56 protein-coding genes (1 of these 56 cut by a window edge) are annotated in these 54,580 nt (G+C 67.7%); 26 read left to right on the top strand and 30 right to left on the bottom strand.

Annotated elements, in window-relative coordinates; translation table 11 throughout:
* Positions 1-830, top strand: partial view of a ubiquinone biosynthesis hydroxylase gene (locus tag RKE40_RS19890; RefSeq protein ID WP_316019953.1) — the 3' portion only. The gene continues 424 nt to the left of window position 1, outside the view; 830 of the gene's 1,254 nt are visible here — the last part of the coding sequence; its start codon lies beyond the left edge, outside the window; its stop codon occupies positions 828-830.
* A 48-nt stretch (positions 831-878) separates the two neighbouring features.
* On the opposite strand, the gene RKE40_RS19885 is transcribed toward RKE40_RS19890, so the two are convergent.
* Together RKE40_RS19885 and RKE40_RS19880 are read right to left on the bottom strand one after the other, a co-directional pair.
* Positions 879-1,091 carry a Trm112 family protein gene (locus tag RKE40_RS19885; RefSeq protein WP_316019952.1) on the bottom strand — a complete coding sequence of 71 codons (213 nt, stop codon included), beginning with the start codon at positions 1,089-1,091 and terminating at the stop codon, positions 879-881.
* Positions 1,092-1,103: 12 nt separating this feature from the next.
* Positions 1,104-5,945 (bottom strand): NAD-glutamate dehydrogenase, encoded by a 4,842-nt coding sequence (locus tag RKE40_RS19880; RefSeq protein ID WP_316019951.1) that lies wholly within the window; start codon positions 5,943-5,945, stop codon positions 1,104-1,106.
* Between the two features lie 178 nt (positions 5,946-6,123).
* Between RKE40_RS19880 and RKE40_RS19875 the strand changes: the two genes are divergently transcribed.
* Together RKE40_RS19875 and RKE40_RS19870 are read left to right on the top strand one after the other, a co-directional pair.
* Positions 6,124-6,717, top strand: coding sequence for a peroxidase-related enzyme (locus RKE40_RS19875; RefSeq protein ID WP_390893458.1), 594 nt, complete (start codon positions 6,124-6,126; stop codon positions 6,715-6,717).
* A gap of 346 nt (positions 6,718-7,063) precedes the next feature.
* Complete coding sequence (locus RKE40_RS19870; RefSeq protein WP_066473614.1) at positions 7,064-7,432, top strand: DUF2794 domain-containing protein; 369 nt, start codon at positions 7,064-7,066, stop codon at positions 7,430-7,432.
* Between the two features lie 228 nt (positions 7,433-7,660).
* Here the strand turns inward: RKE40_RS19870 and RKE40_RS19865 are convergent, their stop codons facing one another.
* The 3 genes from RKE40_RS19865 to RKE40_RS19855 form a co-directional block, all read right to left on the bottom strand.
* Entirely contained in the window at positions 7,661-8,434 is a 774-nt protein-coding gene (locus tag RKE40_RS19865) for a Bax inhibitor-1/YccA family protein (protein ID WP_316019950.1), read from the bottom strand.
* Positions 8,435-8,654: 220 nt separating this feature from the next.
* On the bottom strand, positions 8,655-11,249 hold the full coding sequence (locus RKE40_RS19860; protein ID WP_316019949.1) for an ABC transporter permease: 2,595 nt from the start codon (positions 11,247-11,249) through the stop codon (positions 8,655-8,657).
* A 2-nt stretch (positions 11,250-11,251) separates the two neighbouring features.
* Positions 11,252-11,971 carry an ABC transporter ATP-binding protein gene (locus RKE40_RS19855; protein ID WP_316019948.1) on the bottom strand — a complete coding sequence of 240 codons (720 nt, stop codon included), beginning with the start codon at positions 11,969-11,971 and terminating at the stop codon, positions 11,252-11,254.
* 193 nt (positions 11,972-12,164) lie between these two features.
* Between RKE40_RS19855 and RKE40_RS19850 the strand changes: the two genes are divergently transcribed.
* From RKE40_RS19850 to RKE40_RS19835, 4 genes are all read left to right on the top strand, one after another.
* A complete protein-coding gene (locus tag RKE40_RS19850; protein WP_316019947.1) occupies positions 12,165-12,758 on the top strand; it encodes an arylesterase in 594 nt (197 codons plus the stop codon).
* A 73-nt stretch (positions 12,759-12,831) separates the two neighbouring features.
* Positions 12,832-13,887 carry an aldo/keto reductase gene (locus RKE40_RS19845; protein WP_316019946.1) on the top strand — a complete coding sequence of 352 codons (1,056 nt, stop codon included), beginning with the start codon at positions 12,832-12,834 and terminating at the stop codon, positions 13,885-13,887.
* Between the two features lie 237 nt (positions 13,888-14,124).
* Positions 14,125-14,703, top strand: coding sequence for an RNA 2',3'-cyclic phosphodiesterase (gene thpR, locus RKE40_RS19840; RefSeq protein ID WP_316019945.1), 579 nt, complete (start codon positions 14,125-14,127; stop codon positions 14,701-14,703).
* A gap of 4 nt (positions 14,704-14,707) precedes the next feature.
* On the top strand, positions 14,708-15,007 hold the full coding sequence (locus RKE40_RS19835; protein WP_316019944.1) for a 4a-hydroxytetrahydrobiopterin dehydratase: 300 nt from the start codon (positions 14,708-14,710) through the stop codon (positions 15,005-15,007).
* A gap of 13 nt (positions 15,008-15,020) precedes the next feature.
* Here the strand turns inward: RKE40_RS19835 and RKE40_RS19830 are convergent, their stop codons facing one another.
* The 3 genes from RKE40_RS19830 to RKE40_RS19820 all read right to left on the bottom strand — a co-directional run bounded on the left by RKE40_RS19830 (position 15,021) and on the right by RKE40_RS19820 (position 17,626).
* The gene (locus RKE40_RS19830; RefSeq protein ID WP_316019943.1) at positions 15,021-16,181 is read right to left on the bottom strand and encodes a GNAT family N-acetyltransferase; all 1,161 of its coding nucleotides are present in this window, start codon (positions 16,179-16,181) and stop codon (positions 15,021-15,023) included.
* Positions 16,182-16,202: 21 nt separating this feature from the next.
* On the bottom strand, positions 16,203-16,856 hold the full coding sequence (locus tag RKE40_RS19825; RefSeq protein ID WP_316019942.1) for a DUF6875 domain-containing protein: 654 nt from the start codon (positions 16,854-16,856) through the stop codon (positions 16,203-16,205).
* Between the two features lie 89 nt (positions 16,857-16,945).
* Positions 16,946-17,626 carry an RluA family pseudouridine synthase gene (locus RKE40_RS19820; RefSeq protein ID WP_316019958.1) on the bottom strand — a complete coding sequence of 227 codons (681 nt, stop codon included), beginning with the start codon at positions 17,624-17,626 and terminating at the stop codon, positions 16,946-16,948.
* Positions 17,627-17,790: 164 nt separating this feature from the next.
* On the opposite strand from RKE40_RS19820, the gene ftsY reads away from it, so the two are divergent.
* A complete protein-coding gene (gene ftsY / locus RKE40_RS19815; protein WP_316019941.1) occupies positions 17,791-19,005 on the top strand; it encodes a signal recognition particle-docking protein FtsY in 1,215 nt (404 codons plus the stop codon).
* Positions 19,002-19,634: a septation protein A gene (locus RKE40_RS19810; RefSeq protein WP_316019940.1), complete on the top strand. Its 633-nt coding sequence runs from the start codon at positions 19,002-19,004 to the stop codon at positions 19,632-19,634. The genes ftsY and RKE40_RS19810 overlap by 4 nt, the downstream gene beginning before the upstream one ends.
* A gap of 69 nt (positions 19,635-19,703) precedes the next feature.
* On the opposite strand, the gene RKE40_RS19805 is transcribed toward RKE40_RS19810, so the two are convergent.
* On the bottom strand, positions 19,704-20,489 hold the full coding sequence (locus RKE40_RS19805; protein ID WP_316019939.1) for an SDR family NAD(P)-dependent oxidoreductase: 786 nt from the start codon (positions 20,487-20,489) through the stop codon (positions 19,704-19,706).
* Positions 20,490-20,648: 159 nt separating this feature from the next.
* Here RKE40_RS19805 and RKE40_RS19800 point away from each other — a divergent pair, with 159 nt between their 5' ends.
* Positions 20,649-21,029: a YkvA family protein gene (locus RKE40_RS19800; RefSeq protein ID WP_316019938.1), complete on the top strand. Its 381-nt coding sequence runs from the start codon at positions 20,649-20,651 to the stop codon at positions 21,027-21,029.
* Positions 21,030-21,146: 117 nt separating this feature from the next.
* Here the strand turns inward: RKE40_RS19800 and RKE40_RS19795 are convergent, their stop codons facing one another.
* Complete coding sequence (locus tag RKE40_RS19795; protein ID WP_316019937.1) at positions 21,147-22,118, bottom strand: NADPH:quinone oxidoreductase family protein; 972 nt, start codon at positions 22,116-22,118, stop codon at positions 21,147-21,149.
* A 219-nt stretch (positions 22,119-22,337) separates the two neighbouring features.
* Here RKE40_RS19795 and RKE40_RS19790 point away from each other — a divergent pair, with 219 nt between their 5' ends.
* The 4 genes from RKE40_RS19790 (at position 22,338) to RKE40_RS19775 (ending at position 25,478) form a co-directional block, all read left to right on the top strand.
* Positions 22,338-22,904, top strand: a complete 567-nt coding sequence (locus RKE40_RS19790) for a hypothetical protein (protein ID WP_316019936.1) — start codon at positions 22,338-22,340, stop codon at positions 22,902-22,904.
* Between the two features lie 203 nt (positions 22,905-23,107).
* Positions 23,108-24,334 carry a dual-specificity RNA methyltransferase RlmN gene (gene rlmN / locus RKE40_RS19785; RefSeq protein WP_316019935.1) on the top strand — a complete coding sequence of 409 codons (1,227 nt, stop codon included), beginning with the start codon at positions 23,108-23,110 and terminating at the stop codon, positions 24,332-24,334.
* Positions 24,335-24,336: 2 nt separating this feature from the next.
* A complete protein-coding gene (locus RKE40_RS19780) occupies positions 24,337-24,816 on the top strand; it encodes a hypothetical protein (RefSeq protein ID WP_316019934.1) in 480 nt (159 codons plus the stop codon).
* Between the two features lie 314 nt (positions 24,817-25,130).
* Positions 25,131-25,478 (top strand): RcnB family protein, encoded by a 348-nt coding sequence (locus tag RKE40_RS19775; protein WP_316019933.1) that lies wholly within the window; start codon positions 25,131-25,133, stop codon positions 25,476-25,478.
* Between the two features lie 25 nt (positions 25,479-25,503).
* Here RKE40_RS19775 and ggt read toward each other — a convergent pair whose 3' ends face one another.
* Positions 25,504-27,267, bottom strand: coding sequence for a gamma-glutamyltransferase (gene ggt / locus RKE40_RS19770; RefSeq protein WP_316019932.1), 1,764 nt, complete (start codon positions 27,265-27,267; stop codon positions 25,504-25,506).
* Positions 27,268-27,408: 141 nt separating this feature from the next.
* On the opposite strand from ggt, the gene RKE40_RS19765 reads away from it, so the two are divergent.
* The 3 genes from RKE40_RS19765 (at position 27,409) to RKE40_RS19755 (ending at position 29,624) form a co-directional block, all read left to right on the top strand.
* On the top strand, positions 27,409-28,020 hold the full coding sequence (locus RKE40_RS19765) for a LemA family protein (RefSeq protein ID WP_316019931.1): 612 nt from the start codon (positions 27,409-27,411) through the stop codon (positions 28,018-28,020).
* A gap of 226 nt (positions 28,021-28,246) precedes the next feature.
* Positions 28,247-29,014 (top strand): TPM domain-containing protein, encoded by a 768-nt coding sequence (locus tag RKE40_RS19760; protein WP_316019957.1) that lies wholly within the window; start codon positions 28,247-28,249, stop codon positions 29,012-29,014.
* A gap of 1 nt (position 29,015) precedes the next feature.
* Positions 29,016-29,624 (top strand): TPM domain-containing protein, encoded by a 609-nt coding sequence (locus RKE40_RS19755; RefSeq protein WP_316019930.1) that lies wholly within the window; start codon positions 29,016-29,018, stop codon positions 29,622-29,624.
* A 42-nt stretch (positions 29,625-29,666) separates the two neighbouring features.
* Here RKE40_RS19755 and RKE40_RS19750 read toward each other — a convergent pair whose 3' ends face one another.
* The 10 genes from RKE40_RS19750 to RKE40_RS19705 form a co-directional block, all read right to left on the bottom strand.
* Positions 29,667-30,419 (bottom strand): DUF1223 domain-containing protein, encoded by a 753-nt coding sequence (locus RKE40_RS19750; protein WP_316019929.1) that lies wholly within the window; start codon positions 30,417-30,419, stop codon positions 29,667-29,669.
* 68 nt (positions 30,420-30,487) lie between these two features.
* Positions 30,488-31,468, bottom strand: coding sequence for a lipid A biosynthesis lauroyl acyltransferase (locus RKE40_RS19745; RefSeq protein ID WP_316019928.1), 981 nt, complete (start codon positions 31,466-31,468; stop codon positions 30,488-30,490).
* A gap of 212 nt (positions 31,469-31,680) precedes the next feature.
* Positions 31,681-32,703, bottom strand: coding sequence for a zinc-binding dehydrogenase (locus RKE40_RS19740; RefSeq protein WP_316019927.1), 1,023 nt, complete (start codon positions 32,701-32,703; stop codon positions 31,681-31,683).
* Positions 32,704-32,779: 76 nt separating this feature from the next.
* A complete protein-coding gene (locus tag RKE40_RS19735) occupies positions 32,780-33,526 on the bottom strand; it encodes an SDR family NAD(P)-dependent oxidoreductase (protein WP_316019926.1) in 747 nt (248 codons plus the stop codon).
* Positions 33,523-34,806 (bottom strand): beta-ketoacyl-ACP synthase, encoded by a 1,284-nt coding sequence (locus RKE40_RS19730; protein ID WP_316019925.1) that lies wholly within the window; start codon positions 34,804-34,806, stop codon positions 33,523-33,525. The genes RKE40_RS19735 and RKE40_RS19730 overlap by 4 nt, the downstream gene beginning before the upstream one ends.
* A 12-nt stretch (positions 34,807-34,818) precedes the next feature.
* Positions 34,819-35,949 carry a beta-ketoacyl-ACP synthase gene (locus tag RKE40_RS19725; protein WP_316019924.1) on the bottom strand — a complete coding sequence of 377 codons (1,131 nt, stop codon included), beginning with the start codon at positions 35,947-35,949 and terminating at the stop codon, positions 34,819-34,821.
* A gap of 2 nt (positions 35,950-35,951) precedes the next feature.
* Complete coding sequence (locus tag RKE40_RS19720) at positions 35,952-36,413, bottom strand: 3-hydroxyacyl-ACP dehydratase FabZ family protein (protein ID WP_066473698.1); 462 nt, start codon at positions 36,411-36,413, stop codon at positions 35,952-35,954.
* Between the two features lie 279 nt (positions 36,414-36,692).
* Positions 36,693-36,974 carry an acyl carrier protein gene (locus tag RKE40_RS19715; RefSeq protein ID WP_066473700.1) on the bottom strand — a complete coding sequence of 94 codons (282 nt, stop codon included), beginning with the start codon at positions 36,972-36,974 and terminating at the stop codon, positions 36,693-36,695.
* A gap of 257 nt (positions 36,975-37,231) precedes the next feature.
* On the bottom strand, positions 37,232-39,931 hold the full coding sequence (acnA, locus tag RKE40_RS19710) for an aconitate hydratase AcnA (RefSeq protein ID WP_316019923.1): 2,700 nt from the start codon (positions 39,929-39,931) through the stop codon (positions 37,232-37,234).
* A gap of 357 nt (positions 39,932-40,288) precedes the next feature.
* The gene (locus RKE40_RS19705; RefSeq protein WP_316019922.1) at positions 40,289-40,870 is read right to left on the bottom strand and encodes a hypothetical protein; all 582 of its coding nucleotides are present in this window, start codon (positions 40,868-40,870) and stop codon (positions 40,289-40,291) included.
* Positions 40,871-41,054: 184 nt separating this feature from the next.
* Between RKE40_RS19705 and ccmA the strand changes: the two genes are divergently transcribed.
* Together ccmA and ccmB are read left to right on the top strand one after the other, a co-directional pair.
* Positions 41,055-41,690: a heme ABC exporter ATP-binding protein CcmA gene (gene ccmA / locus RKE40_RS19700; protein WP_316019921.1), complete on the top strand. Its 636-nt coding sequence runs from the start codon at positions 41,055-41,057 to the stop codon at positions 41,688-41,690.
* Positions 41,687-42,355 (top strand): heme exporter protein CcmB, encoded by a 669-nt coding sequence (gene ccmB, locus RKE40_RS19695; RefSeq protein WP_316019920.1) that lies wholly within the window; start codon positions 41,687-41,689, stop codon positions 42,353-42,355. The genes ccmA and ccmB overlap by 4 nt, the downstream gene beginning before the upstream one ends.
* 21 nt (positions 42,356-42,376) lie before the next feature.
* On the opposite strand, the gene RKE40_RS19690 is transcribed toward ccmB, so the two are convergent.
* On the bottom strand, positions 42,377-42,589 hold the full coding sequence (locus tag RKE40_RS19690; protein ID WP_316019919.1) for a hypothetical protein: 213 nt from the start codon (positions 42,587-42,589) through the stop codon (positions 42,377-42,379).
* A gap of 203 nt (positions 42,590-42,792) precedes the next feature.
* Between RKE40_RS19690 and RKE40_RS19685 the strand changes: the two genes are divergently transcribed.
* From RKE40_RS19685 to RKE40_RS19670, 4 genes are all read left to right on the top strand, one after another.
* Positions 42,793-43,035 (top strand): hypothetical protein, encoded by a 243-nt coding sequence (locus RKE40_RS19685; protein WP_316019918.1) that lies wholly within the window; start codon positions 42,793-42,795, stop codon positions 43,033-43,035.
* Between the two features lie 106 nt (positions 43,036-43,141).
* A complete protein-coding gene (locus tag RKE40_RS19680) occupies positions 43,142-43,900 on the top strand; it encodes a heme ABC transporter permease (protein WP_316019917.1) in 759 nt (252 codons plus the stop codon).
* Positions 43,897-44,073: a heme exporter protein CcmD gene (gene ccmD, locus RKE40_RS19675; RefSeq protein ID WP_316019916.1), complete on the top strand. Its 177-nt coding sequence runs from the start codon at positions 43,897-43,899 to the stop codon at positions 44,071-44,073. Before RKE40_RS19680 ends, ccmD begins: the two co-directional genes overlap by 4 nt.
* Positions 44,070-44,669 carry a DsbE family thiol:disulfide interchange protein gene (locus tag RKE40_RS19670; protein ID WP_316019915.1) on the top strand — a complete coding sequence of 200 codons (600 nt, stop codon included), beginning with the start codon at positions 44,070-44,072 and terminating at the stop codon, positions 44,667-44,669. Before ccmD ends, RKE40_RS19670 begins: the two co-directional genes overlap by 4 nt.
* 145 nt (positions 44,670-44,814) lie before the next feature.
* On the opposite strand, the gene purQ is transcribed toward RKE40_RS19670, so the two are convergent.
* The 5 genes from purQ to purC form a co-directional block, all read right to left on the bottom strand.
* Positions 44,815-45,510 (bottom strand): phosphoribosylformylglycinamidine synthase subunit PurQ, encoded by a 696-nt coding sequence (gene purQ / locus RKE40_RS19665; protein WP_316019914.1) that lies wholly within the window; start codon positions 45,508-45,510, stop codon positions 44,815-44,817.
* Complete coding sequence (locus RKE40_RS19660) at positions 45,507-46,013, bottom strand: GNAT family N-acetyltransferase (protein ID WP_316019913.1); 507 nt, start codon at positions 46,011-46,013, stop codon at positions 45,507-45,509. Before RKE40_RS19660 ends, purQ begins: the two co-directional genes overlap by 4 nt.
* Complete coding sequence (gene purS / locus RKE40_RS19655; RefSeq protein ID WP_316019912.1) at positions 46,010-46,252, bottom strand: phosphoribosylformylglycinamidine synthase subunit PurS; 243 nt, start codon at positions 46,250-46,252, stop codon at positions 46,010-46,012. The genes RKE40_RS19660 and purS overlap by 4 nt, the downstream gene beginning before the upstream one ends.
* Before the next feature lie 82 nt (positions 46,253-46,334).
* Positions 46,335-46,883 (bottom strand): hypothetical protein, encoded by a 549-nt coding sequence (locus tag RKE40_RS19650; RefSeq protein WP_316019911.1) that lies wholly within the window; start codon positions 46,881-46,883, stop codon positions 46,335-46,337.
* A gap of 41 nt (positions 46,884-46,924) precedes the next feature.
* Positions 46,925-47,719 carry a phosphoribosylaminoimidazolesuccinocarboxamide synthase gene (gene purC, locus RKE40_RS19645; protein WP_066473723.1) on the bottom strand — a complete coding sequence of 265 codons (795 nt, stop codon included), beginning with the start codon at positions 47,717-47,719 and terminating at the stop codon, positions 46,925-46,927.
* 399 nt (positions 47,720-48,118) lie between these two features.
* On the opposite strand from purC, the gene RKE40_RS19640 reads away from it, so the two are divergent.
* Positions 48,119-48,442, top strand: a complete 324-nt coding sequence (locus RKE40_RS19640) for a DUF1476 domain-containing protein (protein ID WP_316019910.1) — start codon at positions 48,119-48,121, stop codon at positions 48,440-48,442.
* A gap of 176 nt (positions 48,443-48,618) precedes the next feature.
* Positions 48,619-49,404 carry an HpcH/HpaI aldolase family protein gene (locus RKE40_RS19635; RefSeq protein WP_316019909.1) on the top strand — a complete coding sequence of 262 codons (786 nt, stop codon included), beginning with the start codon at positions 48,619-48,621 and terminating at the stop codon, positions 49,402-49,404.
* Between the two features lie 102 nt (positions 49,405-49,506).
* On the opposite strand, the gene RKE40_RS19630 is transcribed toward RKE40_RS19635, so the two are convergent.
* A complete protein-coding gene (locus RKE40_RS19630) occupies positions 49,507-50,148 on the bottom strand; it encodes a DNA-3-methyladenine glycosylase family protein (protein WP_316019908.1) in 642 nt (213 codons plus the stop codon).
* Between the two features lie 89 nt (positions 50,149-50,237).
* Between RKE40_RS19630 and gluQRS the strand changes: the two genes are divergently transcribed.
* Positions 50,238-51,119, top strand: a complete 882-nt coding sequence (gene gluQRS, locus RKE40_RS19625) for a tRNA glutamyl-Q(34) synthetase GluQRS (RefSeq protein ID WP_316019907.1) — start codon at positions 50,238-50,240, stop codon at positions 51,117-51,119.
* 35 nt (positions 51,120-51,154) lie between these two features.
* On the opposite strand, the gene RKE40_RS19620 is transcribed toward gluQRS, so the two are convergent.
* Together RKE40_RS19620 and RKE40_RS19615 are read right to left on the bottom strand one after the other, a co-directional pair.
* Positions 51,155-52,072: an AEC family transporter gene (locus tag RKE40_RS19620; RefSeq protein ID WP_316019906.1), complete on the bottom strand. Its 918-nt coding sequence runs from the start codon at positions 52,070-52,072 to the stop codon at positions 51,155-51,157.
* Positions 52,073-52,103: 31 nt separating this feature from the next.
* Positions 52,104-54,137, bottom strand: coding sequence for a peptidoglycan DD-metalloendopeptidase family protein (locus tag RKE40_RS19615; RefSeq protein WP_316019905.1), 2,034 nt, complete (start codon positions 54,135-54,137; stop codon positions 52,104-52,106).
* Positions 54,138-54,580 lie beyond the last annotated feature (443 nt).

Genomic DNA, 54,580 nt, shown 5'->3' with positions numbered 1-54,580 from the left:
TGCGCTCGGGCGACTGCGTCGATGGCGGGCCGATGCAGGTCGCGCTCACCGGCGGCGAGACGGTGCAGGCCGCGCTCCTTGTCGCGGCCGACGGGGCGCGTTCGAAGCTGCGCGAGAAGGCCGGGATCGGCTGGGTCGGCTGGTCCTATCCGCAGTCGGGCATCGTCGCGACGATCGGTCATGAGCGGCCGCATGGCGGCCTCGCCGTCGAGCATTTCCTGCCATCCGGCCCCTTCGCCATGCTGCCCCTGCCCGATGGCGGCCGGCTCGGACACCGCTCCTCGATCGTCTGGACCGAGCGCAGCGAGAATGTCGAGGCGCTGCTCTCGCTCGACGAGGCCGACCTGCTCGCCGAGATCGAGCGTCGCTTCGGCCTGCAGCTCGGCGAGATCGCGCTGGAGAGCCGGGTCAGTGCGCATCCCTTGTCCTTCGGCATGGCGCGCAGCTTCGTCGGCGAGCGGCTGGCGCTGCTCGGCGACGCCGCGCATGTCATCCACCCGATCGCCGGGCAGGGGCTCAATCTCGGCCTGAAGGATGTCGCGGCGCTGGCCGAGACGATCGTCGATGCGGCCCGGCTCGGGCTCGACCCCGGCGCCGCGGACGTGCTCGAGGCCTATGAGAAGGCGCGGCGCTTCGACACGGTGGCGATGGGCGTCGTCACCGACGGGCTGAACCGGCTGTTCTCGAACGATTCGACGCCGCTGCGCCTGATGCGCGATCTCGGCCTCGGCGTGGTCGAGCGCCTGCCGGGGCTGAAGCGGATGTTCATCCGCGAGGCGGCAGGGCTTTCCGCCGAGGCGCCTCGCCTGCTGCGCGGGGAGATGCTGTAGCGGCGGAACCCTTCTCCCCGAGCAGGGGAAGGAACGGCACTACCGTCCCTACCCCTCGATCTGCCGCGCCTCTTCCGGCAGCATGATCGGAATTCCGTTGCGGATCGGATAGGCGAGCTTGGCAGCGCGGCTGATCAGCTCCTGCCGCGCGGCGTCGTATTCCAGCGTCGCCTTGCTGATCGGGCAGACCAGGATCTCCAGCAGCTTGGGGTCGATGCGGGGCGCCGCCGTGGCAACCCCGGACTTGGTTTCGGTGCTCATTGCAGATCTCCGTCAGGCTGACCGGCGCGGCAGATCGGCCAGCATGCCGGCCGCGACCATCAGCTTTGGCAAAGACAGGCCCGACATGGCAATGGCCGAAACGGTGGCGCGGGTGCGCTCGGCCTCCGGGCTGCGCAGTTCGAGCCAGCCCTGAAGCGCCTCCGGCCCGCTGGCGCCGGCGGCGATCTCCTGCGTCAGCCCGGCATGGGCATCGGTCAGGGTCTCGACCGCGCGCTGGCGCGCCATGCGCTCGTAATCGTCGGTGGCGGGCACGCTCGCCGCGGCGGTAGCGAGCGCCGAGAGCCCGAAGACCGAATCGGCAGCGAAATGAATGCGCGCGACCTCGATGATGTCACCGCCGCTGCGGCCGGCAATGTCGACGATGTCGGTCGCCTGCGCCAGCCAGGGCAGGCTGGCGACGCTGGTGGCGAGCGCCTCGGGCACCTGCTCGGCGATCAGGGTCGCGATGGCGGCGGTGCGGGCCTGCGCAGCCGCTTCCGGCAGTATGGTCGGCAGGGCGGCTGCGAGCGCTGCGACGCCTTTCGCGTAATGCGCGACGGTCTGCTCGATGGCGCCCGGCCTGGCGACGCCGCGGCGCAGGAACCAGCGCATGCGGTCGACGACCAGTTCCTGGATCGCGCCGTAGAGCCCGAGCTGGGTCTTGCCGGGAATCTTCGCATCGAGCGCGTCGATGCCGGCATTGAGGCCGATCAGGTCGAAGGTGTCGCGCGCGATGGCGTAGGCCGCCGCGATCTCCGGCGCCTCGGCGCGGGTCTGGTCGGCCAGCATGGTGACGATCGCCGGGCCGCCGCGGTTGACAATGGCATTGGCGAGTTGGGTCGCGACGATCTCGCGACGCAGCTTATGCCCGGCGATTTCGGCCCCGTAATGATCGCGCAGCGGCTGCGGGAAATAGCGCACGAGCTCGCTGGCGAGATAGGGATCGTCCGGCACCGCCGATTCGAGCAGCGAATCGTGCAGAGCAAGCTTGGCATAGGCCAGCAGCACGGCGAGCTCGGGCCGGGTCAGGCCCTCGCCACGCTTCTCGCGCTCGATCAGGGCGGCGTCCGGCGGCAGGTACTCGACCGTGCGGTCGAGCCGGCCCTCGCGCTCGAGCTGGACCATCAGCCGGCGCAGATGCGGTGTCGCGGCGATGCCCTGGTTCTGCGTCAGCGACAGCGCCAGGGACTGCAGATAGTTGTTGCGCAGGACGAGCAGGCCGACTTCGTCGGTCATCTCGGCGAGCAGCTTGTTGCGGTCCGTGTCGGAAAGGCGGCCGCTGCTCACCGCTCCGGCGAGCGCGATCTTGATGTTGACCTCGACGTCGGAGGTGTTGACTCCGGCGGAGTTGTCGATCGCGTCGGTGTTGAGCCGGACGCCCTGACGCGCCGCCTCGATGCGGCCGCGCTGGGTCATGCCGAGATTGGCGCCCTCGCCCACCACCCTGGCGCGAAGCTCGGCGCCGGCGATGCGGATCGCGTCATTGGCGCGGTCGCCGACCTGGGCGTCGCTCTCCTCGCCGGCGCGGATATAGGTGCCGATGCCACCGAACCAGAGCAGGTCGACCGGCGCCTTCAGGATCGCCGTCATCAGCTCGGCCGGGGTCGCCTGGGCCTTGTCGAAGCCGAGCACGGCGCGGATCTCGGGCGAAAGCGCAATGCTCTTGGCCTGGCGCGAGAATACGCCGCCGCCCTTCGAAATCAGGGCCTTGTCGTAATCCTGCCAGGAGGAGCGCGGCAGGGCGAACAGCCGCTGGCGCTCGGCGAGGCTGGTCGCGGGATCCGGATCGGGATCGAGGAAGATGTCGCGATGGTCGAAGGCGGCGACGAGCCGGGTCGCCGGCGAGAGCAGCATGCCGTTGCCGAAGACGTCGCCCGACATGTCGCCGACGCCGGCGACCGTGAACGGCGTCGTCTGGATATCGATGTCGATCTCGCGGAAATGGCGCTTCACCGCCTCCCAGGCGCCGCGGGCGGTGATGCCCATGCCCTTGTGATCGTAGCCTTGCGAGCCGCCCGAGGCGAAGGCATCGCCGAGCCAGTGATGCTTCTCGGCCGAAAGCGCGTTGGCGGTGTCGGAGAAGGTCGCGGTGCCCTTGTCGGCGGCGACGACGAGATAGGGATCGTCGCCATCGTGCCGGACGGTGTCGGCCGGCGGCACCACGGTCTCGCCATCGAGATTATCGGTGAGCTCGAGCAGGGTGCGCACGAAGATTCGGTAGCTCTCGGTGCCCTCGGCCAGCCAGGCCTGGCGGTCGGAGGCCGGGGGCAGCAGTTTTGGCACGAAGCCGCCCTTGGCGCCGACCGGCACGATGACGGCGTTCTTGACCTGCTGCGCCTTGACCAGGCCAAGCACCTCGGTGCGGAAATCCTGCGGCCTGTCCGACCAGCGCAGGCCGCCGCGGGCGACCTTGCCGAAGCGCATATGCACGCCCTCGACGCGCGGCGAGTAGACGAAGATCTCGTAGAGCGGACGCGGCAGCGGCATGCCGTCGACCTGGCCCGAGGCGAATTTGAACGAGATCGTGCCGCGCGGATGGCCGTCGGCGCCGATCTGGAAGAAGTTGGTGCGCAGGATCGCGTCGATCAGGTTGACGAGGCGGCGCAGGATCCGGTCCTCGTCGAGGCTGGTGACGTCGGAGAGGGCCGCCTCGATGCGCTCGCGCTCTTCGGCCATGCCGCTCTGGCGCGCCGCCTCGGTGAGGCGCGGGTCGAACTTGGCGGCGAAGAGCTTAACCAGCATCGCGGCGATGCCGGGATGGCGGGCGAGCGCGTCGGCGATGTAGTCCTGCGCGTAGGGCGCGCCGACCTGGCGCAGATAGCGCCCGAGCGCGCGCAGCAGCGCCGCCTCGCGCCAGGCGAGGCCGGCGGCGAGCACGAGCTGGTCGAAGCGGTCGGATTCGCTGAAGCCGCGGAACTGCGCCATCAGCGCCGCCTCGATCGTCGGATCGAGCCGTTCGATGTCGATGGCGCTGCCATCGGCGCGTTCCAGCGTCATGTCATGCAGCCAGACGCGGGCCTCGGCGCCGTTTTCTCCTGCTTGCGGCTTGATGTTGAAGGTGCGCTCGTTGACGACGCGGAAGCCCATGTTCTCCAGCATCGGCACGCGTTCGGAGAGGGTGATCGCGGCGTCGCGGGAGAAGAGCTTGAGATTGGCGCGGGTCGCGCCGTCGCCCTCGCGGCGGTAGAGATTGACCGCTCGCGGCCGTGCGGCCGAGAGCTTCTGCAGCATGTCGATGTCGATCAGCGCGTCGGCGGCGTCGTAGCGCTCGCGATAGGCAGCGCCGAACGCCTCGACATAGCGCTCGACAAGAGCGCGGGCCTTGGGACCGGCCTTCTGGGCGTCGAGCGCATCGCGCAGCCCATCCGCCCAGGTGCGGACGATCGCGCTGATCCCGGCCTCGAGGGTGGCGCGGTCGATCTTCGGGGTTTTCCCTTCGTCGCGGCCGATGATGTAGTGGGTGCGGGCGAGCGGCCCGTCGGGATAGGCCGGATAGGCGGCGGAGACGCGGCCCTGATAGATCCGGGCGAGAAATTCGCCGACGCGCCGGCGCACCGTGGTGTCGTAGCGATCCTTCGGGATGAAGACGAGGATCGAGACGAAGCGGTCGAACTCGTCGGCGCGAGCGAGGGCGCGGATGCGCGGGCGCTCGGTGAGCTGCAGGATGTCGAGGGCAAAGCGCTCCAGCGTCTCGACATCGATCTGGAAAAGCTCGTCGCGCGGATAGGCGTCGAGGACGTTGAGCAAAGCGCGGCCGGAATAGCTCGCAGCGTCGAAGCCGATGCGCTTGGCGACGCGCGCCACCTTCAGGCGCAGATAGGGGATGGCGCGGGCGCTGCCGGTATAGGCGTTCGACGTCAGCAGGCCGACGATGCGCAATTCGCCATCGAGCCGGCCATCGGCGGTGAACAGCTTGACCCCGACATAGTCGAGATGGACGCGGCGATGCACCCGGCTCTTGACGTTGGCCTTGGTGATGATCAGCGCATGCGGCTTGGCGAGGAAGGCGCGGATCTCCGGCGTCATGACGACGAGCTCGCGGTTCTTGCGGAGCACGCGGACATCGGAGTCGCGGAGGATGCCGAGGCCGGAGGAATCGATCGGGTCGGCGGCGGTGTCGCCGCCGGCGAAGCGGTAGTCCCGCACGCCGAGCAGGGTGAAATTGTCGCTGGCGATCCATTCGAGGAACTGCAGCGCTTCGGCGACCTCGTCTTCGGGCAAGGGCGGCGGGTTCGAGCGATAGGACTGGATCACCTCGGTGATGCGGCCGCGCATCGCAGCCCAGTCGTCGACGGCGAGCCCGACATCGACATAGACGCGGGCGAGCCCGGCGCTCAGCCTGTCGCGCGCGTCCTGGCTGTCGATCCGGTCGAGGTGAAGGTGGATCAGGCTCTCACGGCGCGTCCCCTCCTGGGCGCGGGCGGCGGCTTCGCCGGCGAGCGCCTCGAAACGGCCATCGGCGCTGCGCGCGACGGCGAGAATGGGATGGGCGACGAGGCGCGGCTCATAGCCCTGCTCGGCGAGCTCCGCCAGGGTCGAGTCGAGCAGGAAGGGCTTGTTGTCGTTGACGATCTCCAGGATTGTGATCTGGCGCTCGCGCCCGGCCTCGTCGACCGTCTCGTCGCGGAAGCGCAGATTGGGCTCGCCCGGCTTGCGCTTGTCGGCAAGGTGCTCATAGGCGGCTGCGGCGGCGCGGGCGAGCATCTCCGGCGAAAGCGCCGTCAGGTCCTCGGCGACGGTGCGGCCATAGAGCAGCCTGGGGAAGTCCTCCGGCATCGCCGCGCCCAGCGCGCGGGCGGAGGATTCGATGGCTGCGACTGCTGCAGCCGTGGCGTTCGCTTCACGCTTGGCCATAATCGTCTTCCCCCTGCTATTTTGCGGCAGCGATGACATAGCTCCCTTGCCGCTGCAACTTTCGTCGCATGGCAGGAGCCAGATTGCACCAATGTGGCGCAGAAGCGGCAAGTCGTGCCTGATCCGCGCGGAAATCAGCGCAAGGAGTGCAGAGATGACGAAGAAGCATGACAAGCCGATGGTGGGCGAGGCGCCGGCGAAGCAGGACGCGCCGCCCGCCGTGATGGCGCTGCCGCTGCCCCAGGCCGAGCTGTCCCAGGAGATGCAGGCCTATTTCGCCAAATGCGAGGAGAAGCTCGGCTATGTGCCGAATGTGCTGCTCGCCTACGCCCATGACGGTGCCAAGCTCGCGGCTTTCGCGGCGCTCTACAACGATCTGATGCTGGCGCCGTCCGGCCTGTCGAAGCTGGAGCGCGAGATGATCGCGGTGGCGGTGTCGAGCGTGAACCGCTGCTATTACTGCCTGACTGCCCATGGCCAGGCGGTGCGTCAGCTCTCTGGGGATCCGGTGCTCGGCGAGATGATGGTGATGAACTACCGGGCCGCCAAGCTCTCGCGCCGGCACCGCGCCATGCTGGATTTCGCGGTCAAGCTGACCGAGACGCCGCATCTGATCGAGGAAGAGGACCGGCAGGCCCTGCGTGCCGCGGGCTTCGGCGAGCGCGACCTCTGGGACATCGGCGCCGTCGCGGCCTTCTTCAACATGTCGAACCGGATGGCTTCCGCGGTCGATATGCGCCCGAATGCCGAATATCACGGGTCGGTGCGGTAGCAGGATGGCCTCTCGCAGCACAGGCAGCAGACAAGAAAAACGGCCGGCGTGACCGCCAGCCGTGAGTTGGCCTCGACTCGTTGGCCCGGCCCGCCGCAGCGCCGGAGGGGCTGGGGGGCTGACGTGTCCGGTACCGCACAGGCCGGGCCGCCGAGGCAACGAGGGGAGTTGAGACGCGCAACAGGGCAGCCGCTTGGCGCAAGCGCGGCAAAATCATGGCGATGACGATGAAGTTGATCACGGTCTTGAGCGGGCGCGCGATCCTGCTTGTCAGCGCCGGGCGGGCGGGTCATCATTCCCGGCAGATCGGAAGCGATGGCCCAACCATCGCCAGGCAGGAGTCGCGATGAGCGAGAGTGAAACTCCGCCAGCGCATCGAGCGGGCGCTGTGGTCGCCTTCCCGGGGGCGGCCGCCCCGCCCTCCGTCACCTTCGACCGGCGCGAGCTCAACGAGCTGCTCAATCTCTATGGCCGCATGGTCGCGGCCGGCGAATGGCGCGATTACGCCATCGATTTCCTGCGCGACAAGGCCCAGTTCTCGGTGTTCCGGCGCTCGAGCGAGGTTCCGCTCTACCGCATCGTCAAGGACCCGTCGCTGGCGCGGCGTCAGGGCGCCTATTCGGTGGTCAGCGCGACCGGGCTGGTGCTGAAGCGCGGCGCCGAGCTCGGCAGGGTGTTGCGGGTGCTGGACAAGCGCCTCAGCGTCGTGAGCTGAGCGGCTGTTCAGTCGGCCGCGCCCGGCATCTTCTTCATCCTCAACAGATTGGTCCAGCGAGCGTGCTCGTCGCCCACAGCGCGAGCGCTGCCGATCAGGCTGAAGCCGGCGCGCTCGCCTGCAGGCGCCGCGGGTGGCGAGGGCTGGCGTCGGAAGCGGCTGTGCAGGCAAAAGAAAAGCCCCGGCTTTGCAGCCGGGGCCCGATATCTGCGCCTGGGCGCTTGATGCTTACTCGCGGTTGCCGAACAGCGAGAGCAGCATCTGGAACATGTTGATGAAGTTCAGGTAGAGCGACAGAGCGCCGTTCACCGAGAGCTTCGCAGCCGATTCCGGGTCCAGGTTCGAGTAGAGATACATCTCCTTCAGGCGCTGGGTGTCCCAGGCGGTCAGGCCGGCGAAGACCAGCACGCCGATCACCGAGATGCCGAAGGACAGGGCGCTCGAGGCCAGGAACAGGTTCACGACCGAGGCGATCACCAGGCCGATCAGGCCCATGATCAGGAAGGAGCCCATGCCCGACAGCGACTTCTGCGTGGTGTAGCCGAACAGGCTGAGACCGCCGAAGGCCGCCGCGGTGATGAAGAACACCTTGGCGATCGACTCACCCGTGAAGACCACGAAGATCGACGACATCGACACGCCCATCACCGCCGCGAAGGCGAAGAACATGGCGCGCGCGGTCGAGGAGCTCATGCTCTCGGCCTTGAACGAGAAGAACAGGATGAAGGCCAGCGGGGCCAGCATCACGACCCACTTGAGCGGGCTGAGATAGAGCGCCTGGCCGAGCGGCGTCAGCGCGTTGACCTTGCCCGTCGGCGAGTAGCCGGCGATGGCGAGCATCGAGATGCCGATGGCGAACAGGCCGGTGATGGCCAGGCCGATCGTCATGTTGTTGTAGACGCCGAGCATGAACGAGCGCAGGCCCTGATCCATCTCGACGGCGCTGGTCTGCTGTGCGCGGCCCGCACCCCAGACCGGAGCATTGCGGTCGAAGTTGCTCATGCAGAAAGTTCCCCTGAAACCGTTGGCAAAGGCGGACATCGCCCTTGCGAAGGCCCACCATCGTCCACCTTCGTGGCGACAGTGCGGAATATGAGGGGGAATGCGCCGCCTTACAAGGGGTGGCCATGGTTAATCGGGCCGGCGCGATAGAACTGCGCCGGCGTTTCGATGCAACATTACCCTTTGTCCATGTTTACGCTGCGCCGCGGACGTGGCGAACTCATAAATTGCGTAGATGAGAAGCGGGCGCCTTCGAAAGTATCTGCAACGTCCCGATCAATCCGAACATGACAGTGACGGCGACCGCAGCAGTCGCAGCAAGAATTGCGCCCGTGGGGTCTGGAACAAACTCGATCTTCATCACTTGCGTGACGACCCCCCAGCCGGCCGCCGCGCCGGCGACGAGCCCAAAAAGGGCCGAAACGACGCCGATGCCTGCGTATTCGAGGGCGTACGACGAAAGTATGAAGCGGCGGGTGGCGCCGAGGGTCTTCAGGATCATTGCGTCGTAGAGCCGCGCCCGCTGTCCGGCCGCCAGGGCTCCGGCCAGAACCAGCAGGCTCGCCACGATGGCGAGGCTGGAGGCACCGCGAATCGCGCTGGCGAGCTGGGCGACGATGACATTCACCGCTTCCAGAGCGTCCTTGACCCGCACCGCCGTCACCGCCGGGAAGGCGATGGCGAGCTGGCGCATCAGGGCGGCGTCGCCAGTCGGAGAGGCGGCGTCGGTCACCGTCACGGTGGCGAGGTTGGTGTGCGGGGCGCCGGCGAAGGTGTTGGGCGAGAACACCATGACGAAGTTGATGCCGAGCGAGCGCCACTCGATGTTGCGGAAATTGCTGACCCGCGCGGTGATGTTGCGGCCGAGCACGTTGACGGTGAGCGTGTCGCCGAGCTTGAGCCCGAGGCCCTCGATGGCGCGGGCGTCGAAGGAGACCAGCGGCTCGCCCTTGTAGTCGGCCGGCCACCATTCGCCGGAGGCGAGGCGCGAGCCTTCCGGCATGGTCGCGGCATAGGTGATGCCACGGTCGCCCTCCAGCACCCAGGCCATCTGCTCGCTCGCCTTGATCTGTTCGGCCGGCACGCCGTTCAGGCTGGTGATGCGGCCGCGCATCATCGGCACGCGCTCGACCGCGGCGCCGGGGCGCTGCCTGGCGAGGAATTCGTCGAAGGCGCCGGCCTGGGCATTGGGGATGTCGAGGAAGAAGAAGCTCGGCGCCGTCTTCGGCAGCGACTGGGTGAGCTGGCGCGACAGGCTGACATCGATGAAGGCGAGCGCCGAGAGCAGGGCGACGCCGAGGCCGAGCGAGAGCACCAGCGAAGGCGTCAGCGCGCCGGGCCGGTAGATATTGGCGAGGGCCATCCGCAGGGACGGGCGGCGCGGTCTGGGCGTGCGCCGTGCCAGCGCCATCAGTCCCCAGGCGATCAGGCGCAGCAGCAGGAAGACCGCGCCGGCGACGCCGATATAGATCAGGGCGATGCGCCGCTCATAGGCGAAGCCGAGCGCGACGCCGCCGAGGCCGGCGAGCGCGGCGCCGAAGATGGCGAGATAGATCCAGCGCGGGCGACGCCGGTCGGGCTCGATCTGGTCGCGAAACAGCGCCGAGACTGGAACGTCATGGGCGCGGCCGAGCGGGATGATGGCGAAGACGAGCGCGGTCAGCAGGCCGTAGAGCGCGGCGATGCCGAGCTCGCCCGGCGCCAGCGTCGCCTCGAAGGGCAATGGCAGGCTGTCGGCGAGCGCATAGGCCAGGGCGAAGGGCGCGGCGGCGCCGAGCGCGAGCCCGATGGCGATGCCGAAGGCGGCGACCAGCATGACCTCGGCGAGATGGATGGTGACGACCTTGCCCCCGGTGGCGCCGAGCGCCTTCAGCGTGGCGAAGTCTAGCTTCTTGGCCTCGACGAAGCGGCGCACCGCGTTGGCGACGCCGACACCGCCGACGAGCAGGGCGGTCAGGCCGACCAGCGTCAGGAACTGGGTGAAGCGCTCGACATTGCGTTGGAAGTTCGGGGCGGCGTTGGAGCGCGAGCGGATTTCCCAGCCGGCCTGTGCCTGTTCGCGGGCGGCGTCGGCGAGGAGCTGATCGAGCGCAGCGTCGGAGGAAGCGTTCTCGGGCAGCGTCACCCGGGCGGTCCAGCGTACCAAGCTGCCGGGCTGCAACAGATCCGAGGCGCGCAGCGCCTCCTGCGAGAGCAAAAGGCGCGGGCCGAAGCCGACGCCGGCGGCGATCTTGTCCGGCTCGGAGACCAGGCTGGCGCGCAATTGCACGCGTGCCGAGCCGATCTGGACGATGTCGCCGGGCTTGAGGTCGAGCCGGCCGAAGAGCACGGGATCGGCGATGCCGCCATAGACGCCGTCGCGGGCCGCGAGCAGCTCCGCGGCGGAGCCGGCAGGATCGCTGCGCAGCTCGCCGATGGTGGGATAACTGCCGTCGACCGCCTTGATCTCGACCAGGGCCGCCCCCTTCTCGCCGGCATTGGCCATGCCGCGAAGGGTGGCGATGGTCGAGACCGTGCCATGGCGTTCGAGGAAGGCGCGCTCCTCCGGCGTCGGCTCGCGATGGATCAGGCTGAAGGCTGCGTCGCCGCCGAGAATCCGCCTGCCCTCGCGGCCGAGCCCTTCGCTGAGGCCGCGTGAGGCCGAGGAGACGGCGGCGATCGCCATGACGCCGAGCGCGAGGCAGGCGATGAAGACGCCGAAGCCGCGCAGGCCGCCGCGCAGATCGCGCCAGGCCAAGCGCAAGGCGAGCTTCAGCCCGGTGCCGCGCGGCGCGGGGACGGGGTCGGCCGCGGCCGGTTTGACGGGAGCATGCATGGTCAGGCTACCGGCGCTGTCTGCGGAGCATCGGCCGGCGTCTCGATCCGGCCGGCGCGCAGCCTGACGGTGCGGTCGCAGGCGGCGGCGAGGGAAAGGTCGTGGGTGACGAGAACCAGGGTGCCGCCGCGCTCGCGCCGCAGCCCGAAGATCAGGTCGACGATCGAGCGCCCGGTCGCCTCGTCGAGATTGCCGGTCGGCTCGTCGGCGACGAGGATCGCCGGGTCGGTCGCGACGGCGCGGGCGATGGCGACGCGTTGCTGCTCGCCGCCCGAGAGTTGGGCCGGGTAATGGTCCATGCGGTGGCCGAGGCCGACATTGCGCAGCTCGGCAGCGGCGCGCTCGAAGGCGTCGGCCGCGCCAGCGAGCTCCAGCGGCAAGGCGACGTTCTCGCGGGCCGTCATCGTCGGCACGAGGTGGAAGGACTGGAAGACGATGCCGATGCGGCGGCCGCGGAACACGGCGAGTTCATCCTCGCCGAGGGCGCCGAGATCCTGGCCGGCGACCTTGACCAGGCCGGAATCGGGACGTTCGAGCCCGGCCATGGTCATCAGCAGGGTCGACTTGCCGGAACCGGACGGGCCGGTCAGGCCAGTGGCCTGGCCCTCCGCGATCGCCAGCGAGACGCCCTTCAGGATATGGACGCGGGCGGCGCCTCGTCCCAGACTAAGCTCGACGTCGCGCAATTCGATCGCCGAGGGGCCCTGCTCGCTCACCGCCATGTTTCCGCTCTCATCCCGTCCGATGCCGCTCCCACGCGCCGCTTCCGGAGCCGAAGGAGAAAGACCCGCCATGACCGTTGCCTGCAAGGCCGGCGCCGCCACCCGATATGGGCGCTCCGGCGGCCGAATCCAGCCATTGCGCCGATTTTGGGCCGCGGCCCTGATGTTCGCCCTTGTTTTGGGTTTCCACGCCATGACCACGCCGCTCCAGGCCCAGACGCCACCGCTGAAGCTCGTCGCGCTCGGCGACAGCCTGACCGCCGGCTACAACCTGCCCGGCAGCGCCGCCTTTCCGGCCGTGCTGGAGAAGCTGCTGCGTGAGAAGGGAATTTCCGTCGAGATCGCCAATGCGGGCGTCTCCGGCGATACCTCGCAGGGTGGTCTCGAGCGGCTCGACTGGTCGGTGCCCGACGGAACGGACGGGGTCATCCTCGAACTTGGGGCGAACGATGCGCTGCGCGGCATCGACCCGGCGGTGGCGGAGAAGGCGCTTGACGCGATCGTGACCAGACTCAAGGCACGCGGCATCCCGGTGCTGCTCGCCGGCATGTATGCGCCGCGCAATCTCGGCAGCGACTATGCGACGCGCTTCGACGGCCTCTATCCGAGAATTGCCGAGAAGCACGGCCTCATCCTTTATCCGTTCTTTCTGGACGGAATCGCCGGTGACCGGGTATTGAACCAGCCCGATCTGCTGCACCCGACGGCGGAGGGCGTCCGCGTCATCGCGACGCGCATCCTCCCGACGGTGGAGCGGTTCCTCACCACCCTGCGCCCGCGCTCCTGAGCGCCGGCGCCTTCCGCCTCATCCTACCCTGTCCGCGGCGCGCCCGGCGCGTCCGTCTCCGGAGCCTTGCGTCATGGAATACCGTCAACTCGGCCGCACCGATCTCAAGGTCTCGGCGATCTGCCTGGGCACCATGACCTGGGGCCAGCAGAACACCGAGGCCGAAGGCCATGAGCAGATGGACTATGCGCTCGACCAGGGCGTGAACTTCTTCGACACGGCCGAACTCTACTCGATTCCGCCCAAGGCGGAGACGCAGGGCTCGACCGAGCGGTTCATTGGCAGCTGGTTCAAGGCGCGCGGTAATCGCGACAAGGTGATCCTCGCCTCGAAGGTGATCGGCCGCTCGGCCAATGACTGGTTCCGCGACGACAAGGGGCCGACGCGGGTCAACCGCCGGCAGATCGAGGAAGCGGTCGACAAGAGCCTGAAGCGGTTGCAGACCGACTATATCGACCTCTACCAGATCCATTTCCCCGACCGGCCGATGGCCTGGGGCTCGAACCCGACCCGCTTCGGCAAGGCGGCCTTCGAGCCGGCGGCCGACGAGACGCCGATCGCCGAGCAGCTCGACGCCTTCGCCGACCTCGTCAAGGCCGGCAAGATCCGCCATCTCGGCCTCTCCAACGAGAGCGGCTGGGGCACGATGCGCTTCCTCGCCGAGGCGCAGACGGGCGGGCGCCCGCGGGTGCAGTCGATCCAGAACGCCTACAACCTCCTGAACCGCACCTTCGAGACGGCGCTGGCCGAGATCGCGCTGCGCGAGCAGGTCGGCCTGCTCGCCTATTCGCCGCTGGCGCAGGGCTATCTGACCGGCAAGTATCTCGATGGTGCCCGCCCGGCCGGGGCGCGCTCCACCCTGTTCGCCCGCGGCCAGCGCTATGAGACTGTTGGTGCCGAGGAGGCGATCCGGGCTTATGTCTCCCTGGCGCGGGAGGCCGGGCTCGATCCCGCACAGATGGCGCTCGCCTTCGTCACTTCGCGCTGCTTCGTCACCTCCAACATCATTGGCGCGACCAGCATGGCGCAGTTGAAGACCGCGATCGGCTCGGCCGCCGTCACGCTGTCGGCCGAGCTCGAGGCGAAGATCGACGCGGTCCACCAGCGTTTTGGCAATCCCTGCCCGTAAGGGGCCGCCGAAGCGCATCGCCATCCCTGACAAGCCGCGTAAGCGACGCCGTTTCGGGATCCATCGCAGGGCTCTGGCGCTTTGCGATGGATCCCGACGCTACGCTGCGCTCCGGCCGGGATGACGATGTGGCCAAAGAGCAGCCGCTGAACCTGTCCTAAGCCGGCTTGCCGGTTGCGTCCGGCAATGCGAGGCTTCGTCTCGCCAGAGTCACAAACGCTTGGCACTGATAGAGCTATGCCGCGGCTGTTCACTGCCCTGGAGATTCCCGCCGAGGTCGCCTCGGCCCTGACGCTGCATCGCGGTGGGCTGGTCGGTGCGCGCTGGATCGAGCCCGCCGACTACCACATCACCCTGCGCTTTCTCGGCGATATCGACCGGCGCATGGCCCATGACGTCGACAGCTTCCTCCACGATGTCGAGGCACCGCCGTTGACGATCACGCTCGATCAGCTCGGCAGCTTCGGCGGCGACCGGCCGCGGGCCGTGTTCGCGCGTGTCCAGCCGACGCCGCAGCTCGGCGAATTGCAGGCTGACCTGGAACGGTTGATGCGCCGTCTCGGCCTGCCGGCCGAAGGCCGCAAGTTCATGCCCCACGTCACGCTGGCGCGCCTGCGCGATGCCTCGCCGCTCGATGTCGCGCATTACCTCGCGACCCATCCGATCGTGCGGCCGATCAGCTTCACGGCGCGGCGCGTCGCGCTGTTCTCCTCGCGCGAATCGATCGGCGGCGGTCCCTATGTGCTGGAGGCCGCCTACCCGCTTGGCCCGGCCTATCCGAACCGGCCGAGCCGCACGGCTTCCGAGCGGAGGTGAGATGATGAGCGATCGGCCCAAGCGCCTCAGCCCCGAGGCGAGGCAGGAAGCGCTGGCGGTCCTGGCCGGCTGGAAGCTGGTCGAGGGCCGCGAGGCGATCAGCCGGCGCTTCGTCTTCCGCGACTTCAGCGAGGCCTTCGGCTGGATGAGCCGGGTGGCGTTGCTGGCCGAGAAGATGGACCATCATCCGGAATGGTCGAATGTCTACAAGACGGTCGAGGTGACGCTCGCGACCCATGATGCGGGCGGGCTGACCGAGCTCGACATCCGGATGGCGCGCGCCATGGACGCGATGGCGGGCTGAGATCTGCCTTCGGTCAGCTGCCCGCCTTCAGCCAGCGCCGCACCCAGGCGGCAGGCAGTCGCTTCGCCAGGGTTTTGAAGGTCGGTCGCAGGCGCGGCAGCGCCAATTTGCAAACGAGTCGACCGCGCCAGCTCAGCGGCACGGCGAGATCGTAGACGGCGACCGTCCCGTCGGCGTGTTCGAGCTTGTAGGTGTCGGCTGGCGCGAGCAGATCGAAGACGGCGCTGCCGCGCGCCTTGGCACCGACGAAGGCCTGATGGATCAGGATTCGGCCAATGCCCTCGCGGTCGAAATCGGGGTCGCTGGCGATGACATGGCCGAAGCTGCGGCCCATGCAGTCGAAGGAGATGTCGATGCCGATCGGCGAGCCGGCGCAGGTGATGATCGACAGGCGCAGGCCGGCCTCGTCTGCCTCTTCGCCGGCGAGCGCGGCGAAGAAATCCTGGAAGCGCGGATCGGCGGCTGTCGGGGCGAGGATGCCGTGCCGTGCGAGGGCCTTGCGCTTCATCGCCACGGCCATGGTCGCCAGCGTGCGCGCCTCGGCGCCCGGTGTCAGGGCGCTGAAGCCGAGCTCGCCGCGCTCGGCGAGGCGGCGCATGCGGCGGCGGTAGTTCGAGCGTTCGCGGGCCGGATAGGCCATGCTCGGACCTTCGGCCGAGACGCGTTGTGCAAGGTCGGCGAAGGGCGCCTCCTGCCGCTGAACCAGAAGCGCCGTGCCCGGGCGGGGCAGGGCCGCATCGGCGCGCAGCTGGCGGATCTCGAAGAGATCGGCACCGAGCCGGCCGAGCGCGGCCCAGCCGGCATCGAGCCAGCGCTGCCTATCCGGACTGGGCTCGACCAGGACATCGCCGAACTGGGCGACCGGTGCTCCCATGAGTTGTACGATGTCGAGGCCGAGGCTGCGTCGGCGCACCAGCGGCCAGAGCATCACCAGCCTGCCTTCGCTTCGCCCGGCGAGGATGCTGATGCGGCTCCTTGCATCGAGATAATGGTCGCACCAATGACGCAGGAAGGCATGACGCAGGAAGAGCTGCTGCGGCATGCCGGCGCGGGAGAAAAGGGCGTCCCATTCCGGCTTCAGCGCTTCGAAGGCGGCGCGATCCGTCAGGACTTCGAGCGTGAGCGGCGCCATGACGGCATCGCCAGTGGGACGCCGGATTCCGGCCTCGGCCATCGCAGCTCTCGCCAGCACGGCTCAGGCCTGGCCGCGCAGATGCTGGATCAGGCGCCTGGCGCCGGCCAGTCTGAAATGGGCGAGGTAGGGCAGAAGCAGCAGCGGGTGGCGCACGGCAAAGGGCGCATCGTGCTCGACGAGATGGCGGATGGCGAGCACGGGCAAGGGCGAGCGCAAGGGCCGGAAGTCGGGGTTCCACAGGCCGGGCGCGTCCGACTCCGCATGCATCAGGCCGATCATCCGGCGCCGGCTGAGCGAATAGAACTTGTTCCGCTTCTGGACGCGCTGGAGCATAGCGAGGCCGGCTTCGCCGCCGCAATGCGGGAAGCCGACGATGATCGTCCGGAAATGCGCCATGCTGGGCTTGCAGGGGATTTCGTCGAGGGCGGCAAAACTGCCGCGGATCAGCGCGAAGGCGCGCTCCTCCTCGTCCGGCCCGGCCTCGCAGATCGCGAGCCGCGCCGTGTCGATGCGGGCCGCCTGGCGGGTGAAGGGGCAAACGGCGCCGGTGCGACCGAGCTCGGGATGCTCGCGCATCAGATAGCTCTCGACCCAGTCGGCGAGCGTCGCCAGCGCGGCATTCGCTTCGGGCCGGGCCGCGATCTCGGCGCGTGCCTGCGCAAAGCTCAGAAGCGCGCTGCGCACCTCAGCCGTCCTCGCCACCTGCTCCAGCATGATCCTGCGCTCCGCGCCTCTGCAACCAGCGATAGCAGGCGCGGCTTAGGGAATGGTTGACCGGACCATGGGGCAAGGCCGGACCGACGTTAGGGTTTAGGAAAGGTTTCGCCGGGGGCCCAGCCGCAGGCAGCCAGCGCTGCATGCAGATGCGGCGGTGCTGGCGCTGCGACCCGGATCGGCTCGCGCTTCGGATAGAGCGGCAGGATCAGCTCGTGGGCGTGCAGATGAAGGCCGGGGCCGCCGCTGCGCGGCGCGGTGCCGTAAATCTCGTCGCCGCGGATCGGCCAGCCGCTGGCGGCGCAATGAACCCGCAATTGGTGGGTGCGGCCGGTCAGCGGCTCCAGCGCCAGCCAGGCGAGGGGCGCCCCGTCGAGGCGGCCGCGGCCGAGCACGCGATAGCAGGTCTGCGAGGGCAGGCCGGCCGGGTCGGTCTTCATCCACCAGCCGCGATCGGGCGAGAGCTTTGCAAGGGCGAAGTCGATCAACCCCTCCTCCTCGGCCGGTTCGCCTTCGACCACGGCCCAATAGGTCTTGCCGACCCGGCCATCGCGGAACATCTGGTTGAGCTGCGCCATGGCGCGCGGATGGCGGCCGAGGACGAGACAGCCGGAGGTGTCCTTGTCGAGCCGGTGCGCGGCCTCCGGGCGGCGAGGTAGGCCGAAGCGCAGCGCGTCGAGATGATCGGTCAGCACCGGGATGACACGGCCCTTCGCCTGCGGGCCGCGATGCACCGGCAGGCCGGCCGGCTTATCGATGACGAGCATCATCGCGTCGCGGTAGAGCAGCGGAACGGGCGGCTCGGCGAACTGCTCCGCTTGCGCGACGGTTGGCGAAAGGGCTGGTTGATCGGGCTGGCTCATGGCATTGCGCTAACGAAGGCCGCAGGGCCATGCAACCGGAAGTGTCGCCGCGAGCGGCATCAGGACGAGCGATGAGCGAGACCGAACCGAAAAAGCGCGGCTTCTTTTCGAAGCTGTTCGGGCTGGACGAGAAGCCTAAGCCGCAGGAGCCGGCGGCTCCGGTCGTCGAGACCGCGCCGGTCCCGGAGCCGTCCGTCGAAGCTGTGGTAACGCCCGAACCGGAAAGCCCGGCCGAGATCGCGCCTGAGCTTCCGGCCGAGCCGGAGCCCCAGCCAGAACCCGAGGTGCTGCTCGCCCCGGAGGTGTTGCTCGGCGAGGATGCGCCGCTGCCGATCGTCGCAGCCGAGCCGGTGCAGCCGAAGCGCAGCTGGTGGCGGCGGCTGGCGGACGGATTGTCGCGGACCTCCTCGGCGCTGACCACCGGCATCGCCGACCTCTTCACCAAGCGCAAGCTCGACGCGGCAACGCTCGAGGACCTCGAAGACATCCTGATTCAGGCCGATCTCGGCCTCGCCACCGCCGCGCGCGTCGCCAAGGCGGTCGGCGAGGGGCGCTACGACAAGCAGATCGAGCCGGACGAGGTGAAGGCGATCCTGGCGCGCGAGGTCGAGGCGATCCTCACCCCCGTCGCCAGGCCGCTGGTGATCGACGCCACGAAAAAGCCGTTCGTCATCCTGATGGTCGGCGTCAACGGCTCGGGCAAGACGACGACAATCGGCAAGCTTGCGGCCAAGTTCCGGGCCGAGGGCAAGTCGGTGATGCTGGCGGCTGGCGATACGTTCCGCGCTGCGGCGATCGAGCAGCTCAAGGTCTGGGGCACCCGGACGGGTACCGAAGTGGTCGCCGGCAACCAGGGCGCCGATGCCGCCGGGCTCGCCTTCGAGGCGCTGCAGAAGGCGAAGGCCGCAGGAACCGACGTGCTGCTGATCGACACCGCCGGCCGGCTGCAGAACAAGACCGGGCTGATGGCCGAGCTCGCCAAGGTGGTGCGGGTGATCCAGAAGCTCGACGCACAGGCGCCGCATGCGGCCTTGCTCGTGCTCGACGCGACGGTCGGCCAGAATGCGGTCAGCCAGGTCGAGGCCTTCCGCGAGACGGCGGGCGTCACCGGGCTGGTGATGACCAAGCTCGACGGCACCGCCCGCGGCGGCATTCTCGTCGCGCTGGCAGCTCAGTTCGGGCTGCCGGTGCATTTCATCGGAGTCGGCGAGAGCGTCGACGATCTGGAGCCGTTCCAGGCGCGCGATTTCGCGCGCGCCGTGGCGGGATTGGGAGAGATGGCATGAGCGAAACGGCAGCGGGCGCGACGGAGGCGGGCAAGGCGAAGCCGATCAACCCGCTCCTGAAGCTGGCGCTCGAATTCGGCCCGCTCGCGATCTTCTTCTTCGCCAATTCCTATGGCGACCGGCTGTTCGGCGTCGCCTCGGACCGGCGGATCTTCGTCGCCACCGGCATCTTTATCGCCGCCTCGCTTTTGGCGCTGGCGCTGTCGAAGATCCTGATGAACCATCTGCCGCGCATGGCGATCGTCAACGCGGTGGTGGTCACTGTGTTCGGCGGCCTGACCATCGCGCTCGACGACGCCTTCTTCATCAAGGTCAAGCCGACCATCGTGAACACGCTGTTCGGCTGCGTGCTGCTGGGCGGGCTCTGGTTCGGCCGGTCCCTGCTGGCGCTGGTGCTCGACAGTGTGCTGCAGCTCGACGCGGAGGGTTGGCGCAAGCTGACGCTGCGCTGGGGGCTGTTCTTCTTCGTGCTGGCGGCGCTGAACGAGCTGGTCTGGCGGACCCAGAGCCAGGATTTCTGGGTCGCTTTCAAGGTCTGGGGCGTGATGCCGCTGACCATGATCTTTGCGCTGGCCCAGACGCCGCTGATCCTGAAGCACGAGATCAAGCGCGAGGGCGCGGCGGAGTAAAGCTTCTGCACTGTCATTCCGGGGCCTCGCAAAGCGCGGCGCCCCGGAATGAGAAGCGGGGAAGCGGCCCTATTTCGGCGCGAGGCGGATCGCGCCGTCGAGGCGGATCGCGGTGCCGTTCAGCATGTCGTTCTCCACGATGCTCTTGACCAGCGCGGCGTATTCGGCCGGCCGGCCGAGGCGCGAGGGGTGCGGCACCGAGACGGCGAGCGAAGCGCGGGCATCGTCGGGCAGGCCCGCGAACATCGGCGTCTCGAACAGGCCGGGCATGATCGTGACGATGCGGATGCCGACCCCGGCGAGGTCGCGGGCGACCGGCAGGGTCAGGCCGACGACGCCGGCCTTCGAGGCGGCATAGGCGGCCTGGCCGATCTGCCCGTCCTCGGCGGCGACCGAGGCGGTGCAGACGAAGACGCCGCGGCCGCCATCCGGCGTGACCGGATCGAGCGCCGCCAGGGCCACCGCCGATTTGGCGATCAGGCGGAAGGTGCCGGTCAGGTTGATCGCGACCGCCTTCTCGAAGGTGGCGAGGTCATGGGCGACGAGCTCGCCGGTCTCGCGCTTCTTCGAGACGACGCGGCGGCCGGGCGCGACGCCGGCGCAGTTGACGACGATGCGGGCGACGCCATGGGCGGCGCGGGATTTTTGCAGGGCAGCGTCGACCGAGGCCTCGTCGGTGACGTCGCAGGCCACGAACAGCCCGCCGATCTCCTTGGCGATCGCTTCACCACGCTCGGCGTTGAGATCGAACAGCGCGACCTTGACGCCATGGCTGGCGAGCATGCGCGCCGTGCCTTCGCCGAGACCGGAAGCGCCGCCGGTGACGATGGCGGCAAGGGACGAATCGAGCTGCATGGCGCGTTCCTCAAGCTTTTGACATTGCTGCAAGGGGTTTAGAGGCGCGATGCTCCGCCTCCAAGAGCGATTCTAGCGGCCTCCCTTGTGCACGCTTGCGGGCGGGGCCACATCTTGGCGTCGAAAGCGCGCATCATTGGCGCGCCATGGAGGAGAAAGATGAGCGAGGGTTTCAGCTTCAGCCAGCGTTTCACCGCCGAGGAGATGGCGGCGATCCGCCGGAGCCTGCGCGACGAGGAACGCTTCGGCTCGGAGCTCATTGCCCTGCTCCGGCGCGTCGCCAAGCGCATCCCCTTCGCCGAGGACGGGCTCGCCGCCTGGCTTTGCGCCCGCGACCCGGCGACGCCGCGGCGCGTGCGCTACACTCTGCTCGGCGCGCTCGGCTATTTCGTGCTGCCGATCGATGCTCTGCCCGACATCATGCCCTTCCTCGGCTTCACCGATGATGCGGCCGTGTTGGCGGCGGCGATCGCGGCGGTGGCGGGCTCGATCACCGTCGAGCACCGCGCAAGGGCGAAGAAGATTCTCGCCGAGCTCTAGAGCCGGATCTGATCGGATTGGATCGATCTGATCGGTGAATCCGTCTCTCACTTTAGGATAGAGGTCGTTTTTGCCGATCAGCTTGCTGTGCAAGCTGATCGGAACGGGCCTTGCGTCTCAGGGCGTCAGCACGATCTTGCCCTGAGCCTTGCGCTCGGCGATCAGCGCGAAGGCCTCGGCGGCGCGCTCCAGCGGGAAGGCGGCGTGGACATGGGCGCGGATCCTGCCCTCGGCCGCCCAGCCGAGCAGGCGTTCCATATTGGAGCGGTGGGCCTGGGGCTCGCGGCGGACGAAATCACCCCAGAACACGCCGCGCAGATCGCAGCCCTTGAGCAGCAACAGGTTGAGCGGCGGCCTGGGGATGGCGCCGCCGGCGAAGCCGACGACGAGATAGCGCCCGCCCCAGCCCATCGAGCGCAAGGCCGGCTCGGCGAGATCGCCGCCGACCGTGTCGTAGAGCACGGCGAGCCCATCGGGGGCGAGGCGGCGCAGTCCGAGCCGCAGATCGTCCGCGGCATAGTCTAGCCCTTCCTGCGCGCCATGCTCGCGGGCCAGAGCGAGTTTTTCCGGCGAGGAGGCGCAAGCGATGACGCGCGCGCCGAGCAGGGCGCCGATTTCGACGGCGGCAAGCCCAGCCCCGCCGGCGGCGCCGAGCACGGCGAGCGTCTCGTCCGCCTTCAGTTCGCCGCGCTGGATCAGCCCGTGCATGGCGGTGCCATAGGTGACGAAGAGTCCGGCGGCCTGCTGATCGCTGAGCCTGTCGGGAATCCGAATCGCCGCCTCGCTCGGAACCACGACGATCTCGCGCGCCGCGCCATGGCCGAGCCAGGCGGCGACCCGCTCGCCGACGCGCCAGCCGGTCACGCCCTCACCGAGCGCGCTGACGATGCCGGCGCATTCGGCCGAGGGCGAGAAGGGCAGCGCCGGCTTGACCTGGTAGCGGCCCTGGATGACCAGCGTGTCGAAGAAGTTGAGCGCCGCGGCGGTGACCTTGATCGCGATCTCGCCCGGCCCGGGCTTCGGTTGGGGCAGGTCGCGGACGACCAGGGTTTCGGCCGGGCCATGGGCCTCGCAGAGCAGCGCCTTCATCGGCAGTCGGTTCCTTCAGCAGCTTCGCTGGGCTCGCAGCTTCGATCCGCGACAAGCTGGCACGATGCGGCTGCGGGGGAAACCGCCGGGAAAGCACGGCGGATTATTCGCATTTTTGCCAGGATCATGACATTCTATGCGCCGTGGCGCGCTGGCCGGATCGCCGATCTCGCATAGCCTCCATTTGGCGTTAAGATTTTTGATGATTAGTGGCGATCCATGATTCGCAAGCCGGCTCCCTCCTCCGCCCGCCGCCCGTTGACGGCGGCCGTCCTCTTCGGCCTTACGGCGCTGGCACTGCTCGCGCCGGGCTCGGCCATGGCGCAGCGCGCCTCCAGCGGCCAGGGGCAGGCTCTCCTGCTCGAGACCGCCGGCAAGTGGCAGGCCTTCTCCTCGCAGCAGGGCCGCTCGAAGATCTGCTACGCGCTCTCCAAGGCCGAGAGCCGCTCGCCCGCCAACCTCAAGGATGTCGAGGGGCTGCTGTTCATCTCGAACCGGCCGACCGAGGGCGTGCGCAACGAGATCAGCCTGGTGATGAATTTCGACCTCAAGGAAGATGTCGAGCATCAGGCGATCATCGGCAGCGAGCGCTTCGTCCTCGTCGCCAAGGGCCAGAATGTCTGGCTGAAGAACCCGGCTGAGGAAGGCCGCATGCTCGACGCGCTGCGCAAGGGTTCGGCGCTCGAGATCAAGGGCACCTCGAAGCGCGGCAACCCGACCAGCGACAAATATTCGCTGGCCGGCATCTCCCAGATCGTCAAGCGGGCCGAGGACGCCTGCAAATAGCGCCCGCTCGCTTCGGAGAGCCCGGCTTTCGCCGGGTTGGCCGGGTCGGAGTGGCCTTTTCGTTTGCTGTCGATCGCGTCCGTTTTCGCGGGTCGGACGTCCATGCATGCCTTGCCGCTCGCTCGTGATTTCACGATGCCGCGTTTTCATGCTATGAGCCGCGGAAATTCAGGGCCTGGTGGCCCGTTTCGAACCGAGTTCCGATGACTGTTACCGCTCTTGAGTCTACCGCTCCGGCGGTCGAACCCGTTTTGCGGCGCCCTTCGCTGGTCGGCCGCACGCGCGCCGGCATGGCCGAGGCGCTGGCCGAGATCGGCGTTCCCGAGAAGGAGCGGCGCATGCGCGTCGGCCAGCTCTGGAACTGGATCTATCATTACGGCGTCCGCGATTTCGCGGCGATGACGACGATCGGCAAGGGCCTGCGCAGCGCGCTCGCCGAGCGCTTTACGCTCGACCTGCCGGAGGTGACCGCCGAGCAGGTCTCCAGCGACGGCACCCGCAAATGGCTGCTGCGCATGGCGCCCACGGGCCCACGTGACCGTGGCGCCGAGATCGAGTGCGTCTACATCCCCGAGGTCGACCGCGGCACGCTCTGCGTCTCCAGCCAGGTCGGCTGCACGCTGACCTGCACCTTCTGCCATACCGGCACGCAGCGCCTGGTGCGCAACCTCACCACCGAGGAGATTGTTGCCCAGCTGATGGTGGCGCGCGAGCGGCTCGGCGACTTTCCGAACCGCAGCGCCCCGGACGGCGCCTTCGTGCCGAATGATGGCGGGCGCTTCGTCTCGAACATCGTTTTCATGGGCATGGGCGAGCCGCTCTACAATTTCGACGGCGTGCGCGAGGCGATCGACGTGATCGCCGACAATGAGGGGCTTTCGCTCGGCCGTCGCCGCATCACCGTCTCGACCTCCGGCGTGGTGCCGCAGATCGGCCCGCTCGGCGACGATATGGGCACGATGCTGGCGATCTCGCTGCATGCGGTGCGCGACGAGCTGCGCAACGAGCTCGTGCCGCTCAACAAGAAGTACCCGATCAAGGACCTGCTCGAGGCCTGCCGCAACTATCCCGGCCTGTCGAACGCCAAGCGCATCACCTTCGAGTATGTGATGCTGAAGGGCGTCAACGACAGCGACGCCGATGCGCGCGAGCTGGTGCGCCTGCTCAAGGGCATCCCGGCCAAGATCAACCTGATCCCGTTCAATCCCTGGCCCGGCACCAAATACGAGTGCTCGGACTGGGAGCGCATCGAGCGCTTCTCCGAGATCGTCTTCCGCGCCGGCTATGCCTCGCCGGTACGCACACCGCGCGGGCGCGACATCCTCGCGGCCTGCGGCCAGCTCAAGAGCGAGACCGAGAAGCTCTCGGCCCGCGCCCGGCTGATGCTGGAACAGGGCGAGGCCGAGCAGCCGGCGGCGCTCGCGGGCTGACCATGCTGCGCTGGCTGCTGCTGATCCCGTTCGCGCTGCTTTTCGCGATCGGCGCCGGGATGTTCGCGCTGCTGATCGCCAGCGTGATCTCGCCTGATCTCGGCCTGCTGATCGGCGGCGGCTTCGAGCGGCTGATGGCGGCCCTGTTCGACATGGCGGCGCAAGGCTTCGATCCAGGCCCGGCAGCGGATGCGGCGTTCTCGCTGCTCGGCCGGCTCGGCTTTGCGATCCTGGTCGCGCCGGTCCTGCTCGTCGCCATCGGCTCCGAGCTTTTCCGCCTGCGCAGCGGGTTGATACAGAGCGGGCTGACCGGCGTGCTCGCGGCGCTGCTGCCGCTCGCCATGCTCGGGCTGTCTCGCGTGCCGACCGTTGCGGAACTGCAGATCATCTCCGCGCTGTTCCTAGTCGGAGCGGCGACCGGTTTCGTCTACTGGGTGATCGCCGGGCGCGGGGCCGGCGGGGAACGGGCGGATCCAGCCTGACCCCGAAAGGACGCGAAGCGCGTCCGCAAACTCTGCGAAGCGCTTTGCGATCGCTGCAGAGCTGGCAGCAGCCAAACCAAAGCTGATTCCCCCGCCTCGCCATTCCGGACGCGCCTTGCGATGGATTCCGGTGCTCCGCGCCGCACCAGCCGGAACGACGGCGAAGACGATCGGACCGTGCTGCGGAGCGCAGCTTTCCAGTCAGGATAGAATAACTCCAGCTGTCCTGAGCATTACAGAACATTAATGGAACGGTTCAGATTCGGTTCATACCCGACGGCTAAATTATACCTATCGAACAACGGAGTTTAGCCATGTTCAAGCGTTCCATTATTCTTGCTTCGAGCTTTATCGTCATTGCTTCTTCTGCAGCTGTTGCTCAGCCGCGTTATCATGGGTCCAGCTCCAATTCCTACTATGTCGAGAAGAAGGTCATCCATGTTCCCGCTCGCGGCCATGTCCGCCAGAAGGAGGTCCGCCATCATCGCTGGGCGAAGGGCCAGCGCATGAACGACTGGCGCCGGCACAGCCAGGTGCGGGACTATCACCGCCATGGCCTGCGCACGCCGGGCCGCGGGCAGACCTGGGTCAAGGTCGACAACAACTACCTGCTGCTGAGCATGGCGACCGGTCTGGTCGCGGCGGTCACGGCGGCACGGTAAAGCCGGGAAACAGGGCGGTCGGGGTTCAATCCCCGATCGCCACGCCCTCGCGCCTTCCATCGGCACCGCCGAGATAGCCAGCCGGCGTCTTGACGATGGCCTGGATGCCCGAGGTCATGTCGAGCAGGCGGACCTCATGGCCCTTGGCTTCCAGTGCCGCCTTCCAGGCTTCGGCCTCGGTGCCTCGTTCCAGTTCGGTCGGGCCGTTGCGGCTGCCGAAATTGCCGAAATCGACGGCTTGCTGCGGATCCATCTTCCAGTCGAGCAGGGCGACCAGCGTCTTGGCGACATAGCCGATGATCTGGCTGCCCCCGGGCGAGCCGGTGACGGCATAGAGCCGACCGAAAGCGTCGAAGACGATGGTCGGCGCCATCGAGGAGCGCGGCCGCTTGCCGGGCTCGACGCGGTTGGCGACGGGCTTGCCGTCCTCGATCGGCGCAAAGCTGAAATCGGTCAGCTCGTTGTTGAGCAGGAAGCCGCCCTTGGTCATCAGGCGCGAGCCGAAACCGTCCTCGATCGTCGTGGTCATCGAGACGGCGTTGCCCGCCGCGTCGACCACCGAGATATGGCTGGTGCCGTTCTCAATCCCGTCCGAGGGGGCGAGCAGTTGGGCGCGCTTGTTCGGCGGATCGCCGGCGACCGCCTTGCCCATCGACTTGCCGGGATTCACCAACTCGGCGCGGCCGCGCAGATAGCCCTCGTCGATCAGCCCGGTGGTGGGGACGCTGAGAAAGGCAGGGTCGGCGAGGTAGAGCGCCCGGTCGGCGAAGGCGAGACGGCCGGCCTCGGCGAACCAGTGCGCGGCTTCCGGGCCCGGGCCGAGCCGCGCCATGTCCGCCTTCTCGACGATGCCGAGAATCTGCAGGACGGCGACGGCGCCGGAGCTCGGCGGGCCCATGCCGCACAGCGTGTAGACGCGGTAGCGCCCGCAGACCGGCGCGCGTTCCTCGACCGTGTAGCCCGCAAGGTCTTCGAGCGTGATGTCGCCGGGATTCTCCTTATGGCCGGTGACGGCGGCGACGATGTCCTGCGCGATCTCGCCTTCATAGAACGCGTCGGCGCCGCGCCCGGCGATGGCGCGCAGGGTCGCGGCGAAGGCCGGGTTCTTCAGCACGGTTCCGACCGCCTTGGGCTTGCCATCCGCCTCGTAGAAATAGGCGGCGGCGCGCGTGTCCTTGATCAGGTTCTTCTCCAGAGCCAGCAGGCCGTGGAGCCGGGGCGAGATCGCAAAGCCGTTCTCGGCCAGCTTGATCGCGGGCGCGAACAGCTCGGACCAGGGCAGCTTGCCCCAGCGCTCATGCGCCTCCTCGAGCAGCTTGACCGTGCCGGGCACGCCGACCGAGCGCCCGCCGACCACGGCGTCGACGAACTTCATCGGCTTGCCGTCAGGGTCGATAAAGCGATCCGGCCTTGCCGCCTTCGGCGCGGTCTCGCGCCCGTCCAGCGTGGTCAGGCGCTTGCCCGCTTCATCCCAGTGCACGAAGAAGGCGCCGCCGCCGATACCGGAACTCTGCGGCTCGACCAGATTGAGTACCAGCTGGATCGCGATCGCTGCGTCTGTGGCGCTGCCTCCGGCCCGCAGGATCTCGCGTCCGGCAGAGGCGGCGAGCGGGTTGGCGGCTGCCGCCATGTAGCGCTGCGCGGTGCCCAGCGTCCGTGCGGTGCGGCCGGTCGCGGCCTCCGGCGGCGGGGCGAGGCCCTGCTGCGCGGCGACGGGAGCGCCCAGCGCGAGCCAGAGCCCGGCCACGGGCAGCGAAAATCCGGCCAGGAGGGACAGGGTACGCGGCATGGTGCATTCCTCTCGCCTTGCGCCGGCTAAGACTAGTCCCAATCGCCCCGGTCGCGCCATGCTCGGCGTGTCTTTGATCTGCCTCGCGGCGCGGCTATGGTCGGCTGTCGGATTCTTCCGCTCCAGCCAAGGTTTCGCCCCATGGTTCTCCTCGCCCCATCGCCGGCCTTGCGCCGCTCCTTCGCCCTGCTGCTGGTCGGTCTGCTCGGCCTCGCGCTCGCCGGCTGCGGCTACAACAACGTGCCGACGTTGGAGGAGAAGGCGAAGGCGGCCTGGGGCGAGGTGCAGAACCAGTACCAGCGCCGCGCCGACCTGATCCCGAATCTGGTCGAGACCGTGAAGGGCTATGCCCAGCAGGAGCGCGAGGTGCTGACGCAGGTGATCGAGGCCCGCGCCAAGGCGACGCAGGTCAAGGTCGATGCTTCGACCATCACCGACCCCGCCAAGTTCAAGGAATATCAGGATGCGCAGAACCAGCTCTCCGGGGCGCTCGGGCGCCTGATGGTCACGGTCGAGCGCTATCCCGATCTCAAGTCGAATCAGAATTTCCTCGCCCTGCAGTCGCAGCTGGAAGGCACCGAGAACCGGGTGACGGTCGCCCGCCGCGACTACATCCAGGCGGTGCAGGCCTTCAACACCGAGATCAGGACCTTTCCGGGCGTGATCTGGGCGCGCCTGTTCTGGGGCGCCAAGCCGATGGAGAGCTTCGCGGCGACGACGGGCGCCGAGCGGCCGCCGGCGGTGAAGTTCTGACTTAAGTCCTTCAATGGACTCTGCCGATCGTGGGCAAGCGCAGGGAACCCTTCTCCCAAGCGGGAGAGGGCCAGGGGTGAGGGCTCGCCCTTTCCGGAAGAGGAGCAGCGGCGTGGTTGTGCCTTCTGCGGAAACGGCAGGCCCGCATCCGGCGCTCCGCGCCACCTTCTCCCAGCGGGGAGAAGGAAAGAAGCCGGCTCGCCCTGTCAGTGCGGCATGGCTCGCCCTGCTGATCTTCCTCCTCTTCCCGTTTTTCGCCGCCGCAGCCGAGCCGAGCTACCCGGCGCTGAGCGGGCGAATCGTCGATGGCGCGAAGCTGCTCGATGCCGAGGCCAGCGCCCGCATCGCCGGGAAGCTCAAGGCGCATGAGGACAAGACGACCGACCAAGTCGTCGTCGCGACCGTGCCGTCCTTGCAGGGGCTGAGCATCGAGGATTACGCCAACGGGCTGTTCCGCGCCTGGGGGCTCGGCGACAAGGCCAAGAACAATGGCGCGCTGCTGCTGGTCGCACCGAACGAGCGCAAGGTCCGCATCGAGGTCGGCTACGGGCTCGAGGGGGCTCTGACGGACGCGCTCTCCAAGGTCATCATCACCACCGCGGTGGCGCCGAAGTTCAAGAACGGCGATTTCGCCGGCGGGATCGAGGGCGGGGTCGACGCGATCCTGTCGATCCTGACCGGCGATGCCGAGGAATGGCAGCGCCGGGCCCAGGTCAGGGAGGACGAATCCTCCTGGGCCGAGGACCTCGCCGTGATCTTCGTCATGATCATGGTGTTCATCCTGATCGTCAGCTTCATGCGTGAGCTCGGCCGGGCGAGCGGCGGGGCGCGCCGGCATCGTATGCGCGACGGGCGCTGGGTGACGCTGCCGCCCTCGGGCGGCTCCGGCTGGAGCGGGGGCTCTTCCTCCGGGGGCTGGAGCTCGGGCAGTTCGGGCGGATTTTCGGGCGGCGGCGGCTCGTCCGGCGGCGGCGGGGCGTCTGGAGACTGGTGAGATGCTGAATTCCGAGGATCGCGATGCCATCGCCGAGGCGGTGCGCGAGGCTGAGCGACGCACCTCCGGCGAGATCGTGGTGGTGGTCGACCGGGCTGCCGGCAGCTATCTCGCCGTGCCGGTGGTTCTGGCGCTTGCCGTCGCCTTGTTCGTGCCCTGGCCCCTGCTCGCGCTGACGATGACGAGCGCGCCGCGGATCTTCCTGCTGCAGCTGATTGCGGCGGCGCTGCTGCTCGCCGTGCTGCTCTGGTATGGCCGCGGCGGACGCTTCGTGCCCGGCTTCGTCAAGCGGCGCCATGCGCATGAGACGGCGCTGCGCGAGTTCACGGCACGCGGTTTGACATTGACGCGCGGGCGGACCGGCGTGCTGCTCTATGTCGCCGTGCAGGAGCGCTATGCCGAGATCGTCGCCGACGCAGGGATCGACGGCAAGGTCGACGATGCCACCTGGAAGGGGATCATCGAGCCGCTGCTCGCCGCTGCTCGCGAGGGCCGGCTGCGCGAGGGGCTGGAGGCTGCGGTCGCCTCGGTGGGCCAGGTCCTCGCCGCCCATGCGCCGCCAGCGGCGGACGATGTCGACGAACTCCCGAACAAGGTGGTGATCCTCTAGATCGCTACGCGCCCGATCCGGCGCGAGGCATCGGGCGTTCGCTCAGCGCGCGGCGCCCAGAATCGTACCGGCGAGAATCGGGCCGCCACGCTGGTGCTGGTCGGTCTGTACCAGCACGACGTAGGCGTCGGCGTTGGGCTGCTGGGTCACCGAAAGAGGCGCGGTCAGGGTGACGGCTGAGCCCGACCAGTCGCCGACCCGGGTCACGCCACGCACGACATTGGCATAGGTGACGGTCTTTCCGGAGTTCTCGCCGCGCTCGATCGGCACCGCCGTCGCGCGGCTGAAGGCGACGACCCAGACCCCGGCCGGCTTCTCGCTCGCGCTCGCCTCGTTCGGGGTTAGCGCGATCTGCAGTTCGCCACCGGCTTCCTTGAGCGACACCTTGACCGGAAAGCCGGTCGTACCCTGTTCCTGGACGAGCTTCTCGATGCCCTTCCGATCCGAGCCGACGATGTGGCTGGTGCCGTTGACCACGGCCTGCGGCGTGTAGACCTGTCCGTCGCCACGGGCCTTGGCATAGAGCTTCTGCCGTTTGGTGAAGGCCGGCTGGCCGAGGGTGTCCTTCCAGCCGAGATAGTCCCAATAGGTCACCGGAAAGGAGAGGGTGATCAGCCCGGGATCCTTGGCGAGTTCGACGAAGAGCGCATCGGCGGCCGGGCAGGAGGAGCAGCCCTGGCTGGTGAAGAGCTCGACCACCGCTTTCGGCTGCATCGGCGCCTGCTGGGCAAGCGCCATAGGTCCGCCCAGAAGCAGGGCGGCGAGCGTGGCGAAGAGGCGGTTGCGGACAGGCATCGGTTTCAGCTCAGGACCAGATACAAGCAGGCCGCTACCAAAAGCGCCAGTGCCCGGTCACTTGGAAATCACTTTGCCTTGAAAACCGGGGCGATCGGCGCTCTTTCCCCAAATTGCCGCAAGGCGTCGGCGCCGATCATGTTCGGGCGCCAGCGCCGGTGCATCCAGAGCCATTGCTCGGGATGCTCGCGGACCCAGCCATCGACCACGGCGGTCATCATCGCCATGGCGCCGGTGACGTCGATCTCGCCATTGGCGTCGCGCGGCAGGTCGAGTGGCGGCGTCAATTCGATCCGGAAGCGGTGGTTCGGCAAACGGATGACGCGCACACCATGCACGGGGCATTCGAAGCGACGGGCGAACTTGCCGAGGATCGGATTGGTCAGCGCCGGCCGCCCGAGGAAGGGGACCACGACGCCGCGGGTGAAATGCTGGTCGATCAGCATGCCGAGATGGCCGCCATTCTCGAGCACGCCCTGCATGGCGAAGGCCGCGCCCTGCTTGGCGGCGGCGAGCCCGCCCATCGCGCCCGAGCGGATCTCGTGGACGACGGCGGCGATCGCCGGATCGTTCGGGGCGCGGAAGACCGCGGTGGTGTCGAGATCATAGGTCGCGGCGCAGATCGCCGGCAGTTCCCAATTGCCGAGATGGGCGGAGAAGATCAGCCCCGGCTTGTCGTCGTCCTTCAGCGCGATGAAGTGCTCGATGCCGACAACCTCGACCCGGCCGTTCGGATCGGGATTGTGGTAGTCATAGTCGAACAGCGTCTTGAGATGGGCGTATTCGGCGACGGTGCGGCCGAGGTTCTCCCAGCCGCCGCGGACGAGGCGTCTGGCCTCCGCATCCTCGATACCCGGGAAGGCGGCGCGGACATTGGCATAGGCGACGCGGTTGACCGGTATCAGCGGGCTCACGCTGCGCAGGAGCCAGCCGCCGAGATTCGAGGCCCGTTCCGGCCCGAGCGCGCGCAGGAACGCGAACAGGCCCCGCACCAGCCCGATCATCAAGCCTGCGCCGAGGCGCGTCGCGAACTGCTTCAACCGCTTCAATCTACGAGCCCGGCCCCATAGGCGCGGGCCGGACCCGCCGCCGGATCACGGCGCATGCGGCCGACAGCGGCCGAATGCGCAAACGTGATCGATTTCCAAATCCGGCACCCTGCCGCCGCGAAAGCCGCTGCCGGCGGCGTTGGCAAGGCACCGGGGCGCGACTTGCGGGATCATGGCCGGCGCGTCAAGTCTCGCCGGCGCATGGGCCGGGCTCAGAGCGTGACGATGACCTTGCCGAAGACCTTGCGGCCTTCGATCCGGGCGAGGCCCTTCTCGAACTCCGCAAGCGGGTAGACCGAGTCGATCACCGGCTTCATGCCGGCTGCCATCTTGTCGAGCGACTGGCTGATGTTCTCCATCCGGCAGCCGAAGGAGCCGAAGATCCGGTACTGCTGCTGGAAGAGCTGCATCAGATTCATCGTGGTCGAGGGGCCGGAGGTGGCGCCGCAGGTGACGAGCCTGCCGCCGCGCTTTAGGCAGAGCAGCGAGCCGTTCCAGGTGTCGGCCCCGACATGCTCGAAGACGACGTCGACGCCCTTGCGCTTGGTGAGCTGGCGGACCTCGCCCTCGAAACGCTCGGTCTTGTAGTTGACGACGAAGTCGGCGCCGAGCGCCTTGGCCTTGGCGCCCTTCTCGTCGTCGCCGACCGTGGTGTAGACGGTGCAGCCGATCGCCTTGGCCATCATGATCGCGGCCGTGCCGATGCCGGAGCCGCCGGCATGGACGAGGATCGACTCGCCGGGCTCGAGCCTGGCATTGTCGAACAGCATGTGCTGGACAGTGCCGAAGCCGATCGGCGCGCAGGCCGCCTCCTCGAAACTGACGCCCTTCGGCGCCTTGATGACGAGGCGCTCGGGCCGGTTGATGATCTCGCGGGCGAAGCCATCGATATGGAAGCCCATGATCCCGGCGACGTTCTCGCAGAGATTGTCGCGGCCCTCGCGACAGGCCTTGCAATGGCCGCAGGTCTCGGCGCCGTACATGGTCACCGTGTCGCCCTCGCGGAAGCGCGAGACGCCCTCTCCGACCGCGACGACCTCGCCGGCGGCCTCGACGCCCGCAGCCTGCGGCATCTTGCGCTTGGCGAAGGCCATGCCGCGAAAGCCCCAGAGATCGAGATAGTTCAGGCCGACGGCGCGAACCCGGATCTGGACCTCGCCCGGAGCGGGCGGCGGCGGCGGCTCGATCTCTTCGAGACGAAGGTCGCGGTCGCCATGGAGCTGGAGGGAACGCATGGGATGAGAGCCTTTCAGAGCCGGCGCGCGCCCGCAGGCGGCGCCGGCGATTTGTTTCACGTGAAGCGCCGGCGGGCTAGCGATGCACGCCCATCTGCGCCGTCAGCCCGCCGTCGATCGGCAGGACCGTGCCGGTGATGTAGGCGGCAGGCGGGCTCATCAGGAAGGCGGCGAGACCGGCGACCTCTTCCGGCTTGGCAAAACGGCCGGCCGGGATCTGGCTTTCCATCTTCTCGCGATAGGCGGCATAGGGCGCCATCATGTCGGTGTCGACGAAGCCTGGCGCGATCACGTTGACGGTGACGCCGCGCTTGCCGGTCTCGACCGCGAGCGTGTTGGCATAGGAGATCAGCGCGCCCTTGGAGGCGGCGTAGGCGGCATTGCCGGGGTTGCCGCGCAACGCCGCGACCGAGCCGATCGCGACGATGCGCCCGGCCCTGGCCCGGACCATGCCGCGCACCAGGCTCTTGGCGAGACGGGTGAAGGCCCAGAAATTGACCTGCATCGCCGCCTCGGCCTTGTCCTGCACCATCATCGCGGCAAGCGAATCATAGGGCTGGCCGGCATTGTGGGCGAAGCCGAAATACCCTTCGTCCTCGGCCTTCTCGCAGAAGGCATCCAGCGCCGGCTTGTCCGAGAGATCGAGAGGCAGGGCACGGATCGTGCGGCCGGACTGTGCCTGCGCGATCTCTGCGGCAAGCGCCTGCGCCTGTTCGCCCGAGGAGCGATAGGTGAAATCGACATCGTGGCCGGCGCTCGCCAGCGCACGCACGATCGCGGCGCCGACACCTTTGGCGCCGCCGGTGACCAGGATCCGCGTCATGATGCCTTGGGCTCCGCGGTCAGGACGAGGCAGGTGTTCTGGCCGCCGAAGCCGAACGAATTCGACAGCACGGTGCGCACCTTGGTGTCGCGGGCCTGGTTCGGCACGACGTCGAGCGCGATCGCGGCGTCCGGCTGCTGGTAGTTGATGGTCGGCGGGATCCGGCCATTGGCGATGGTCAGGAGCGAGATCACCGCCTCGACGGCGCCGGCGGCGGTCAGCGTATGTCCGAGCATCGACTTGTTCGAGGAGATCGGCAGGCTGGCCATGCGCTCGCCGAACACGGCCGAGCAGCTCATCGCCTCCATCTTGTCGTTCTCCGGCGTCGAGGTGCCGTGCGCGTTGATGTAGTCGACATCCTCCGGCGTCAGCCCGGCATCGGCGAGTGCGTCCTGCATGGCGAGGATCGCGGGCTTGCCGTCCGGGCTCGAACGGGTGCGGTGGAAGCCGTCGCCGCGCTCGCCGCATCCGGCGACGATCCCGAGAATGGTCGCGCCGCGGGCCAGAGCGTGGTCGTAATCCTCGAGCACCAGCGCGCCGGCGCCCTCGCCCATGACGAAGCCGTCGCGGTTCTTCGAGAATGGCTTGGCGGCTGCTTCCGGCGGGTCGTTCTGGGTCGAGAGAGCCGAGAGCAGCGAGAAGCGGATCAGCGCCTCGGCATGAACCGAGCCGTCGGTGCCGATGCACAGGGCAGCCTGGGTCTCGCCGCGGCGGATCGCCTCGACGCCCATCTGGATCGCGGTCGCGCCCGAGGAGCAGGCAGTCGAGAGCGAGATCGGCGAGCCCCTGGTGCCGAACTTCTCGGCGATGTGCTCGGCGACGCCGCCGAACAGGAAGAGCTCGTGCATCGCCTTGTATTTGTGGGTCGCGGCAGCGCGCAGCAGCGCGTCGTAATCGGCGTCGCCCTCGATCGTCTGGGCGATCTCCTGCTTCTGCGGCCATTCCATTTCGACCGGCGGCACCGCCATGAAGAGTTCGCCGGGAAAATCGCCTTGCTGACCGAGCCCGCTCTGGCCGACTGCTTCCTCGGCGGCCAGCGTCGCCAGCTTCTCGGAGAGCTCCGGAGCCGCGAAGGGCCGGTCGAAGACGAAATCGACCGTGGCCGCAATGGTGGTGCGCAGTCCCTCGGTCGGGAAACGCTCGATGCGGTGGATGCCGGAGCGGCCGGCGGTCAGCGCTTCCCAGTTGGCGTCCTTGCCCTGGCCGAGCGAGGTGACGAGGCCGAGGCCGGTGACGGCGACGATGGGACGGCCCTGGCTGTCGCGATGGCTAGCGGTCATGTCGAACCTCCCTCACGCCTTGACCAGCCGGGCGGCACCTTCGCCGCGCCAATGGGCGGCGCCGGTGACGATGGCTTCGGCTGCGGCGCCGGTGGACAGGGCGGCGGCGGCGAGCGCCACCGAAACCGGGAAAGCGGCCTCGACCGCGTGGCCGACGAGATCGCCGGACGCAACACGCTTCGCCTTGGGTGCGGCGGCGGCGATGGCGGCGGCCTCCTCGGCGGTGATCTCGGCGCAGCCGGTCGCGGCCGACACCGCGAGAGCGCCGGGCGCGACAGCTCCGAAGCCGCCGAGCAACTGATCGAGCCCTTTGGCGACCGAGCCGGGTTGGCGCCGGCTGCGATGCGCGCCGACATGGCTCAGCCGTGCATGGGCATGGGCACCGCGCGCCTTGGCGTGCTCCGCCGATTCCAGCACCAGGAAGGCGGCGGCGCTGCCGGTGATCATGCCGGGCGCATCCTCACGGGCGAATACGGGAGCGAAGCCGCCGGTGCGCAGGAAGCCACCCAGCTCGAAGAGCAGCAGCATGTCGCGGCGCTCGGCGTTGTAGGCGCCGCCGACGAGCATCACCTGCGCCTGGCCGGAGGCGATGCGGGCATGGGCGGTGCGGATCGCATCGACGCCGGCCTGCTCCTCGCCCATGAAGGTGCGGGAGGCGCCGGTGACGCCGTGGACGATAGCGATGTTTCCGGCGAGCAGATTGGAGAGCTGGGCGAGGAACAGCGTCGGCCTGAGATCGCCCATCAGGCGCTCGTTCAGGAAGGGGCCGGGCTGATTGGCGCCGCGCAGGCCGGTGAGGATCGCGCTGTCGACGGCGTGGTCGCGCTCGCCGCCGCCGGCGGCGACAATGACCTGCAATTCGCTCTTGATCTGCGCATCGTCCTTCAGCCCGGCGGAGTCGAGGGCGAGGCCGGCGGTGTAGACGCCGAGGCGCTGCCACGGCTCCATCTGGCGCTGATCGGATTTCTTGGGGATCTGCCGGTCGAGCTCGAGCGGCTTCAGCGGGTGCACCGGATAGGGCGCGAAGCTGGCTTCGTCGACGATCGGGGCCGTGCCCGCGGCGAGCGCCTGCGCATGCGGCTCGATGCCTTCGCCGAGGCTGGAGGCGAGACCGATGCCGGTGATGAGGACGTCATGTACCATGGTCAGGCCGCTTCCGGGTTCAGGCCGATGGCGGCGATGCGCGCCTCCATCAAAGCGCGCATGTCGGCGGGGAAGGGCATCAGGCGGAAGCGCAGCTCGGCATCGCAGATCGGCTTGCCGTCGATCGTGATCTTCGCCTTGGTCGCAGCGTAGCCGGAGCCCTCATGGACGAGCTCGGCGCTGACGTCGAGCACCGCCTGCGGCTCGACGAAGGTGCGGAAGCGCGCCTTGTCGACCATCATCAGGAAGGGCATCTGCGAGAGGCGGTTGAGCGCCAGCAGCAGATAGCCGGAGGCCTGGGCCATGGTCTCGGTCAGGAGCACGCCGGGAACCAGCGGGTGGCCGGGAAAATGGCCTTCGAAAACCGGGCTCGCAGCAGGCACGGTCGAGCGGGTGACGATGCGCTTCTCCGCCGGAACGAAGCTCGCGACCTGATCGATCATGTCGAAATATTCGAGGCGCATGCATTTCCAACCGGTTAGAGCCGGACGCCGTCGGGCGAAGCGCATGGCGTTCGCCCGAGACCGGAACCGTCTCTCATGAATAGAGCTGGAGCGGCATGCGAAAAACCGGTTGCCGCCTTTTCGCATTCCGCTCCAGGCGCCGTGACGCGGAGACCAGCCCCTCGCCGCAGCGCTTCAGCGTCCTGCTCTATCGGTTGCGCCGGCCGCGCTCAAGGCCGCCGGGCGGATCGGCCGCTCCGGCAGGGTGACTATCGGACTGAATTGTCCAGGTGGTGGCGCTCAGGCCGCCTTGGCGGCGACGAGATCGTCGATGCGCTTGCAGAGGTTTTCGAGCACGAAATACTGCTCGGCGGGCGCCTTGCCCTCGTTGACTTCCTGGGTCCACTGCTCGAGCGGCAGCTTGATGCCGAAAGCCTTGTCGATCGCGAAGGCGATGTCGAGGAAGGCGAGCGAATCGATGCCGAGATCGTCGATGGCGTGGCTCTGGGGCGTGATCTTCTCGCGCGGAATGTCGCAGGTCTCGGAAATGATGCCGGCGACCGTCTCGAACGTGGCGGACATGCGGGTGCTCCCGTCGTTTTCAATGATGAAGGCGGATGGCATCCGGGCGCGGAAAGGTCCCGCGCCTGCCCCAAGCCCCCCGCCGAGGAATGGCTGTGATCGCCCCCTTACACCTCGGTGCAGAATTGGACAACCTTGAGGCGCTGCAAGAACAGAACGCCCGGCTTGCAAACCGGGCGTTCCGAGGGACGGACAAGACGCCGCCAAGTCTTTGCCGCGAAGTCTTCGCCGAGACCTTGCGGCCTCGGCGCTTCGGCTCAGGCGGCGATGCCGCGCAGCACGTAGTGCAGGATGCCGGCGTTCTTGAAGTAGTCGAGCTCGTCCAGCGTATCGATGCGGCAGAGGATCGGCACCTTCTTGACCTTGCCGTCGGCCGAGGTGATCTCGGCTTCGAGCATCTGGCGCGGCTTGACGGTCGCCAGGCCCTTGATGGTCACGGTCTCGTCGCCCTTGAGATCGAGCGAGGCCCAGCTCGTGCCCTCGGCCAGGGTGAACGGCACCACGCCCATGCCGACCAGGTTCGAGCGGTGGATGCGCTCGAAGCTCTGGGCGATCACGGCCTTGACGCCGAGCAGGTTGGTGCCCTTCGCAGCCCAGTCACGCGAGGAGCCGTTGCCGTATTCGACGCCGGCGAAGATCACCAGCGGCACCTTCTCGGCCGCATAGCGCATCGCAGCGTCGTAGATCGGCAGCTCTTCCTTGCTGGGATAGTGGATGGTGTAGCCGCCCTCGCGCCCGTTCGGCCCCATCATGTGGTTGCGGATGCGGATATTGGCGAAGGTGCCGCGCATCATCACCTCATGGTTGCCGCGCCGCGTGCCGTACTGGTTGAAGTCGGCGACGGCGACGCCGTTGTCCATCAGGTACTTGCCCGCGGGCGAGGCGGCCTTGATCGAACCGGCCGGGGAGATGTGGTCGGTGGTGATCTTGTCGCCGAACAGGCCGAGGATGCGGGCACCCTGGATGTCGGTGACGGCGGCCGGCTGGCGGCTCATGCCCTGGAAATAGGGCGGGTTCTGCACATAGGTCGACTTGTCGTCCCAGGCATAGGTCTGGCTCCTGGGCGCATCAACCGCCTGCCAATGCGCGTCGCCCTTGAAGACGTCGGCATATTTGGCCTCGAACATCGCGCGGGTGACGTTCTGCTGGATGAAGCTCTGGATCTCCTTGTTGGAGGGCCAGATGTCCTTGAGATAGATCGGCTGACCGTCCTTGCCGGTGCCGAGCGGCTCCTTGGTCAGGTCCATCTGCACCGAGCCGGCGAGCGCATAGGCGACGACCAGCGGCGGCGAGGCGAGGTAGTTCGCCTGCACGTCGGGGGAGACGCGGCCTTCGAAGTTGCGGTTGCCGGAGATCACCGCGCCGGCGATCAGGCCCTGCTCGTTGATCGCCTTGGAGATCGGCGCCGGCAGCGGGCCGGAATTGCCGATGCAGGTGGTGCAGCCGAAGCCGACCAGGTTGAAGCCGAGCGCGTCGAGATCGGTCTGCAGGCCGGACTTGGCCAGGTACTCGGCGACGACCTGCGAGCCGGGCGCCAGCGAGGTCTTGACCCAGGGCTTCACCGAAAGCCCCTTTTCGACCGCCTTGCGGGCGAGCAGGCCGGCAGCCATCAGCACCGACGGGTTGGAGGTGTTGGTGCAGGAGGTGATGGCGGCGATGACGACGTCGCCATGGCCGAGATCGAAGGACTGGCCCTCGACCGGGACGCGGCGGGCGATCTCGGCGGCCTTCTTGTACTCGGTCTCCATTGCGGCGGCGAAGCCGGCCTTGACGGCGGAGAGGTCGACGCGGCCCTCGGGGCGCTTCGGACCGGCCATCGAGGGCTGCACCGTCGAGAGGTCGAGCTCGAGCGTGTCGGTGAAGATCGGGTCGGCGGTCTCAGGGGTCGCGAACAGGCCCTGCGCCTTGCTGTAGGCCTCGACCAGGGCGATCCGGTCCGACTTGCGGCCGGTCGTGGTGAGATAGTCGATGGTCTCGGAGTCGACCGGGAAGAAGCCGCAGGTCGCGCCGTATTCCGGGCCCATATTGGCGATGGTGGCGCGGTCGGCCAGCGTCAGATTGTAGAGGCCGGGGCCGAAGAACTCGACGAACTTGCCGACGACGCCCTTCTTGCGCAGCATCTGGGTGACGGTGAGCACGAGGTCGGTCGCGGTGATGCCTTCGCGCAGCGAGCCGGTCAGCTTGAAGCCGATCACCTCGGGCAGCAGCATGGACTGCGGCTGGCCGAGCATCGCGGCTTCCGCCTCGATGCCGCCGACGCCCCAGCCGAGGACGGCGAGGCCGTTGACCATTGTGGTGTGCGAATCGGTGCCGACCACGGTGTCGGGATAGGCGACCTCGACCTCGACGCCGTCGATCGTCTCAGAGCGGGTCCAGACGGTCTGGGCGAGGTATTCGAGGTTGACCTGGTGGCAGATGCCGGTGCCGGGCGGGACGACGCGGAAATTGTCGAAGGCGCCCTGGCCCCATTTCAGGAACTTGTAGCGTTCCTCGTTGCGCTCGTATTCGAGCTCGACGTTCTGCGCGAGCGCCTTGGGGGTGCCGAACTCGTCGACGATCACCGAATGGTCGATGACGAGGTCGACCGGGACGAGCGGGTTGATCTTGGCAGGGTCGCCGCCGAGAGCCACGACGCCGTCGCGCATCGCGGCGAGGTCGACGACGGCGGGAACGCCGGTGAAGTCCTGCATCAGCACGCGCGCGGGCCGGAAGCCGATCTCCTTGCCGGCCTTGCCCTTGTCATCGGCCCAGGCGACGAACGCCTCGATATCGGCCTTGGTGACGGAGCGGCCGTCCTCGAAGCGCAGCAGGTTCTCGAGCAGCACCTTCATCGAGAAGGGCAGGCGCGAGATGCCGGGCAGGCCGTTCGCCTCGGCGTCCGGCAGCGAATAATAGGTGTAGGTCTTGCCGCCGGCGGTGAGTGTGCGGCGACATTTGAAAGAATCGAGCGAGGCCATATCGGCTTACATCCTGATCAAGGGGTTGCGGTCGCGAGCCGGAGACCCTTGCGGAATCAGCCGGTCGAAGGCCTATTGCGCATGACGCGCGCGCCGCCCCGGGAGTGCCCGAGCCCCGCGCCGGATCGGCGTGCGGCGTAGCCACGGGTTCTATAGATCAATTCCAAGAAGGCCGCTACAGGGTCGATGCGCGCTCCGCGAGGGCCGGCATGTTCGAGGAAAAGCGCCCATTTCGGGATGCGGTGTTCCGGTTGAAGGCCCCCTGCGCCGATGGTCGGCATTTCTCTGACTGTCGATGCTCAGCTTGCGATCGCTAGTCGGGGTGGGCGTCCAGATTCCAGCGATCAGCCGGCGAGGCTATCGCCGGATGTCTAGAGGAAATGAGCAGGCGATGATTGGGTTCTGGAAGTCGTAGTATTCGTTCAATTGAGCGATAATCGGGTTGAGATATATGATTATTCTGCAGAATAGTCTTGAGTTTTCCATGGTGAATCTGTCGTTTGTACCTTTGACGATGTAAACATTATACGCAGAATCGTACTTGTATAATTGGGCTGCACGCTCGGGCGTCGTCTCTCGCTTCTTGAAAGATTCGGCGATAGACCGCGGCGGTTCAGGGTCATATATCGATAGGACATTGTCGACTATTTTATAAAATCTGAGATGGTCCTTGTTCGTGTCGGAGGTGACCTTTCCGTCGCGATGGAATCGAAGATCGATCATCGTCGCCTTCAGGCTGTCTTCTGTGGAGGCGTCCAGATTCTTGATGAAGGGCTTCATCCTTTTGATGTCGAAAACGAACTTGGCGCTGGGAATCGTTCGTACGAGTTCATCCTCGCCGATTATTTCAGCTCCTCTCAGTTTGGATAAATACCCCTTCTGGTCCAGAACCGGCAGTATATAGATTATCAACGCAATGATCGCGGCGATGGTGATCATTTTTTTCATATCAATACCTATGCCCTATTTCGTTGTTCTGGACTGCGGGCGCCTGTTGCGAGCCAGTGACCGCTGACGATAATGAAGCATCTCTGCTCGCCGGTGGTGGGGAGCGGGCGTAGGTGGTGCGGCCTTACCATTTTTGATGTTTATGCCGCGTAAATGCGGGCCTATTGGCGATGCGATGTCCGATCTCTCCGAATCATCCGCGCGGTTCCCGCCCTTCGGGGTCGATGTCACGGATTTGTCCTGCCGGCGCGGCGGGCGAATGATCTTCGAAGGCGTCGGCTTCCGGCTCGGCAATGGCGAGGCGGTGGCGCTGACCGGACGCAACGGCGCCGGCAAGTCGAGCCTGATCGCGATGCTCTGCGGGCGCTTGCGGCCGGAGGCCGGGACGATCCGGCTCGAAGGGCTGGGCGAGACGCCGCTCACCGAGGCGGCCCATCTCGTCGGCCATCGCGACGGGCTGAAGAGCGCGCTGACGGCGACGGAGAACCTTCGCTTTGCCCAGGATCTGCTCGGCGGTGCCACCGCGACGCCGGAACAGGCGCTGGAAGCGGTCGGCCTGCCCCATGTCGGCGTGCTGCCGGTCGGCTATCTCTCGGCGGGGCAGAGGCGGCGGGTGGCTCTGGCGCGGCTGCTGGTGGCGGCGCGGCCGATCTGGCTGCTGGACGAGCCGGCGGCGGCGCTCGACGTCAACGCGCAGGCGATGCTGATAGGGCTGATGCAGGAGCATCTGGCCGCCGGCGGGGCGATCCTGGCGGCGACGCATGGCCCGCTCGGCATCGATGCCGCGCGCGAACTCAGGATCGGGCCGTGAGGCGCGCCTTCCTCGCCGTGCTCAGGCGCGACCTTGCTCTGGCTGCCCGCGCCGGCGGCGGCGGCGAACTCGCGCTGGTCTTCTTCCTGACTGTGGTCGTGCTGATCCCCTTCGCGCTCGGGCCGGACCTCAATCTCTTGTCGCGTATCGGCCCGGCTATCCTCTGGCTGGGGGCGCTGCTCTCGACCTTGATCGGGCTCGACCGGCTGTTCCAGGCCGATGAGGAGGACGGCTCGCTCGAACTGATGCGGGCTTCGCCACTGCCGCTCGAGCTCGCCGTCTTCGCCAAGGGGCTGGCGCACTGGCTGACGACCGGGCTGCCGCTGGCGCTGGCGGCGCCGCTGCTCGGCCTGCTCGTCGCCTTGCCGGCCGATGCGATCCTGCCCTTGGTCGCGAGCCTCGTTATTGGAACGCCGGCGCTGAGCTTCATCGGCGCTTCGGCGGCGGCGCTGACCGCGAGCCTGCGCCGCGGCGGCTTGATCCTGCCGGTGATCGTTGCGCCGCTGACGGTGCCGGTGCTGATCTTCGGCGTCTCGGCGGTCGACGCCGCACGCGGCGGGCCGCTGCCGGCCGGCACGCCGCTGCTGATCCTCGGCGCGATCACGCTTTCTGCGATCGTGGTCGGCAGCATCGCCGCCGCGGCTGCGCTGAGGCAGTCGGAATAGAGCCGCAACAAGGCCCGGCGGTCAGGCGCCGTCGAGTTCGAGCGCGCAGCCGCTTTGGGCGCCGAGTTGAGCGACGACGGCGGCGATATCCTCCAGCGCGACATTCTCGCCATTGAAGCGCAACTGAACCTCTTCAGCGACGGCGAAGACGTCGAGGACGCGGGACTCGCCAGCGCGCAGGCGCACGGTCGTCTCGATATCCCGCTGCATAGGGGCGGACAGCTTCATGAGCATGGGAATGCCCTCCTGCTGGCAAGAGTATCCCCCATTTTCGTGAAAAGCAAGAAAAAATGAGATATTTCAATTGGTTAGTAGATTGTGCCGACGCCGTCATGCCAGCATGACCCGCTGATTCTGCCGATTGCCCTTCTGCTTGCGAAGGGGCATTCTGCACCTATATCGTCAGTTACTCATTCGTAGCGTCGCGGGGGGCGCCAATGTCGGATCTCGAACGCGGCGAGCGGCTGCAGATCATGCTCAGCGCCGACGAGCTGCGTGCCGTCGAGAACTGGCGCTTCGAGAAGCGCATGCCGAGCCGCGCCGCCGCGGTGCGGGAGTTGCTGCGTCGCGGCTTGATCGCGGAAGGCTTTACGGTGGCGGGCGAGGGCGTGCGCTCGGGTCGGTTCGGCGTGGTCGACAAGAGTGGCGCCAACGAGTCCCGGGACCAGGAAGAGGACTAGCAGTCGGCCCTAACGTCGCAGGCGCGCCCGCCGGATTGTGAGCCGGGCCGGCGATTGCTACATGCTCTCTGGTCAAAAGAAGAGCATCGTCCTCTAGCGCGAGCCCATGGCAAGCCTGATCGAACTGGCCAATCCGGCGCGCTTCATGCGCCTTTCGAACGTGCTGCTGCCGTGGGTCGCCGGCCTCGCGGCGCTTTTGCTGCTCGTCGGCTTCTATCTCGCCTGGTTCGTCGCGCCGGCCGACTACCAGCAGGGCGAGACCATCCGGATCATGTACCTGCACGTGCCGGCCGCCTGGCTGGCGATGATGTTCTATTCGATGATGGCCTGCTCGGCGCTCGGCGTGCTGATCTGGCGTCATCCCCTCGCCGATGTCGCGCAGCAGGCGGCGGCGCCGATCGGGGCTGCGTTCGCTCTGGTCTGCCTGCTGACCGGTTCGTTCTGGGGCAAGCCGATGTGGGGGACCTACTGGGTCTGGGACGCGCGGCTGACCTCGATGCTGGTGCTGTTCCTGCTCTATCTCGGCGTCATCGCGCTGCGGCGCGCGATCGATGAGCCCTCGCGCGCCGGACGCGCGGTCGCGATCCTGACGCTGGTCGGCAGCGTCAACATCCCGATCATCAAGTTTTCGGTCGATTGGTGGAGCACCCTGCACCAGCCGGCCTCGGTGCTGCGGCTCAGTGGCCCGACCATCCATACCTCGATGCTCTGGCCGCTGCTGATCCTCGCCGTCGGCTTCACCCTGGCGGCACTGTGGCTGCACGCGGTGGCGATGCAGGCGGAGTTGCTGCGCCGGCGAGTGCGGACCCTGAAGATCCTCGAGGCGGAGCGCCTCGACCGGCTTTCCCTGCAGGCGGCGGAATGATCGCGGGACTTGGACCCCATGGCGGCTTTATCCTCGCCGCCTATCTGGCCTCGGGCCTGATCCTCTGCGGCCTCGCCACCCTGATCCTGCTCGACCGCCGGGCCCAGCGCCGCGCGCTGGCGGCGCTCGAGGAGCAGGGCATCGGCCGCCGCTCCGAACGGAAGACGTCATGAGCGAGACCTCCGCTGAAGCTCCGGCCAGGCGTTCGCCCTGGCTTTTCGCCATACCCCTCATCCTGTTCGGGGCGCTGGCGCTGGTCTTCCTGGCGGGCCTGTTCTCCGGCGATGCCAGCAAGGTGCCCTCGGCGCTGATCGGCAAGCCGGCACCGGCCGTCACGCTGACCGAGCTTGAAGGGCTGCAGCGCGATGGCAAGCAGGTGCCGGCCTTCGGCATGGCCGACCTCGCCAAGGGCAAGGCGACGATCGTCAACGTCTTCGCCAGCTGGTGCGCGCCTTGCCGGGTCGAGCATCCCTTCCTGGTCGCGATGGGCGAGTCGCCAACGGTCAAGCAGGGCAAGGTCGTGCTGGTCGGCATGAACTACAAGGACGAGGCCGAGAATGCCCGCCGCTTCCTGGGCGCGCTCGGAAACCCCTATTCGGCCGTCGGGGTCGATCGTCCCGGCCGCGCCGCGATCGAATGGGGCGTCTATGGCGTGCCCGAGACCTTCCTGATCGGCCCGGACGGGCGCATCGTCGACAAGCATGTCGGGGCGCTGACCGGCGAGAGCGCCGCCAAGATGCTGGCGAAGGCTGCCGCGCTGGTGAAGTGAGGCGCCCCGGCGGCGCGGACGGGCGAGACGGCTTAGGTCGCCTTGAAACGAAAAAAGCTGCGGCGGGCGCAGCTTTCTCGAAACACCGGTGTTCATGGCGCGCGCGGGTTCGTGTCCTCGCTCCCTCGGAGAACGAGGCGAGGCCTCAGGCCGCCTTGCGGCCGTTGACCAGGCTCTCGAACATGCCGCGCCCATCTGTGCCGCCGACGAGGCCGTCGATCAGGTTCTCCGGATGCGGCATCAGGCCGAGCACATTGCGGTTCGGCGAATAGATGCCGGCAATGTGGTTGAGCGAGCCGTTCGGATCCGCCTCGGCCGTGATCTGACCGTCCGCATCGCAATAGCGGAAGGCGACGAGGCCCTCGCCTTCCAGCCGGGCCAGAGTCTCGGCATCGCAGATGTAGTTGCCTTCGCCATGGGCGATGCAGACATCGATGATCTGCCCCTTGGCATAGGCGGAGGTGAAGGCCGTGTCGTTGCGCTCGACGCGCAGATGCTGGCGCTTGCAGACGAACTTCAGATTGGCGTTGCGGGCGAGCACGCCGGGCAGCAGCCCGGATTCGCAGGCGATCTGGAAGCCGTTGCAGATGCCGAGCACGAGGCCGCCGCGCGCCGCATGGGCCCGGGTCGCGTCCATAATGTGGGCGCGGCCGGCAATGGCGCCGCAGCGCAGATAGTCGCCATAGGAAAAGCCGCCGGGCAGCACGACGAGGTCGGTTCCCGCCGGCAGCTCGTGGTCGCCATGCCAGACATGCTCGACCGTGGCGCCGGCCTGCTTCAAGGCCTTGGCGACGTCGCCGTCGCGGTTCGAGCCGGGGAAGGTGATGACGGCAGCCTTCATGGATTGGCCCTTCTTGACTGGCGGTAGGTCTCGGCACTCATCGTCATGGTCATCACCGTGATGGCCGCGCTGCCGTGCCCCTGCTCCTCACGCCGGCTCTCCTCCCTCATCCCGAAGGAAGAGTAAAGGGCGATGCCGCTTGCATTGTAGGCACGCACGCCCAGCCGCGCACTGCGCGCGCCGAGCTCATCGAAAATCACATGCAGCGCATGGCCGAGCAATTGCCGGCCATGGCCGCGGCGCTGCTCCGCGACAGCGATGCGGCGCACCAGAATGGAGTCAGCCTCGATCGCAACGTCCTGCAGCATGACGAAGCCGGCGATGGCTCCGTCGGCCCTGCGTGCGACGAAATAGCGATGGGTCGGGTCGGCCATGCCGGCGAGGTGTTCCTCCCGACTCCAGCGGCCGACAGTCGCCTCATAGCCGGGCCTGCGCTCGCAGGCCATGATCGCGTCGATGTCGGCCGGCGTCGCCGGTACGATCATCGACGTGCCCAGGCTCACGCCTGCAGCTCAACGCGGTAGTTCTCGATCACCGTATTGGCGAGCAGCTTCTCGCAGGCGGCCTTGAGGGCCTCCTCGGCCACGGCCTTGTCGGCGCCGTCGAGCTCGATGTCGAAGACCTTGCCCTGACGCACCGAGCCGACACCGGCGATGCCGAGGGATTTGAGCGCACCCTCGATGGCCTTGCCCTGCGGATCGAGCACGCCGGTCTTGAGGGTGACGGTGACGCGGGCTTTCATCTTGATCTCCGGTCGGAAGTTTGGCGGTGGCTTAGCCGTGAATCGGCGCCGGCTCAACTCTTTGCTGGTCTCGGACGCTGTCTCAGCGGCTTTCCCAGGTGGCGCGGACATAGTCGCGGGCGGCCTGCGAATCATTGGTGACGGCGATGGCGAGCGAAAGCACCTTGTCCTTGCGGGCATAGAGGATCGCGGTCGAGGCGAGGCGGTGGCCCTCCCTGGCGCGGATCTCGACCAGGATGCCGTTGGTGCCGTCGAGCTTGAAGCGCGAGACGGTGGTGGTGCTCGCCGGCTTTGCCACCTTGGCCGGCTTCTTCGTCTTGCTGTCCGCGGGCTTCGCGAAGGCGTGGGCGAGCCGGGCAGGGTCGAGCGCGAGAGCCCGTTCCATCTCGATCGCCTCGCGGCCCTCGAAGTTCAGCAGGGCGGCGACGCCGGGGCGAACACAGTCCTCAGGCGGGCAATAGACGATCGCCTTCGGGGTGATGCCGTCATTGACGACCCAGCTCTGGATCGGCAGGGGCTCCCAGCCGCGGCCGGCGGCCAGCTGGACGAGGCCCGGGCCGAAATGGTCGGCGCAGCCGGCGAGCAGCACGACGGCCAGCGCCAGCGCACCAAAACGCAAACGGGAGCGCAAGCGCCCCCGTTTCGATGTCGGTTCGTCAGCGATCCCGGCGCTCACTGCACCAGGCGCGGCCCGGCGGGGCCGGTTTTTTCGTTCTCGCCCATGATGCCGAGGCGGCGCGCCACTTCGGTATAGGCCTCGATCAGACCACCCATGTCGCGGCGGAAACGGTCCTTGTCCATCTTGTCCTTCGACTTGATGTCCCAGAGCCGGCAGGAATCGGGGCTGATCTCATCGGCGACGACGATGCGCATCATGTCGCCTTCCCAGAGGCGGCCGCATTCCATCTTGAAGTCGACGAGGCGGATGCCGGCCCCGAGGAAGAGGCCGGAGAGGAAGTCGTTGACGCGGATGGCGAGCGCCATGATGTCGTCGATCTCCTGCGGCGTCGCCCAGCCGAAGGCGGTGATGTGCTCTTCCGAGACCATCGGGTCGTTCAGCGCGTCGTTCTTGTAATAGAACTCGATGATCGAGCGCGGCAGCTGCGTGCCTTCCTCGAGGCCGAGCTTGGTCGACAGCGAGCCGGCGGCGACGTTGCGGACCACGACCTCGAGCGGAATGATCTCGACCTCGCGAATCAGCTGCTCGCGCATGTTCAGGCGGCGGATAAAGTGCGTGGGAACGCCGATATCGTTCAGGTTGCTGAAGATGTGCTCGGAGATGCGGTTGTTGAGCACGCCCTTGCCGTCGATCACTTCATGCTTCTTGGCATTGAAGGCGGTCGCGTCATCCTTGAAATGCTGGATCAGCGTGCCAGGCTCCGGTCCTTCATAGAGGACTTTCGCCTTGCCTTCGTAAATGCGACGACGGCGGTTCATCGGGATATACCGTGGCTTGAGGAAATCCAAAGGGTCGGCCTCTCTCTTGTCGCGGTTTCCCGCGGCGGGATCTTGGCCCTGTTCAGCACGCTGTCGCGCAATCCCGTTGCTCTTTCGAGTTCGATCCTGACGCGCCGATCCGGCTGGCTCTCGCGCGCATGCTTCCGAATGGAACTGCCACGCTTCGCGCTATATGGGCCTTTCGCGCTGCAAAGGCAACAAAGGGCGCCGAGCGGCCGCGAAACCCCGGCAGGCGGCCTGTGAGGAGCCGCAGCAAGGCTCACGCCAGGAGCCGAGTCCGGCCAGGTTAAGCTACGCCAAGCGGCGGGTGCTCTAGCCGCATCCGCCGGCGCATTCTATATGGCGGGGAAGGCCGATTTAGACCGATCAGCCACGAGCCCCGCGATTCCGGAGAGGAACAGAACCGTCATGGCGACATTCGACCAGCGCAAGGATGCCTTCGAGAACAAGTTCGCGCATGACGAGGAACTGCGCTTCAAGGCGATGGCGCGCCGCAACAAGCTGCTCGGCCTCTGGGCCGCGGAAAAGCTCGGCAAGAGCGGTGCCGACGCCGATGCCTATGCCAAGTCGGTCGTGCTGGCCGATTTCGAGGAAGCCGGCGACGAGGACGTGGTGCGCAAGGTCAAGGCCGATTTCGCGGCCGGCAACGTCGCGGCTGGCGACACCGAGATCCGCCAGGTCATGCAGGATCTGCTGATCCGCGCGGCCGAAGAGATCCAGGCCGGGCGCTGAGGCGCCTCGTCACGGGGCCGCGCCGGGCAGGCGCGGCTGCCGGTGGGGAAAGACGCACGATTCGCAAGGCGTCCCCGAGCCGGGTGCATGCCGGATTGTTTGCCTTTGGCCCGCAATTGGGTCCAGTTTCAGCGCGCCGCCGACAATGAGCGGCCGCAACCGGATGAAGCTGCCCGATGACCGCCCCCAAGCCGACCGTGCTCTCCTCGCTCGCAGACCGCCTCGCCAAGGGCGAGACCCTGCTTTCCGCCTGGTGCGGCCTGCCGGATCCGAGCGTTTCCGCGATCCTGGCGCAGGAAGGCTTCGACGCGGTCACGCTCGACATGCAGCATGGCCCGATCACGCTCGGTGAAGTCATCCGGGCGATCCCGCTGATCAACGCCGCCGGCAAGCCGGCCCTGGCCCGCATCGCGGTCGGCGAGTTCCAGAACGTCTCGAAGCTGTTCGATTCCGGCGCCTCCGGCGTGATCGCGCCGATGATCAATACGATCGAGGATGCCCGCCGCCTCGCGGCCTACGCCAAGTACCCGCCGCATGGCGAGCGCAGCTGGGGCAGCTATGGCGGCCTCGGCGCCTCAGGCCTCGACCAGAACGGCTATCTCAGGCAGGCCAACGACTTCTCGCTGACCTTCGCGATGATCGAGACCCGCGAGGCGATGGCGATCGTCGACGACATCCTTGCCCTCGATGGGATCGACGCGCTCTTCGTCGGCCCGTCCGACCTGTCGATCGCGCTCTCGGGCGGCGCTTCCGTCAACGCCTCCGCCAAGGAGGTCGACGACGCTGTGCGTCATATCGTGGCCAGGGCCAATGCGGTGAACAAGCCGGTCGCCTTCTATGCGGCGAGCGCCGAGCGCGCCAAACAGGGCGTCGAGATGGGCGCGCGGCTGGTCACGGTGATGAGCGACACCGGCCTGCTACGTGCGGCGAGCCAGGCGGCGCTCAAGGTCATCAAGGGCTGAGGCCCGACTTCTCCCGCGATTCTTCGAGTCGCGGGAGTGCTTGGCTTTCTGCTTCTCACATTTTCTTCACGCGAACCGCCGCCCGCTTCGCCCGAAAATGCTCTAGGCGTTGACGCCCTCGCGCGCCTTGAGCGCGGCGTAATAGGCCCAGAGCAAGCGGGCCGCGACGCCGCGCCAGGGCCGCCAGGCTTCAGCGAGGGCGAGCAGTTCGGCCGGCTTCGGCCGGGCCGCCAGCCCGAAGGCGAGCTTCGCTGCCTCCTGCACGGCAAGATCGCCGGCGGCGAAGCCGTCGCGGTGGCCGAGGCAGAACAGCAGATAGACATCGGCCGTCCATGGTCCGATGCCCGAGACGGCGGTCATGTGCTCGTGCACGAATTCCGGCGTCGCCGCTTCCAGCCCGGCGAGGTCGAGGCGACCTTCGGCGATCGCGGCGGCTACCGCCCGCAGGGTCTTCTGCTTTGGCCGCGACAGGCCGGACAGCCGCATCTCCTCATCGTTCGCGAGCAGCACCCGTTCAGGCGTCAGCGGGGCGAGTACGCCTTCCATCCGTGTCCAGACGGCACGGGCGCTGGCGACCGAAAGCTGCTGCGAGACGATGATCGAGGCGAGGCTGGAAAAGCCGCTGTCGCGCCGGCGCAGCGGCGGGATGCCGGTGCGCGCAATGATCGGCTCCCAGGCGGGGTCGAGGGCAGCGAGGGCGGCCATGCCCTCTTCGAGATCGGCGTCGCAGGTGATTCTCGGCATGGCGGGCAATCTATGGTGCAGGTTTGCGCCGATCCTGTCAGGAGGACGTGGGCTTGGCGACGCTCGGCTCCGACCATAGACAGGAGGCGATGGCGAAGTCCCCACCCGTTTTCCGTTTCGCGCCGAGCCCGAACGGGCGGCTGCATCTCGGCCACGCGCTCTCGGCGCTGACCAATGCCCGCCTGGCCGCCGCGTTCGGCGGGCGGCTGCTCCTGCGGATCGAGGATATCGACCTCACGCGCTGCCGGCCGGAATTCGAGCAGGGAATCCATGACGATCTCGCCTGGCTCGGCCTGCATTTCGACGGCATGGCCCGCCGCCAATCCGAGCACTTTGACGATTATCGCGGGGCGTTGGACCGGCTCGACGCGATGGGGCTGGTCTATCCCTGCTTCTGTTCGCGGCAGGATGTGAAGAGCGCTGTTCGACGGCGCGAAGCCGAAACCGGCGAGCCCTGGCCGCGCGATCCCGATGGCGCGCCGCTCTATCCCGGAAGCTGTCGCGGCTTCTCCGAAGAGGAGCGGCACCGGCGGATGGCGGCCGGCGAGCCGCATCTGCTGCGTTTCGCCATGGATCGCGCGCTCGCATGTGCGGGCGCGGATCTGTCCTATGCCGCCTTCGATGCCGAGGGTGGGGAGCGCCGCGTCGCCGTGGATCCGATGCGCTGGGGCGATGTCGTGCTCGCCCGCAAGGATACGCCGACGAGCTATCACCTCTCCGTCGTCGTCGACGATGCGCTGCAGGGCATAAGCCATGTCGTGCGCGGCCGCGATCTCGAGGCGGCGACCGATATCCATGTCGTCCTGCAGCGCCTGCTCGGCCTGCCGACGCCCCTCTACCATTTCCACCCGCTCTTGGCCGACGAGACCGGCCAGAAGCTGGCGAAGAGCCGGCAGTCGCTAGGCCTCGCAGATCTGCGGGCACAAGGGGTGACGCCTGCCGAGATTCGGGGGCAGCTCGGTTTCACGTGAATCGCTGATCGCCGAATCGGCGGACCAGCCGCGGCTCAGCCGGCTCCGAGCCAGGTCAGCCAGCCGATGGTGGTGAACAGCGAGAGCGCCGTCGACAAGGCGATCGCGCTCGAAGCGTCGGCCATGCCCTGGCGGTAGCGCTCGGCGAACAGATAGGCGTTGATCCCGCAGGGACAGGCGGCGAACAGCACCGCGACGCCGGCCCAGACCGGCGGCATGTCGAAGACCTTTGTCGCCAGCACCAGCACGATCAGCGGGTGGATGATCAGCTTGAGCGTGCTCAGCACGACCGGCAGGCCGATGCCGGAGGCCAGGCCATAGCGGCGTAGCGCGATGCCGAGGCTGATCAGCGCGCAGGGCACGGCTGTCGCGGCGAGCAGGTCGACGATCGTCCAGAAGGGGGTCGGTACGTATTCGACGACCGGGCGCGTGGCGGCACCGAGTAGGATGCCGAGAATCAGCGGATGCGTGAACAGGCGCCGGATCAGCAGGCCGAAGGAGGCGGTGCGGCCCTCGGCCAGCAGGGTGGCGACCGTCATGGTCACCGGCAGATGGATGACGAGCAGCAGGCCGAGCGGTACAGCGCCGGCATCGCCATAGGCCTTCAGGATCATCGGGATGCCGACGAAGACCGTGTTCGACTGGGCGGCGGCGAAGCCCGAGACGACGAGCTCGGGACCCTTGCGCCCGAAGACGCGGCTCGCGACCAGTTGGGCGGCGATCCAGACGATGGCGAGCCCGCTGAAATAGGAGATCCAGTAGCCCCAGGGCTGCGTCGCGGGGATCGCGGCGGTCGCCAGCGTCTTGAACAGCAGGCAGGGTACGGCGAGGACGAAGACGAAATCGGAGAGCCCTTCGCCGGTGCTTTCGCGCAGGAGCCTGGTCCAGCGTGCGCCATAGCCGAGCGCGATCAGGCCGAAAACGGGCAGGACGGTCAGTAGCGATGTGAGCATCGGACCTCGGGCTCCGGCGCGGAACGGGGGCCTAGCGCGCCTGCGCGGTCTGACCCCCGGCCCGGACGATCAGCCCTTGAATCTCGTCGCGCTGGCGGTTGAACTCGACGAGGGTACGGCCTTCGAGCTCCCGGCCGCGCGGCACCTTGATCTTCATCGGGTTGACGAAGTTGCCGTTGACCATGACCTCGTAATGCAGATGCGGGCCGGTCGAGAGGCCGGTATTGCCGAGGAAGCCGATCACCTGGCCCTGGCGAACCTTGACGCCGGGCGCGATGCCCTTGGCGAAGGCCGACTGGTGCGAATAGCTGGTGACGTAGCCGTTGGCGTGCTGGATTTCGATGCGCCGGCCATAGCCCGAATCCCATTCCGCCTTGATGATCGTGCCGTTGCCGGCCGCGAGAATCGGCGTGCCGATCTTGTTCGCCCAGTCGACGCCGGTGTGCATCTTCGAATAGCGCATGATCGGGTGGTAGCGCATGCCGAAGCCGGAGCGCATCTCGGCATCGCTGATCGGCTTGCGCAGCAGGAACTTCTTCAGCGAACGACCTTCCGGGTCGAAATAGTCGATCAGCCCGTCCTCGGGCGCCTGGAACCGGTAAACCTGCCGCGTCTCGCCGCCGACGGTCAGAGAGGCCGAGAGGATCTCCGGGCGCTCGCCCTCGTCCTCGTCGGTGAAGATGACCTCGAGGCTGTCGCCGCCGCGCACGCGCTGCTGAAAGTCGAGATCATAGGAGAAGATGCGCACGAGCTCGTCGATCAGGGCCCGCGGCAGGTCGTGGCGCAGGCCGGTCTCGTAGAGGCTTTCATAGAGGCGGGCGCCGGTGCCGCCGCTCTCTTCTTCCTCGTCCTCCTCGTCGTCATTGCCGGACTGGGCCTTCTGCTGCGGGCTGAGCGGCTCGGCCTTGGGCAGGGCGACCGGCGTGAAGACGCCCTTGTCGTTGACGGCGACCATGGCGGCGGGCCGGCCGTTTTCGAGCAGGGAGACGCGGACGATCTGGCGGCCGTCGCCCGGCCGCGGCCCGGGCGCGAACAGGGCCTGCAGCACCTGGCCTTCCGGCAGGGCCGCGACCTTCACCTTGCCGCCGAAGGCGTTGATCATCGAGACGATCTGGTCGCGATTGGCGCCGGCATTGCGGACCACGGTCTCGAAATTCTCGCCGCGGCGCGTGATCAGCAGCTTCTCTTCGACCAGCGGCTCGCGCGTCGCGGCGATCGGCGCCTTCAACGCGTTGGTGACGTTCTCCGGAACGACGCGGACCTCGATGCCGGAAAAGGAGGTGTCGGTCGCCGGCGCGTAGCCGAGCAGATCGCCGGTCGTCGCAGCCGTGGCACCCTGGCCAAGCGTGCGGCTGAGCATCAGCTGCGGCGGAATCGGCAGCGCGGCTCTGCGGTCGCTGGCGGCGAGGTTGGCACGCTCCTCCTCCATCTGGGCGATCACGTCGGCGTCGCTCAGATTGGCCTTGGTCGCCTGGATGGTCAGCTCGGCGAGGTCCCGCTTGGTGATCGAGACGTCGGCATCGGGCAGTTCCGTCACCGGCTCGGCATAGCGCTCGCTGCCGGGGGCGCCCTCGGCGAAGAGCCGGAGCGGATTGAAGGGCGGAATGTTGGTGGCGTAGACGCCGGTGGTCAGCGAGAGATTCGAGGCGAGGCGCACATAGGGGCGCACCTTGATCACCTCGCGGTCGCCGACGCGCTGGGACATCGGCGCGCGGGCGGTGTGCCTCGCCGAAGCGATCGGTTGCTCGGCGACGAGCTTGTCGCCCTTGCGCGCGCCGCCGCCTGCGCCTGTCACCTGGCGAGCGGTCACCGTTTCCGGACGCTCGGCAAAACTGGTGTCGCCGCGCATGGCCACGAGAATCGCCCCACCGAGCAGCGCCGCGCCGCAGGAGCCGACGAGCATGCAGGCTGAAAGCCAGCGCAGCGAGACGCCGCGCCGGTCGAGCCCGGCAGGGGATACGCCTGCGGGCTGGATCGGCGGATCGATGCCGAGATCGACGAGCAGCGCTGCCGCTTCGGGCGTCAGCGGTTCGTGCGGCAATCTCAGTTCGGGGGGGGCGTTCATGTGGTGAGCTTGGCCGAATCCATTGATCGCCCGACGGGCTGGTGCCGCAGGCGGCAGGTTCTCCTAGAAACCGGAACGAACATGCCTTCCTCGCGCGTGGGAATCAAATCTGACCCACGAGAGCGGACGTGCAGTCGCGCGCGAAAGGGGGATTGAAGGGGGAATGCGGCCCTTTGCGGGCGGAAGCTTCCAGACCGGCCAGCGGCGGGCCTTTTGGTGAGTTCGCGCGGGCCGCGACGGCCCTTCGCCGAAAATTTTCGGCGAAGCCTTTGATTGTCCGAAGCTATTCTGCCCGGGGTGCTTTCTGTCTAAAAAACTTCACGAAGGTTGTTGACAGTCTGAGATGGTTGCTTCTATAAAGCGGCCATCGAGACGGCGACGCCGCTGGCGGCGCCGCTCCTGCTTCACTGGAACGTTGGGCGTGGTGGCCGAGAGATCGGTTC

Origin of the sequence: Allobosea rubneri (assembly GCF_032464875.1) — a bacterium.
GTDB classification, from domain to species: Bacteria; Pseudomonadota; Alphaproteobacteria; order Rhizobiales; family Beijerinckiaceae; genus Allobosea; species Allobosea rubneri.
This window is presented reverse-complemented; position numbering and strand designations above follow the sequence as displayed.

Coding starts and splice junctions, on each gene's coding strand:
- RKE40_RS19855 (WP_316019948.1), bottom strand. CDS start 11,971: ATGGCGGTGAGCGAGCAGGGCCCCTCGGCGATCGAATTGCGCGACGTC.
- RKE40_RS19860 (WP_316019949.1), bottom strand. CDS start 11,249: ATGCATGCTCCCGTCAAACCGGCCGCGGCCGACCCCGTCCCCGCGCCG.
- RKE40_RS19805 (WP_316019939.1), bottom strand. CDS start 20,489: ATGCAGCTCGATTCGTCCCTTGCCGCCATCGTCACCGGCGGCGCTTCC.
- RKE40_RS19730 (WP_316019925.1), bottom strand. CDS start 34,806: ATGACCGCTAGCCATCGCGACAGCCAGGGCCGTCCCATCGTCGCCGTC.
- RKE40_RS19705 (WP_316019922.1), bottom strand. CDS start 40,870: ATGATCACCATCGCCGCGATCATTGCGTTGATAATCTATATACTGCCG.
- ccmD (WP_316019916.1), top strand. CDS start 43,897: ATGATCGCGGGACTTGGACCCCATGGCGGCTTTATCCTCGCCGCCTAT.
- RKE40_RS19725 (WP_316019924.1), bottom strand. CDS start 35,949: ATGGTACATGACGTCCTCATCACCGGCATCGGTCTCGCCTCCAGCCTC.
- RKE40_RS19820 (WP_316019958.1), bottom strand. CDS start 17,626: ATGATGCTCGTCATCGATAAGCCGGCCGGCCTGCCGGTGCATCGCGGC.
- RKE40_RS19615 (WP_316019905.1), bottom strand. CDS start 54,137: ATGAACGCCCCCCCCGAACTGAGATTGCCGCACGAACCGCTGACGCCC.
- RKE40_RS19875 (WP_390893458.1), top strand. CDS start 6,124: ATGGTGGGCGAGGCGCCGGCGAAGCAGGACGCGCCGCCCGCCGTGATG.
- ftsY (WP_316019941.1), top strand. CDS start 17,791: ATGAGCGAGACCGAACCGAAAAAGCGCGGCTTCTTTTCGAAGCTGTTC.
- gluQRS (WP_316019907.1), top strand. CDS start 50,238: ATGGCGAAGTCCCCACCCGTTTTCCGTTTCGCGCCGAGCCCGAACGGG.
- RKE40_RS19880 (WP_316019951.1), bottom strand. CDS start 5,945: ATGGCCAAGCGTGAAGCGAACGCCACGGCTGCAGCAGTCGCAGCCATC.
- RKE40_RS19670 (WP_316019915.1), top strand. CDS start 44,070: ATGAGCGAGACCTCCGCTGAAGCTCCGGCCAGGCGTTCGCCCTGGCTT.
- RKE40_RS19715 (WP_066473700.1), bottom strand. CDS start 36,974: ATGTCCGCCACGTTCGAGACGGTCGCCGGCATCATTTCCGAGACCTGC.
- purS (WP_316019912.1), bottom strand. CDS start 46,252: ATGAAAGCCCGCGTCACCGTCACCCTCAAGACCGGCGTGCTCGATCCG.
- RKE40_RS19885 (WP_316019952.1), bottom strand. CDS start 1,091: ATGAGCACCGAAACCAAGTCCGGGGTTGCCACGGCGGCGCCCCGCATC.
- ggt (WP_316019932.1), bottom strand. CDS start 27,267: ATGCCGCGTACCCTGTCCCTCCTGGCCGGATTTTCGCTGCCCGTGGCC.
- RKE40_RS19780 (WP_316019934.1), top strand. CDS start 24,337: ATGCTGCGCTGGCTGCTGCTGATCCCGTTCGCGCTGCTTTTCGCGATC.
- RKE40_RS19680 (WP_316019917.1), top strand. CDS start 43,142: ATGGCAAGCCTGATCGAACTGGCCAATCCGGCGCGCTTCATGCGCCTT.
- thpR (WP_316019945.1), top strand. CDS start 14,125: ATGCCGCGGCTGTTCACTGCCCTGGAGATTCCCGCCGAGGTCGCCTCG.
- RKE40_RS19640 (WP_316019910.1), top strand. CDS start 48,119: ATGGCGACATTCGACCAGCGCAAGGATGCCTTCGAGAACAAGTTCGCG.
- RKE40_RS19765 (WP_316019931.1), top strand. CDS start 27,409: ATGGTTCTCCTCGCCCCATCGCCGGCCTTGCGCCGCTCCTTCGCCCTG.
- RKE40_RS19740 (WP_316019927.1), bottom strand. CDS start 32,703: ATGCGTTCCCTCCAGCTCCATGGCGACCGCGACCTTCGTCTCGAAGAG.
- purQ (WP_316019914.1), bottom strand. CDS start 45,510: ATGAAGGCTGCCGTCATCACCTTCCCCGGCTCGAACCGCGACGGCGAC.
- RKE40_RS19790 (WP_316019936.1), top strand. CDS start 22,338: ATGATTCGCAAGCCGGCTCCCTCCTCCGCCCGCCGCCCGTTGACGGCG.
- RKE40_RS19750 (WP_316019929.1), bottom strand. CDS start 30,419: ATGCCTGTCCGCAACCGCCTCTTCGCCACGCTCGCCGCCCTGCTTCTG.
- RKE40_RS19810 (WP_316019940.1), top strand. CDS start 19,002: ATGAGCGAAACGGCAGCGGGCGCGACGGAGGCGGGCAAGGCGAAGCCG.
- ccmA (WP_316019921.1), top strand. CDS start 41,055: ATGTCCGATCTCTCCGAATCATCCGCGCGGTTCCCGCCCTTCGGGGTC.
- RKE40_RS19845 (WP_316019946.1), top strand. CDS start 12,832: ATGGAATACCGTCAACTCGGCCGCACCGATCTCAAGGTCTCGGCGATC.
- RKE40_RS19865 (WP_316019950.1), bottom strand. CDS start 8,434: ATGAGCAACTTCGACCGCAATGCTCCGGTCTGGGGTGCGGGCCGCGCA.
- RKE40_RS19850 (WP_316019947.1), top strand. CDS start 12,165: ATGACCACGCCGCTCCAGGCCCAGACGCCACCGCTGAAGCTCGTCGCG.
- RKE40_RS19720 (WP_066473698.1), bottom strand. CDS start 36,413: ATGCGCCTCGAATATTTCGACATGATCGATCAGGTCGCGAGCTTCGTT.
- RKE40_RS19795 (WP_316019937.1), bottom strand. CDS start 22,118: ATGAAGGCGCTGCTCTGCGAGGCCCATGGCCCGGCCGAAACCCTGGTC.
- RKE40_RS19775 (WP_316019933.1), top strand. CDS start 25,131: ATGTTCAAGCGTTCCATTATTCTTGCTTCGAGCTTTATCGTCATTGCT.
- RKE40_RS19870 (WP_066473614.1), top strand. CDS start 7,064: ATGAGCGAGAGTGAAACTCCGCCAGCGCATCGAGCGGGCGCTGTGGTC.
- rlmN (WP_316019935.1), top strand. CDS start 23,108: ATGACTGTTACCGCTCTTGAGTCTACCGCTCCGGCGGTCGAACCCGTT.
- RKE40_RS19825 (WP_316019942.1), bottom strand. CDS start 16,856: ATGCTGGAGCAGGTGGCGAGGACGGCTGAGGTGCGCAGCGCGCTTCTG.
- RKE40_RS19735 (WP_316019926.1), bottom strand. CDS start 33,526: ATGACGCGGATCCTGGTCACCGGCGGCGCCAAAGGTGTCGGCGCCGCG.
- RKE40_RS19630 (WP_316019908.1), bottom strand. CDS start 50,148: ATGCCGAGAATCACCTGCGACGCCGATCTCGAAGAGGGCATGGCCGCC.
- RKE40_RS19835 (WP_316019944.1), top strand. CDS start 14,708: ATGAGCGATCGGCCCAAGCGCCTCAGCCCCGAGGCGAGGCAGGAAGCG.
- RKE40_RS19755 (WP_316019930.1), top strand. CDS start 29,016: ATGCTGAATTCCGAGGATCGCGATGCCATCGCCGAGGCGGTGCGCGAG.
- RKE40_RS19635 (WP_316019909.1), top strand. CDS start 48,619: ATGACCGCCCCCAAGCCGACCGTGCTCTCCTCGCTCGCAGACCGCCTC.
- RKE40_RS19690 (WP_316019919.1), bottom strand. CDS start 42,589: ATGCTCATGAAGCTGTCCGCCCCTATGCAGCGGGATATCGAGACGACC.
- acnA (WP_316019923.1), bottom strand. CDS start 39,931: ATGGCCTCGCTCGATTCTTTCAAATGTCGCCGCACACTCACCGCCGGC.
- RKE40_RS19800 (WP_316019938.1), top strand. CDS start 20,649: ATGAGCGAGGGTTTCAGCTTCAGCCAGCGTTTCACCGCCGAGGAGATG.
- RKE40_RS19685 (WP_316019918.1), top strand. CDS start 42,793: ATGTCGGATCTCGAACGCGGCGAGCGGCTGCAGATCATGCTCAGCGCC.
- RKE40_RS19620 (WP_316019906.1), bottom strand. CDS start 52,072: ATGCTCACATCGCTACTGACCGTCCTGCCCGTTTTCGGCCTGATCGCG.
- RKE40_RS19830 (WP_316019943.1), bottom strand. CDS start 16,181: ATGGCCGAGGCCGGAATCCGGCGTCCCACTGGCGATGCCGTCATGGCG.